This window comes from Dyella subtropica, from assembly GCF_026283965.1.
Classification (GTDB): domain Bacteria; phylum Pseudomonadota; class Gammaproteobacteria; order Xanthomonadales; family Rhodanobacteraceae; genus Dyella_D; species Dyella_D subtropica.
On record NZ_JAPDPD010000005.1, the window covers coordinates 113,509 to 171,179 of the forward strand.

Annotated in this window: 49 protein-coding genes, 1 tRNA gene and 1 riboswitch (2 of these 51 only partly in view); of the genes, 20 read left to right on the forward strand and 30 right to left on the reverse strand. The window is 62.4% G+C overall.

Translation table 11 applies throughout. The features are described from left to right. From rnt to phoU, 6 genes are all read left to right on the forward strand, one after another. Window positions 1-301, forward strand: partial view of a ribonuclease T gene (gene rnt, locus OUZ45_RS05860; protein ID WP_266169003.1) — the 3' portion only. It extends 359 nt beyond the left edge of the window; only the last 301 of its 660 coding nucleotides appear in the window; the start codon falls outside the window, past its left edge; the stop codon is at window positions 299-301. Window positions 302-546: 245 nt separating this feature from the next. Then, window positions 547-1,581: a phosphate ABC transporter substrate-binding protein PstS gene (gene pstS / locus OUZ45_RS05865; protein ID WP_266169004.1), complete on the forward strand. Its 1,035-nt coding sequence runs from the start codon at window positions 547-549 to the stop codon at window positions 1,579-1,581. 185 nt (window positions 1,582-1,766) lie between these two features. Then, window positions 1,767-2,798: a phosphate ABC transporter permease subunit PstC gene (pstC, locus tag OUZ45_RS05870; RefSeq protein ID WP_266169005.1), complete on the forward strand. Its 1,032-nt coding sequence runs from the start codon at window positions 1,767-1,769 to the stop codon at window positions 2,796-2,798. After that, complete coding sequence (gene pstA, locus OUZ45_RS05875; protein ID WP_266169006.1) at window positions 2,798-3,670, forward strand: phosphate ABC transporter permease PstA; 873 nt, start codon at window positions 2,798-2,800, stop codon at window positions 3,668-3,670. Before pstC ends, pstA begins: the two co-directional genes overlap by 1 nt. Beyond that, window positions 3,663-4,478, forward strand: a complete 816-nt coding sequence (pstB, locus tag OUZ45_RS05880; RefSeq protein ID WP_266169007.1) for a phosphate ABC transporter ATP-binding protein PstB — start codon at window positions 3,663-3,665, stop codon at window positions 4,476-4,478. Before pstA ends, pstB begins: the two co-directional genes overlap by 8 nt. 108 nt (window positions 4,479-4,586) lie before the next feature. Then, complete coding sequence (gene phoU, locus OUZ45_RS05885) at window positions 4,587-5,321, forward strand: phosphate signaling complex protein PhoU (RefSeq protein ID WP_266169008.1); 735 nt, start codon at window positions 4,587-4,589, stop codon at window positions 5,319-5,321. A 231-nt stretch (window positions 5,322-5,552) separates the two neighbouring features. Here phoU and sugE read toward each other — a convergent pair whose 3' ends face one another. The 4 genes from sugE to rnr all read right to left on the reverse strand — a co-directional run bounded on the left by sugE (window position 5,553) and on the right by rnr (window position 9,469). Continuing rightward, entirely contained in the window at window positions 5,553-5,876 is a 324-nt protein-coding gene (gene sugE, locus OUZ45_RS05890) for a quaternary ammonium compound efflux SMR transporter SugE (protein WP_266169009.1), read from the reverse strand. Window positions 5,877-6,009: 133 nt separating this feature from the next. Beyond that, window positions 6,010-6,294: a CBU_0592 family membrane protein gene (locus OUZ45_RS05895; RefSeq protein ID WP_266169010.1), complete on the reverse strand. Its 285-nt coding sequence runs from the start codon at window positions 6,292-6,294 to the stop codon at window positions 6,010-6,012. Next, complete coding sequence (gene rlmB / locus OUZ45_RS05900) at window positions 6,291-7,037, reverse strand: 23S rRNA (guanosine(2251)-2'-O)-methyltransferase RlmB (protein ID WP_266169011.1); 747 nt, start codon at window positions 7,035-7,037, stop codon at window positions 6,291-6,293. Before rlmB ends, OUZ45_RS05895 begins: the two co-directional genes overlap by 4 nt. Further along, window positions 7,034-9,469, reverse strand: a complete 2,436-nt coding sequence (gene rnr, locus OUZ45_RS05905) for a ribonuclease R (RefSeq protein ID WP_266169093.1) — start codon at window positions 9,467-9,469, stop codon at window positions 7,034-7,036. Before rnr ends, rlmB begins: the two co-directional genes overlap by 4 nt. A 262-nt stretch (window positions 9,470-9,731) precedes the next feature. Between rnr and OUZ45_RS05910 the strand changes: the two genes are divergently transcribed. Together OUZ45_RS05910 and OUZ45_RS05915 are read left to right on the forward strand one after the other, a co-directional pair. Beyond that, a tRNA-Leu gene (locus tag OUZ45_RS05910) sits at window positions 9,732-9,816 on the forward strand. Further along, window positions 9,787-10,053, forward strand: a complete 267-nt coding sequence (locus tag OUZ45_RS05915; RefSeq protein WP_266169012.1) for an SDR family oxidoreductase — start codon at window positions 9,787-9,789, stop codon at window positions 10,051-10,053. The genes OUZ45_RS05910 and OUZ45_RS05915 overlap by 30 nt, the downstream gene beginning before the upstream one ends. 146 nt (window positions 10,054-10,199) lie before the next feature. Here OUZ45_RS05915 and OUZ45_RS05920 read toward each other — a convergent pair whose 3' ends face one another. From OUZ45_RS05920 to OUZ45_RS05935, 4 genes are all read right to left on the reverse strand, one after another. Next, window positions 10,200-11,024: an alpha/beta fold hydrolase gene (locus tag OUZ45_RS05920; RefSeq protein ID WP_266169094.1), complete on the reverse strand. Its 825-nt coding sequence runs from the start codon at window positions 11,022-11,024 to the stop codon at window positions 10,200-10,202. Window positions 11,025-11,634: 610 nt separating this feature from the next. Beyond that, window positions 11,635-13,368, reverse strand: coding sequence for an esterase/lipase family protein (locus OUZ45_RS05925; protein WP_266169013.1), 1,734 nt, complete (start codon window positions 13,366-13,368; stop codon window positions 11,635-11,637). Between the two features lie 110 nt (window positions 13,369-13,478). Then, window positions 13,479-14,153, reverse strand: a complete 675-nt coding sequence (locus tag OUZ45_RS05930; protein ID WP_266169014.1) for a hypothetical protein — start codon at window positions 14,151-14,153, stop codon at window positions 13,479-13,481. A 53-nt stretch (window positions 14,154-14,206) separates the two neighbouring features. Next, window positions 14,207-14,626 (reverse strand): VOC family protein, encoded by a 420-nt coding sequence (locus tag OUZ45_RS05935; RefSeq protein ID WP_266169015.1) that lies wholly within the window; start codon window positions 14,624-14,626, stop codon window positions 14,207-14,209. A 427-nt stretch (window positions 14,627-15,053) separates the two neighbouring features. Next, window positions 15,054-15,153: riboswitch (glycine riboswitch) on the forward strand. 52 nt (window positions 15,154-15,205) lie between these two features. Here OUZ45_RS05935 and gcvP point away from each other — a divergent pair. From gcvP to OUZ45_RS05955, 4 genes are all read left to right on the forward strand, one after another. Beyond that, entirely contained in the window at window positions 15,206-18,076 is a 2,871-nt protein-coding gene (gene gcvP, locus OUZ45_RS05940) for an aminomethyl-transferring glycine dehydrogenase (protein ID WP_266169016.1), read from the forward strand. A 232-nt stretch (window positions 18,077-18,308) separates the two neighbouring features. Continuing rightward, entirely contained in the window at window positions 18,309-18,896 is a 588-nt protein-coding gene (locus OUZ45_RS05945) for a hypothetical protein (protein WP_266169017.1), read from the forward strand. 289 nt (window positions 18,897-19,185) lie between these two features. Further along, complete coding sequence (locus tag OUZ45_RS05950) at window positions 19,186-20,118, forward strand: right-handed parallel beta-helix repeat-containing protein (protein ID WP_266169018.1); 933 nt, start codon at window positions 19,186-19,188, stop codon at window positions 20,116-20,118. Between the two features lie 139 nt (window positions 20,119-20,257). Next, a complete protein-coding gene (locus tag OUZ45_RS05955) occupies window positions 20,258-22,273 on the forward strand; it encodes an amidohydrolase family protein (RefSeq protein ID WP_266169019.1) in 2,016 nt (671 codons plus the stop codon). Between the two features lie 105 nt (window positions 22,274-22,378). On the opposite strand, the gene OUZ45_RS05960 is transcribed toward OUZ45_RS05955, so the two are convergent. The 5 genes from OUZ45_RS05960 to OUZ45_RS05980 all read right to left on the reverse strand — a co-directional run bounded on the left by OUZ45_RS05960 (window position 22,379) and on the right by OUZ45_RS05980 (window position 30,875). After that, entirely contained in the window at window positions 22,379-25,036 is a 2,658-nt protein-coding gene (locus OUZ45_RS05960) for a M1 family metallopeptidase (RefSeq protein ID WP_266169020.1), read from the reverse strand. A 292-nt stretch (window positions 25,037-25,328) separates the two neighbouring features. Further along, window positions 25,329-25,688 carry a hypothetical protein gene (locus OUZ45_RS05965; RefSeq protein WP_266169021.1) on the reverse strand — a complete coding sequence of 120 codons (360 nt, stop codon included), beginning with the start codon at window positions 25,686-25,688 and terminating at the stop codon, window positions 25,329-25,331. A gap of 476 nt (window positions 25,689-26,164) precedes the next feature. Further along, the gene (locus tag OUZ45_RS05970; RefSeq protein WP_266169022.1) at window positions 26,165-26,644 is read right to left on the reverse strand and encodes a hypothetical protein; all 480 of its coding nucleotides are present in this window, start codon (window positions 26,642-26,644) and stop codon (window positions 26,165-26,167) included. Window positions 26,645-26,659: 15 nt separating this feature from the next. Next, window positions 26,660-29,965, reverse strand: coding sequence for an nSTAND1 domain-containing NTPase (locus OUZ45_RS05975; RefSeq protein ID WP_425601670.1), 3,306 nt, complete (start codon window positions 29,963-29,965; stop codon window positions 26,660-26,662). 271 nt (window positions 29,966-30,236) lie between these two features. Continuing rightward, entirely contained in the window at window positions 30,237-30,875 is a 639-nt protein-coding gene (locus OUZ45_RS05980; protein WP_266169024.1) for a hypothetical protein, read from the reverse strand. A gap of 653 nt (window positions 30,876-31,528) precedes the next feature. Between OUZ45_RS05980 and OUZ45_RS05985 the strand changes: the two genes are divergently transcribed. After that, window positions 31,529-33,418 carry a PKD domain-containing protein gene (locus OUZ45_RS05985; protein ID WP_266169025.1) on the forward strand — a complete coding sequence of 630 codons (1,890 nt, stop codon included), beginning with the start codon at window positions 31,529-31,531 and terminating at the stop codon, window positions 33,416-33,418. Window positions 33,419-33,517: 99 nt separating this feature from the next. On the opposite strand, the gene OUZ45_RS05990 is transcribed toward OUZ45_RS05985, so the two are convergent. Then, the gene (locus OUZ45_RS05990; protein ID WP_266169026.1) at window positions 33,518-34,471 is read right to left on the reverse strand and encodes an alpha/beta fold hydrolase; all 954 of its coding nucleotides are present in this window, start codon (window positions 34,469-34,471) and stop codon (window positions 33,518-33,520) included. A gap of 176 nt (window positions 34,472-34,647) precedes the next feature. On the opposite strand from OUZ45_RS05990, the gene OUZ45_RS05995 reads away from it, so the two are divergent. Further along, on the forward strand, window positions 34,648-35,523 hold the full coding sequence (locus OUZ45_RS05995; protein WP_266169027.1) for a LysR substrate-binding domain-containing protein: 876 nt from the start codon (window positions 34,648-34,650) through the stop codon (window positions 35,521-35,523). Window positions 35,524-35,599: 76 nt separating this feature from the next. Here OUZ45_RS05995 and OUZ45_RS06000 read toward each other — a convergent pair whose 3' ends face one another. The 3 genes from OUZ45_RS06000 to OUZ45_RS06010 form a co-directional block, all read right to left on the reverse strand. Next, window positions 35,600-36,844, reverse strand: a complete 1,245-nt coding sequence (locus OUZ45_RS06000) for a type II toxin-antitoxin system HipA family toxin (protein WP_266169028.1) — start codon at window positions 36,842-36,844, stop codon at window positions 35,600-35,602. Next, window positions 36,844-37,122, reverse strand: a complete 279-nt coding sequence (locus OUZ45_RS06005) for a helix-turn-helix domain-containing protein (RefSeq protein WP_266169029.1) — start codon at window positions 37,120-37,122, stop codon at window positions 36,844-36,846. Before OUZ45_RS06005 ends, OUZ45_RS06000 begins: the two co-directional genes overlap by 1 nt. 127 nt (window positions 37,123-37,249) lie before the next feature. Next, window positions 37,250-38,005, reverse strand: coding sequence for a DeoR/GlpR family DNA-binding transcription regulator (locus OUZ45_RS06010; protein ID WP_266169030.1), 756 nt, complete (start codon window positions 38,003-38,005; stop codon window positions 37,250-37,252). A 78-nt stretch (window positions 38,006-38,083) separates the two neighbouring features. On the opposite strand from OUZ45_RS06010, the gene OUZ45_RS06015 reads away from it, so the two are divergent. Both OUZ45_RS06015 and OUZ45_RS06020 read left to right on the forward strand, forming a co-directional pair. Next, window positions 38,084-38,686, forward strand: a complete 603-nt coding sequence (locus tag OUZ45_RS06015) for an NUDIX domain-containing protein (RefSeq protein WP_266169031.1) — start codon at window positions 38,084-38,086, stop codon at window positions 38,684-38,686. Further along, window positions 38,683-39,042 (forward strand): hypothetical protein, encoded by a 360-nt coding sequence (locus OUZ45_RS06020; protein WP_266169032.1) that lies wholly within the window; start codon window positions 38,683-38,685, stop codon window positions 39,040-39,042. Before OUZ45_RS06015 ends, OUZ45_RS06020 begins: the two co-directional genes overlap by 4 nt. A 388-nt stretch (window positions 39,043-39,430) precedes the next feature. Here OUZ45_RS06020 and OUZ45_RS06025 read toward each other — a convergent pair whose 3' ends face one another. From OUZ45_RS06025 to miaA, 8 genes are all read right to left on the reverse strand, one after another. Beyond that, a complete protein-coding gene (locus OUZ45_RS06025; RefSeq protein ID WP_266169033.1) occupies window positions 39,431-39,808 on the reverse strand; it encodes a hypothetical protein in 378 nt (125 codons plus the stop codon). A 316-nt stretch (window positions 39,809-40,124) separates the two neighbouring features. Continuing rightward, entirely contained in the window at window positions 40,125-41,417 is a 1,293-nt protein-coding gene (locus OUZ45_RS06030) for an adenylosuccinate synthase (RefSeq protein WP_266169095.1), read from the reverse strand. A 77-nt stretch (window positions 41,418-41,494) separates the two neighbouring features. After that, a complete protein-coding gene (locus tag OUZ45_RS06035; protein ID WP_266169034.1) occupies window positions 41,495-41,695 on the reverse strand; it encodes a DUF2065 domain-containing protein in 201 nt (66 codons plus the stop codon). 13 nt (window positions 41,696-41,708) lie between these two features. After that, window positions 41,709-42,575, reverse strand: a complete 867-nt coding sequence (hflC, locus tag OUZ45_RS06040) for a protease modulator HflC (protein WP_266169035.1) — start codon at window positions 42,573-42,575, stop codon at window positions 41,709-41,711. After that, entirely contained in the window at window positions 42,572-43,744 is a 1,173-nt protein-coding gene (hflK, locus tag OUZ45_RS06045) for an FtsH protease activity modulator HflK (protein ID WP_266169036.1), read from the reverse strand. The genes hflC and hflK overlap by 4 nt, the downstream gene beginning before the upstream one ends. Window positions 43,745-44,108: 364 nt before the next feature. Further along, window positions 44,109-45,419, reverse strand: a complete 1,311-nt coding sequence (gene hflX / locus OUZ45_RS06050) for a ribosome rescue GTPase HflX (RefSeq protein WP_266169037.1) — start codon at window positions 45,417-45,419, stop codon at window positions 44,109-44,111. 140 nt (window positions 45,420-45,559) lie between these two features. Beyond that, a complete protein-coding gene (gene hfq / locus OUZ45_RS06055) occupies window positions 45,560-45,826 on the reverse strand; it encodes an RNA chaperone Hfq (RefSeq protein ID WP_266169038.1) in 267 nt (88 codons plus the stop codon). A gap of 175 nt (window positions 45,827-46,001) precedes the next feature. Continuing rightward, a complete protein-coding gene (gene miaA / locus OUZ45_RS06060; protein ID WP_266169039.1) occupies window positions 46,002-46,952 on the reverse strand; it encodes a tRNA (adenosine(37)-N6)-dimethylallyltransferase MiaA in 951 nt (316 codons plus the stop codon). A gap of 230 nt (window positions 46,953-47,182) precedes the next feature. Here miaA and tdh point away from each other — a divergent pair, with 230 nt between their 5' ends. From tdh to kbl, 3 genes are all read left to right on the forward strand, one after another. Further along, on the forward strand, window positions 47,183-48,217 hold the full coding sequence (tdh, locus tag OUZ45_RS06065) for an L-threonine 3-dehydrogenase (protein WP_266169040.1): 1,035 nt from the start codon (window positions 47,183-47,185) through the stop codon (window positions 48,215-48,217). 174 nt (window positions 48,218-48,391) lie between these two features. Continuing rightward, the gene (locus OUZ45_RS06070) at window positions 48,392-52,048 is read left to right on the forward strand and encodes a DUF748 domain-containing protein (RefSeq protein ID WP_266169041.1); all 3,657 of its coding nucleotides are present in this window, start codon (window positions 48,392-48,394) and stop codon (window positions 52,046-52,048) included. 99 nt (window positions 52,049-52,147) lie between these two features. Continuing rightward, on the forward strand, window positions 52,148-53,347 hold the full coding sequence (gene kbl / locus OUZ45_RS06075) for a glycine C-acetyltransferase (protein ID WP_266169042.1): 1,200 nt from the start codon (window positions 52,148-52,150) through the stop codon (window positions 53,345-53,347). 7 nt (window positions 53,348-53,354) lie between these two features. Here kbl and OUZ45_RS06080 read toward each other — a convergent pair whose 3' ends face one another. Beyond that, a complete protein-coding gene (locus OUZ45_RS06080) occupies window positions 53,355-53,567 on the reverse strand; it encodes a hypothetical protein (protein WP_266169043.1) in 213 nt (70 codons plus the stop codon). On the opposite strand from OUZ45_RS06080, the gene OUZ45_RS06085 reads away from it, so the two are divergent. After that, window positions 53,531-53,884 (forward strand): LysR substrate-binding domain-containing protein, encoded by a 354-nt coding sequence (locus tag OUZ45_RS06085; RefSeq protein WP_323137524.1) that lies wholly within the window; start codon window positions 53,531-53,533, stop codon window positions 53,882-53,884. The two genes, OUZ45_RS06080 and OUZ45_RS06085, sit on opposite strands and share 37 nt — an antisense overlap. On the opposite strand, the gene OUZ45_RS06090 is transcribed toward OUZ45_RS06085, so the two are convergent. The 4 genes from OUZ45_RS06090 to OUZ45_RS06105 form a co-directional block, all read right to left on the reverse strand. After that, the gene (locus tag OUZ45_RS06090) at window positions 53,871-54,623 is read right to left on the reverse strand and encodes a pseudouridine synthase (protein ID WP_266169045.1); all 753 of its coding nucleotides are present in this window, start codon (window positions 54,621-54,623) and stop codon (window positions 53,871-53,873) included. The two genes, OUZ45_RS06085 and OUZ45_RS06090, sit on opposite strands and share 14 nt — an antisense overlap. A gap of 118 nt (window positions 54,624-54,741) precedes the next feature. After that, entirely contained in the window at window positions 54,742-55,848 is a 1,107-nt protein-coding gene (locus OUZ45_RS06095) for an OmpA family protein (protein ID WP_266169046.1), read from the reverse strand. Between the two features lie 327 nt (window positions 55,849-56,175). Next, window positions 56,176-57,276 (reverse strand): OmpA family protein, encoded by a 1,101-nt coding sequence (locus OUZ45_RS06100; RefSeq protein ID WP_266169047.1) that lies wholly within the window; start codon window positions 57,274-57,276, stop codon window positions 56,176-56,178. Between the two features lie 205 nt (window positions 57,277-57,481). Further along, window positions 57,482-57,671, reverse strand: the 3' portion of a protein-coding gene (locus tag OUZ45_RS06105) for a bifunctional 2-methylcitrate dehydratase/aconitate hydratase (protein WP_266169048.1). Its footprint extends 1,262 nt past the window's final position; only the last 190 of its 1,452 coding nucleotides appear in the window; its start codon lies off the right edge, out of view — the gene reads right to left on this strand; the stop codon is at window positions 57,482-57,484.

The window sequence follows — 57,671 nt, forward strand, 5'->3', positions numbered from 1 at the left end:
GGGCCACAACGCGGCCTTCGACCTCGGGTTCCTCAATGCCGCAGTGCGCCGTTGCGGGCACAAGCGCAATCCGTTTCACCCTTTCAGCTGCTTCGATACCGCCACGTTGGGCGGCCTGGCCTACGGTCAGACCGTACTTAGCAAGTCGGTTATGGCCGCGGGTCACCTCTTTGATACGCGCGAAGCCCACTCGGCCATCTACGATGCCGAACGCACCGCCGAGCTGTTCTGCACCATCGTCAACCGCTGGCGCCGGCTCGAGACGTTCGAACGCGAGCACATCGGGTTGGGCGTACTCTGAAGTCAGGCCCCGTCACGGGCCGAAGCGAAAGAAATTGCGCAGCGGCGTTCAGCGAAGACGCCCATCGTGCTCTTGCATCCAACCATGAAGAACAAGTACTTGCGCCACTTTCAGGTGGCGCACATGACAATCCGTGATCCATTGTCACACCACTGAAACATTCAGCTCATTTCATTGCAACACGGCGCGCATGAAATAGGGAGCGGGCGGGAATCCCCCGTAACCCTTATCACTAAGGAGTCACCGTGTTGACCTCAACCAAATCCCTGTCTCGTATCGGCACGACTGCGGTGTTCGCTGCTGCGTCGCTGTTCGGCATGTCTGCCCACGCCACGGACATCACCGGCGCCGGTTCGAGCTTTGTCTATCCGGTGCTCTCGAAGTGGTCCGCCGCTTACGCCGAAAAGACCGGCAATAAGCTCAACTACCAGTCGGTGGGTTCGGGCGCTGGCGTGGCGCAGATCAAGGAAGGCACCATCGACTTCGGCGCCACCGACGCGCCGCTGAAGGCCGAAGACCTCTCCAAGTTTGGTCTGGGTCAGTTCCCGGTGGTGGTCGGCGGCATCGTGCCGGTGGTCAACATCAGCGGCATCGACGCCGGCAAGCTGAAGCTCGACGGCACCACGTTGGCCGACATTTTCCTCGGCAAGATCACCAACTGGAACGATCCCAAGATCGCCGCGCTGAATGCAGGCCTGGCTCTGCCGGCCGGCAAGATCACCGTGGTGCATCGTTCGGACGGTTCGGGCACCTCGTTCAACTTCACCAACTTCCTGTCCAAGGTGAACAAGGACTGGGCCGACAAGGTCAAGTTCGGCACCGCTGTCGAGTGGCCGACCGGCGTGGGTGGCAAGGGCAATGAAGGCGTGTCGCAGTACGTCAAGCAGATCAAGGGTTCGATCGGCTACGTCGAATACGCCTATGCCGTGAAGAACAAGATCAGCTGGGTCGACCTGAAGAACGCCTCCGGCAACTTCATCTCGCCGAGCGCCGAAGCCTTCGCCGCTGCCGCCGCCACCGCGGACTGGACCAGCGCCAAGGACTTCAACGTGATCATGACCAATGCGCCGGGCGCGCAGGCGTGGCCGATCACCGCCACCACCTGGGTGGTGATGTACAAGAACCCGAAGAACGCCGAGCACACCAAGGTGTCGTTCGACTTCTTCAAGTGGGCACTGGAGAACGGCCAGCAGCAGGCGGCCTCGCTCGACTACGTCGCCCTGCCGGAAACCCTGGTCAAGAAGATCGAGGCGTACTGGGGCTCCGAGTACAAGCACTAAGGACACATCAGCGGCTGCTCCCTCGTGGGCAGCCGCCACCAGCATGGAAGCTGGTTGCATGACCCGGGCCGCCCCCTCGCAGGATGGGGCGGCTTGTTGCTGAAAGGCGTCCCCGACCGGACGGGCCCTCGCGCCAGCCGGATCCGCCGGATTTTCGACGAATAGCTTTGAGGGATCGACATCACATGCAAGCGAACGAGGCTGCCCTGGCGCCCACCATCGCCCAGGAACACCGTGCTCACCGCGATGCGCGCGATGACCGGATGTTCGGCTGGCTGCTCAAGGGCTGCGCCCTGTTGGTACTCGTCAGCCTGGTTGGCGCTGCCGGCGCCACGCTGTGGGGTGGCCGCGAGGCCTTCAGCACGTTCGGCTGGGGCTTCCTGACCAGCTCAGAGTGGAACCCGACCGACGACGTCTACGGCGCCCTGGTGCCCGTCTTCGGCACCATCATCACCTCATTCATTGCGCTGCTGATCGCCGTACCGGTGAGCTTCGGCATCGCGCTGTACCTGTCGGAAGTGGCGCCGCCGTGGCTGCGTACGCCGGTGGCATCGGCGATCGAACTGCTGGCTGGCATTCCCTCGATCATTTACGGCATGTGGGGCCTGTTCGTCTTCGTGCCGTTCTTCTCCGACCACATCAAGCCCTTCCTGATCCGCTATCTCGGCAGGGAAGCGGGCGATGTGCCCGGCACAGAACACGTTTCCTGGATCGCCCAGCACCTGCCCTTCATGGGCAAGCTGTTCAACAGCGAGAACCTTTTCGGCGGCAGCGTGCTCACCGCGGGCATAGTGCTAGCCGTCATGATCATCCCGTTCATTTCCTCGGTGATGCGCGAGGTGTTCCAGACCGTACCGACCCGACTCAAGGAGTCGGCCTATGCGCTGGGCTCCAGCACGTGGGAGGTCTCCTGGGACATCGTGCTGCCGTATACGCGCACAGCGGTGATCGGCGGCATCTTCCTGGGGCTGGGTCGCGCGCTGGGAGAGACCATGGCGGTGACCTTCATCATCGGCAACAAGATGAAGTTGTCGCCCTCGCTGCTCGACCCCGGCGCCTCCATCGCATCGACCATCGCCAACCAGTTCGGCGAGGCGTCGGGCTTGCAGAAATCCTCGTTGATGGCCTTGGCCTTCCTGCTCTTCGTGGTGACCTTCATCGTGCTGCTGATTGCACGCCTGATGCTGCGTCGCCTGGCCCATAAGGAAGGCCGCTGATGAACAGCCAGACGCTCTATCTACGCCGCCGCATCACCAACGCGATCGCGCTCGGCCTCAGCATGTTTGCCACCTTGATCGGCCTCGCCTTCCTGGCGTGGATCCTGTGGGAAACCCTGCGCCAGGGTATCTCCGCGATCAATCTCAACCTGTTCACCAAGATCACCGCCTACGGCGAGGATGGCGGCCTGCTCAACGCCATGGTCGGCAGCCTGGTGATCAATTTCATCGGCATCGCCATCGCTACGCCCATCGGCGTTCTGGCGGGCACCTGGCTGGCCGAATACGCCAACCGCACCCGGCTCGGCGAATCGATCCGCTTCCTCAACGACATTCTGCTGTCGGCACCCTCGATCGTGCTCGGCATGTTCGTCTACACCATCGTGGTGCTGCCGACCAAGACCCTCACCGACGGCTCCACCACGTATTCGGGTCTCGCTGGCGGCATCGCACTCGCCTTGATCGCCCTGCCGGTGATCGTGCGCACCACCGACGAAATGCTTCGCCTGGTGCCCTCCACGCTGCGAGAAGCGGCGCTGTCGCTGGGCGTGCCGCAGTGGAAGCTGACCATGCAGGTGCTGATGCGCTCGGCGCGCTCGGGCATCATCACCGGCATCCTGCTCGCCCTGGCACGCATCAGCGGCGAAACGGCACCGCTGCTGTTCACCGCCTTCGGCAATCTCTACACAACCGTCAATCCGATGGACAAGATGGCCAGCCTGCCCCAGGTCATCTATGAGTATGCCAACCAGGCCGGTGACGGTATCCACGCGCTCGCCTGGGCCGGTGCCTTCATCATCACCATGTTCGTGCTGATGCTGAGCCTGCTCGCTCGCCTGATCCTTTCTCGCAACAAGGTGTCCCATGACTGAGTCCGCCGCCGCTGGCATCCATCCGCAGCCTACGGCCGCGTCCACCCCGCTGGCGCCGACCAAGCTGCAAGTGCGCGACCTGCACTTCTATTACAACGGGTTCCATGCGCTGAAAGGCATCAACATGGACATTCCGGAGAAGAAGGTCACCGCCATCATCGGCCCTTCCGGCTGCGGCAAGTCCACCCTGCTGCGCATCTTCAACCGCATCTACGCGATCTACCCAAAGCTGGAAGCCAAGGGCGAGATCATCCTGGACGACGAGAACATCCTCGACACGCGCTATTCCATGAATAAGCTGCGCAGCAAGGTCGGCATGGTGTTCCAGAAGCCGGTGCCGTTCCCGATGACCATCTTCGAGAACGTCGCCTACGGCATCCGTCACCACGAACGCCTGTCGCGCGCCGACATGGATATCCGCGTGGAGCAGGCACTGCGCAGCGCGGCCCTGTGGGATGAAGTGAAGGACAAGCTCAAGCAGAATGCGTTGGGTCTGTCCGGCGGCCAACAGCAGCGCCTGTGCATCGCGCGCGGCATCGCATTGAAGCCCGAGGTGCTGCTACTCGATGAGCCGACCTCCGCGCTGGACCCGATCGCCACCGGCCGTATCGAACAGCTGGTGGAAGAGCTGAAAAGCGAGTACACCATCGTCATCGTCACCCACAACATGCAGCAGGCGGCACGCTGTTCCGACCTCACCGCCTTCATGTACCTGGGCGAGCTGATCGAGTTCGACCGCACCGAGCAGATCTTCACCAAGCCGGGCAAGAAGCAGACCGAGGACTACATCACCGGTCGTTTTGGCTAAATACTTTTGCTCCCTCTCCCCCGTTCACAGATTGGTAATCGAGGGAGAGGGTTGGGTGAGGGGCCACCCCGCGACACCCTTCCCTATGACATCCAGGCGAGAGCGCACATGAGCGGCAGCGGCAAAGAACACATCATCAAGAGCTACGACGACGAGCTGGCGCGTCTCACCGGCGAAATCGTGCGCATGGGCGAGCTGGCGGTAACCCAGCTGGAGTCGGCGATCGACGTGGTGGAACGCCGCGATGAGCGCGCCGCACAGCGCGTAGTGGGCAACGACGACGCCATCGATCTGCTCGAGCAGGAAATCAGCCACGACGTGGTGCGCCTGCTGGCGCTACGCGCCCCCATCGCCGGCGACCTGCGCAATGTGTTCGCCGCGCTGCGCATCGCCGCCGACATCGAGCGCATCGGCGACTACGCCGCCAACGTGGCAAAGCGCTCCATTCCGCTATCGATGGTGGCGCCAATCGCACCGACCAACGGCCTGGGCTACCTCGCCGAGCTGGCCGCGGCCGAAGTGCGCGAAGTACTGCTCGCCTATCGCGACCGCGACGCCGAACGTGCCTACCAGGTATGGAAGGACGACGCCGATCTGGACGAGGCCTACACCGGCTATTTCCGCCAGCTGCTCACCTACATGATGGAAGACCCGCGCAACATCACGCCATGCACGCATCTGCTGTTCATGGCCAAGAACATCGAGCGCATCGGCGACCACGCCACCAACGTCGCCGAGAGCATCTGGTTCCAGGTGCACGGAGAGCCGCTGAACACGCAGCGCAGCAAGCGCGACTTCACCTCCAGCCCAGAGATGACCAAGTTGGGGAACAAGCCGGAGTGAGGTGAGTGGCTCTTTTAGGAGAGCCGCAGAAAGTGTAAGTCCATCTCAAGGGCCTACCCCCTCCCAGCCCCCCCCTGTCCCACGGGACTAGCTTCGCGTCGCAAGCAAGGGGAGGAGCTAAGCGCTTGCGACACCGTGCTCCCTCCCTTGCTTGTTCCACAGGGACTTCCTTCGGTCGCAGCGAGGGTTGGGGAGGGGTGAACACTTGAGACATCGCTGCCAGCTCTTTGCTCAATGCGCCCCACCCGTGAGCTTGAGCCCAACAATCCCAGCAAGCACCAACGCAACACAAATCAAGCGTGCCGGCGAAGCGGAATCGCCGAACAGCACCATGCCAAGAATCACCGCGCCCAGCGCGCCAATGCCAGTCCAGATCGCATAGGCCGTACCGATCGGCAGCGTTTTCACCGCCATCGCCAACAACACGATGCTCGCGATCATTGCCGACACGGTGCCGACGGTCGGCCACAGGCGCGAGAAACCATCGGTGTATTTCAGGCCAATAGCCCAGCCGATCTCAAACAGGCCGGCGAATACGAGATAGATCCAGGGCATGACGCCACTCCTCTTCATGAAGAGCAGGGTCGTCCCCGCGAATGGGATACATGAAAGGTCGTCCCAACATGCCGGCCACAAGGGCCGGAGCGCCCATTTTATCCCACTGGCACTCCGAAGCCTGACCCGATATTCAGGAGTGGATCTTGCGTTCCACGTCGCGCAACTCGCGCCGCACGCGGGCGCTGTTGGCAATGCCGTAGATGCCGATCAGCAACCACGCCAGCTGCATCACGAACGCGGAAGTATTGAAGCTGCCGAACAACAGCGACAGCATCACACCAACCGCGCCGAGCACGTTCATCAGCTGAAAGACCAGCCCATTCCCATGCAGCTTGCGCGCCTGCAACAGCAGGAAAGCCAATAGCACCAGCACCACACCGATATAACCGGCCCAGTCGTGCCACAGGAAGCTCATCGCTTGTTCCTCCTTTGGCGCAATGCTTCGAACAGCACGACACCTGTCGCCACTGAAACGTTCAAGCTCTCCATCACGCCGGGCATGGGGATCTTGGCCACAAAGTCGCAGGTCTCGCGCGTAAGGCGGCGCATGCCCTCGCCTTCACTGCCAAGTACCAAAGCCACCGGACCTTTCAGGTCGATGTTGTAGATCGAGGTATCCGTATCACCGGCCAGCCCGGTGATCCACACACCCGCATCCTTCAAAGTGCGAAGCGCGCGCGCCAGGTTGGTGGCCGCGATCAACGGCACGCGGTCCGCACCGCCCGCCGACGCGCGGCGAACTACCGGCGTCAAACCTACAGCACGATCCTTGGGCACGATCACCGCCGTCACCTTCGCCGCCGCCGCACTGCGCAGGCAGGCGCCCAGGTTGTGGGGGTCGGTGACGCCATCCAGCACCAGCACCAACGCATCGGAGCCCGCCTGTTCCAGCAAATCCGGCAGGTCGCTTTCGTTGGCCATCGGCGGCGCTTCGTAGCGCGCCACCACGCCTTGGTGGCGCGCTTCGCCGGCGATCTTCTCCAGCTGCTCTCGCGGCCGGTGATGTACCGGGATATTCAATGACCTGGCGCGTTCAACCAGTTCGTGCACGCGCGCATTACGCTGACCGTTTTCGACCAGCAGTTCGCGTATGCGCTCCGCATCGTTGCTCAGCGCACCTTCGACCGGGTTGATCCCGACGATCCAACTCTCACTCATCGCTTGCCTTTGGGTTTGCCGGGCCCAGTGGGCTTGCTCGGCTTGGAGGTCTTGCCCTTCTTCGCTGCGGCCGCCTTGGGAGCAGCCTTAGGTTTCGCCTTGCCGGCGGCCTTGGCGACACCGGACGGGCGTGCGGCATCGCGCGCATTATCGCGCGGCGACGCACCTGCCGTCGCCTTGCGGCCGGCAGGCAGCGAGTAACGCTCGCCCGCGCCAGCATAGTCATAAGCACGCGTAGTACGTGCCGGCGGAGCGACCGCGTCGCGCTTCGGCACCAGGCGGAAATCGATCTTGCGGTCCTCCAGGCTGGCGCGCAGCACCTGGATGCGCACCTTGTCGCCCAGGCGGAACTGCGCACCGCTGCGCTCGCCCTTCAACAAATGGCGGATCGGGTCGAAATGGTAGTAGTCGTTGGATAGCTGGCTGATGTGCACCAGACCCGACACCTTCGACTCGTCCAGCTCCACAAACAAGCCGAACGAGGTGACGCCGGTGACCGTACCGTCGAACTCGCTGCCGATGTGCTTGGACATCCACGCGCACTTAAAGCGCTCATCCACATCGCGCTCGGCCTCTTCCGCACGGCGTTCGCGCTGCGAGCAATGGATGGCCATGGCTCCCATCTGGGCCGGGCTGTAGGCGTAGTCGGCAGGCTTGCCGCCGGTTAGCGCGTAACGGATCGCACGATGCACCAGCAGATCTGGATAACGGCGAATCGGCGAAGTGAAGTGCGCATACGCCTCCAGCGCCAAACCGAAGTGACCGCGATTGTCGGGCTGGTAAGCCGCCATGCTCTGTGCGCGCAGCAGCACGGACTGGATCAACTCCTTCTCCGGGCGATCCTTCACCATGCGCAACACGTCGGCGAAATCGCCTGGGGTCACCTCGCTCACCGGCGGCATGCGCAACTTGAATTCGCGCAGGAACTGCTGCAGGTCCTCGTACTTCTCTTCCGGCGGCGGCTCATGCGCGCGGAACAGCGCAGGCATCTTGCGCTTCTCCAGGAACAGCGCCGCCTGCACATTGGCGGCGATCATGCATTCCTCAATGAGCTTGTGCGCGTCGTCGCGCTCGGTGGCGCCCATGGCCATCACGTCGCCGGTGTTGTCGAGGCGGAACTTCACCTCCGGCGTTTCGAAATCGATCGCGCCGCGACGTTTGCGCTGCGTCGCCATCAGCTTGTAAAGATCGTGCAGGTGTTCGATCTGCGGCAGTACATCCGCCAGCTCATGACGCGCATCGGCATCGTTGAGGCCGACCACCTGCCACACTCGGTCATAGGTGAGGCGCGCATGCGAATACATCACGGCCTCGTAGAACTTCGATCTGGTGACCTCGCCCTCGGCATCGATCTGCATGTCGCAAACCATGCACAAGCGCTCCACCTTCGGGTTCAACGAGCAGATGCCGTTGGACAAGGTCTCCGGCAGCATCGGCACCACGAAACCAGGGAAATAGGTAGACGTACTGCGCTCGTAGCCTTCACGGTCCAGCGCGCTGCCGATGCGCACATAGTGCGACACGTCGGCAATCGCCACGATCAAGCGGTAGCCGCCGCCCTTGCGCGGCTCCGCGTACACCGCATCGTCGAAGTCGCGCGCGTCCGCGCCGTCGATCGTCACCAGCGGCAGTGAGCGCAGATCCACCCTGCCCTGGCGCTCAGCCGCCGTCACCTCCGGCTCGACCTGCGCGGCGTCACGTAACACGTCGACCGGCCATTCGTGCGGCAAGTCGTGGCTGGCGATGGCCATCTCCACCAACAGCGACGGCTGCAGGCGTTCGCCGAGCACGGCGCGGATGGCGCCCATCGGGCCACGGTGCGGCGTCGGCGGATCGGTAATCTCGGCCACCACGATCTGGCCGGAACGCGCCCCCATGTCCTGCCCTGGCGCGATCATGATGTCCTGATGCAGACGGCGATCATCCGGCGCCACCAGGGTGACGCCGTTCTCCACCACCACCCGGCCGACCAGCCGCGGCGAACGACGCTGCAGCACCTCGACAATGGCGCCCTGCTTGCGGCCGCGGCGGTCTACGCCGATCACGCTGGCCAGCACGCGGTCTCCATGCAGCACCGCACGCATCTGCTGTGGCGATAGATAGAGATCCTCCCCCCCTTCGTCTGGCCGCAGGAAGCCGTAGCCTTCCGCATTGGCCAGCACCAGGCCGGGGATCAAGTCCAGCTTGTTGGTAGGCGCGTAGCCGCCCCGGCGACCTAGCAGCAGCTGGCCGTCGCGCACCATCGCCCCCAGGCGCTTGCGCAGGGCGTTGAGGTCTTGTTCGTCATACAGCTGCAGCGCCTCGGCGATGCGCGCCTCGGTGAGCAATTCGCCGCGCTCGGTGAGCAGCGCAAGAATCGCCTCGCGGCTGGGAATGGGGCGCTCGTAGCGGCGGGATTCGCGCTCGGCGTGGGGGTCGAAGCCCTTCGACACTTTGGGCGCCGGTGAGGGCGGCGTGGCCGCGCGCTTGCGCGAGGCGGGTGCCGCCGCCTTCTTGGGTGAAGCCGGGCGACGGGAGGTCTTTTCCCCGTCCGCGCGTTTGTCCTTGTTTTTTCTGGTCACTTATCTGCCTTGCTGAGGCACCGTGAAGGTTCCGACACGATGCGATGAAAAATTGGTGAGAGGATAGTTGACAACCCTACCCTCTGTGCCTAATCTACGCGGCTCACGCAGCTGACATAGCAGCGCGACACCTGCCCAGGTGGCGGAATTGGTAGACGCACTAGTTTCAGGTACTAGCGGGTAAAACCGTGGAGGTTCGAGTCCTCTCCTGGGCACCAATTGTAGACGAAGCCCGCCGCAAGGCGGGCTTCTTCGTTTCAGGGGATCGGCACCAGCCAGCTTCCCCGGTTTATGCGGCGAGCAAGGCTGCACTGATTTCGCTAGCAAAGACGTTGTCGGGTGAACCGCTGCCGCAGGGCATTCGCGCGAACGTGGTCAGCCCCGGCCCGGTGAACACGCCGCTGTACGGCAAGCTGGACATGGACGCCGCCGCGCTGGAAAGCACGCCGCCTTGATCGTCGGTACGGAAGTCATCGTCGACGGTGGCATGAGCCCGCTTTAAGAGCCTGCTCAATATCCCTGCGTGGCCCGCGCAGTGTTACAGCACTGGACTCGCGGCTGCCGTGGAGAAGCGATGCTCCACGGCAACCCCAGTCAGCGATTAGCCTTTGGCGAACGCGAGCAGTTCCTTGTTGAACTCGTCCTGGTTGACCTGTGCCAAACCATGCGAAGCGCCCGGGAAGACCTTCAACGTACCGTGCTTGACCAGCTTGACCGCCAGCCGCGACGCATCGTCGATCGGCACGATCTGGTCGTCGTCGCCGTGCACGAACAGCACCGGCACGTCGATCTTCTTGAGATCTTCGGTGAAATCCGTCTCGGAGAATTGCTTGATGCAGTCGTACTGCCCCTTCAGGCCGCCCTGCATACCCTGTAACCAGAAGGCATCGCGAATGCCTTGCGAGACCTTGGCGCCGGGCCGGTTGGCGCCGTAGAACGGCGTAGTCAGATCCTTATAGAACTGCGAGCGGTCATTCCACACGCCTGCGCGAATCCCGTCGAACACATCCTTGGGCAGGCCACCCGGATTGGTCTCGGTCTTCATCATCTGCGGCGGCACCGCGCCAACCAGCACCGCCTTGGCCACGCGCTTGGTGCCATGGCGCCCCATGTAGTGGGCGATCTCGCCGCCACCGGTGGAATGGCCGACCAGGATGATGTTCTTGAGATCCAGCGTATCGATCAGCGTGGCGAGATCGTCGGCATATGTATCCATGTCATTACCGTCGAACGTCTGCGTGGAGCGCCCGTGGCTGCGGCGATCATGCGCAATGGCGCGATATCCGTGCATGGACATGAACATCATTTGCGCATCCCAAGCATCCGCGCTCAGCGGCCAGCCATGGGAGAACACCACTGGCTGCCCCTTGCCCAGATCCTTGTAGAAAATTTCAGTGCCGTCTTTAGTCTTGACCGTGCTGCTCATCGCATGTGCTCCGGATGGTTGGTTGGAACGATTCCCCTGTGCTGCAGCGGCGGATACCGCCTCGCTGGCGATCGATAACAAAGGCAACGCGACGCCTGCCGCCGCCGCGGCCATGCCACCGATCACCACCTTGCGCCGACCTGGGCTGAACTCATCAGCCGAATACTCGTGCGTCATACCTTCGTCTCCTCTTCGCCTGGCCCGGCCAACGCCGGGCAAAACCATCCCGTCCCGCGCCGCCAGGTACGGGTGATGTGACTTGCATCGGTGGAAAGCTATGGCAACGAACCGATACTGCTTTGTAGCTGTACGCGATAAGGCCGATGTCACAGAGTCGTGGTCAATGCGGCCTTGGGATATTCGCCGCACCTGCTCGTGACGAATTCATCTTGGCTTCGACCATGACCACGGAGGCATAGACAGTCCTGCAATCTTCGTCGGCATTCTTGCAAGGCCGACATCACCAGCACATACCCATTTGGGGAAATCGGCGAGACCTGAAAGGCTTATGTAGGAGCGCACCCTGTGCGCGACAAACCGGCGGTCCTGCCGGTTTGTCGCGCACAAGGTGCACTCCTGCAGGGAGTGACGCCGGACTTTAAACAAACCTTCAAGGCGACTCGCCAAGCACCTTCACGATCAGATTGATGGCCTCGTCGTTGCGATAGACCCGGTGCCCCGACGTCACCGTCGTGGTCGACACCGCGCCTGGTAGAAAGGTGCTCTGCAAGGACACGATGCCATCGCCGGGAACCGTTTCGCCCGGCAAGCTGCCGGCGATGGTGTAGTAACGCACGCCGCCGACCGGCATCAGCGTGGATGCCGCGCGACTGACGGGCTGAGTCATGCTCAGCGTGCTGATGCTGCTCAGGCCGTGCTCGCGATAGTTCGCCAATAGCTCAGGCCGGAAGCCATCCGGATTGGCCTTGACCAAACGGGCAAACGCATCGATTTCGGGACCGTTCGGCCTGACCAGATAGGAAGCGAGGCGCCCGACGACATCTTCCGTCACTGGGCTGCCATGATGCGGCGTGGCCAGAAAGAACGCCGTATCCACGCCGGGATACGGCGCAAAGCGAAGGACATGGTCGAGTAAAGCGAGGTCTTCCGCACGGCCATGCAGCTGCGCCACCGGCACCGTGGCGGCGGCCTGCCATAGCGTGTCGCTGCTGTCCGCTGAGAGCAGACGCGCAATCATCCCGCCCATGCTGTGCCCGACCAGCACCATGCGCGCGCGTGCCGGATCGTGGCCCGCGGGATCGACCGTTGCCCAGGCGCGATCCAGAAACTGTTTCACGCGCCAACGGGAAAGCAGCACCGGCGCGCTGGTCTGATAGACCACATGCCATACCTGGTAGCGCGCCCGCAGCGCCGGCGTGCCCTGGATGCGGTTGGTCAGGCGTGCCCAGATCAGCGGACTGGCCGCCAGACCATGCAGCATCACCACCGGGATTTTGTGCGGGTCGTATTCCTCCAGCAGGTACACGCCTTCTCGCCGCCCAAGCTCCTGCCCGCCGACCAAATTCCATATCGCCTCGCTCTTCAGCTGCGAGGCATTCGCCAGCGCGGCATACGGCGCCGTGGTATCGACCGACAGCACGTAGTCGCGATCACCAATGCGCTCGAACGAGTGCATCACCGGATCGGTGAAAACGAGGCGTGGTGCGCTGCCGACGCGCGCTTCCACCCAGGCCGTCGCGGGGCGCGTCACCGCTTCGGCCGGCATCAAACGGCACACCGGGCGATCACTGCAGCGCGGCGTGCTTGCCACCAGGGAAACGCCGAAAGCCAGCGTCGCAAAGCGCTGGCCGAACAGTAGCGTCGACACCGGTACGGCATCCGAGCGAACGAACGCCACCGGCCCGGTCAAGCCTGGCGACAGCGCTCGCAGCTCAACGTCCAGCCGGTCGCCAGCGATATCGAGGCTGTGTGACGTCCAACGCGAGGCTTCATTGGCGAGCAGGAAATCCAGCAGGCGGTTGGTACATTGCGTATCCAACGCTGCCGCCGCGGCCGCGCCTGTTCCGTTCGCCTCGACCAGGCGATAAGCCGTTGCCGCACAGCGTAACCAAGCGCGAGCGGCGCGCTTCCGGTCCTGGGTACGTAGCGCTTCCATCTCCAGCGCTTTCACTTCCGCCAACGTCGGCATCTGGTCACCAGCCTGCCCGTTGCAACCGACGCCCTCACAAGCCAACGCGTCGCGGGAAGACTTTACTTGCGGCTGGGGAATGCCACAGGCGGCCAGCCACAACGCCGTCGCCGCCAAAACCAGCAGACGCGCGAGGCCCTTGCCCGATACGGACGCGGCACGCTTTCCGATCTCATGCTGTTCGACACGACCCATGCCGATATCCCGCCTGCCTGACCTGCTCCAAGGGCGAGCTGAGCGCATGCTCGCGCTCAGCTCGCCGGAAGCGTCCCCTGGATTCTGCGCTCAGCAGAACGCCAGATGATTCACGCCGTCGCCGCACTCCTGCTACGCGATGCCTTCTTTGGCGCTGCCTTGCCGCTCTGACTGGCCAGACGCCGCCGATCCAATCGCCGCTCTTCGCGAAAAGCGTCCGCGTATTCCTTCAGCTCGGCCTGAAGCTTCGCCCCGCTCTTCAGTTCACCCTTGTCGATGCTCTTGAGCATCCGTTGCATCAATTCGTAGTCGTGATAGTCGCGGTAAGGCTTGAGGTCGAGATCGACGGGCACCTTGGTCAGCCGCTCGTCGCCCACGGATTTGACGTACTTCTGCATGAAGCGGTCGTACGCTGCCCACGTGACGCGCTCGGCATTGACGGCCGCCTCTTCCGCACGAGTCGCGATCTGATGGGCATGCAAATAGTGCAGTCCCAGCTGGTCGATCAGCGTCTTCTCCACTTCTTCGTGCAGGATCAGAAAGCGATCCACTTCCACCGTGCGCCCGCGGAACATGAAGCTCTTCGGCAGGTGCCGGTCGATGTAGATGGTCTTGCCGTCCTTGCTGTAGCCGGCAAGATAGGGAATATCGTGGTCGCGATCGAACGTCTTCACTCGACGCAGGATGGCATCCAGCGCGCGATCCAGCATCAGCGCGGAGACGTGCCAATCGGGGACTTTCAGCTTGGTGTGCGGTGCATGCGGATGACAGGTGTTCGACGGCATGAACGACATCTCCTGACGTGATGGGAACATCGACTGCCCGCCGTTGACCGTATTCAGACCGCAGGCGGACCTTTCAACTCGATCATGTTGCCCTGCGGATCGTACAGGTACAGCGACGGACCTTCGCCCTCCGCGCCATAACGCGAACCCACCTCGCCCACGCGTGCGCCATGCGCCTCCAGATGAGCGCGGATAGCCGCTTCGTCGTAACCCTCCACGCTCAGGCACAGGTGGTCCATGTTGTAGCCCTCCTTGCCGGGCGCGGCACCGCCCAGGCGGCCAAGCTTGCTGTCGATGGCGACCAGGTCGATCAGGGACGCGCCGGCACGCAACTGCACCAGACCGATCTCGTCCTGCCGGCGCTCTTCAGTACAGCCGAGCACGTCGCAATAGAAAGCCTGCATGGCGGCACTGTCGTGCACACGCAGGACGATGTGGTCGAGTCGCGAAAGTCGGAAAGGCGGGCGGGTCATGGCGTGGGTCCGTTGGCAGTAGCGGGAATGCCGACACGCTACGCCGCCCGCCCCGTGGATGGAAATGGATGCTTTCAATGACGGAGATGAGCGCTGGAAGCTCTTAGCTCCTCCCCCTGCTCGCAGGGGGAGGCTGGGAGGGGGTGAGCCCTTGGGAAAACCTCGCCCGCAACGCTTTCTCAAGGGCTTACCCCTCCCCAGCCCTCCCCTGCAAGCAAGGGAGGGAGCAGGGTGTCGCGAGCCTCAGGTTCATCCCCCGCCGGCAGGGGGAAGCAGATGCATCTCACACCAAGTGCGAGTGCCCCCACCCGGGAAAACCATCCCCCAACGCCGTATAATCCACCGCTTGGCATGGTGGGAGAAGCGGACGTTGTCCGCTGCCGAAGGCGCAACGCCCGTAATCGCTCAGGCTCCCATACCACCACGCCTGGAACACTCTGGAGAGACCGGTTAGATCCGGCGCCGAAGGTGCACGAAGCGAGCTCACCCGCTTCCAAACTCTCAGGCAAAAGGACAGAGGGGCGCCCGACGTGCGGCATGCACGTTCAGCCTTTATGGGCCACTACGGACGCCTTTGTCATGAGCCAGAACGTTTCCCCCTCCCTGCGGGACCTCGAGCATCATCACGCCTTCATCGAGCGCCACATCGGCCCCAACGACGCCGAAATCGTGCAGATGCTGCGCGTCATCGGCCACGACTCGCTGGAAACGATGACCGACGCTATCGTGCCGGGCTCGATCAAGTCCGCCGCGCCGCTGGCTCTGCCCCCCGCGATCACCGAAGTGGAAGCGCTGGCCAAGATCCGCGCCATCGCCAACAAGAACAAAGTCTTCAAGAACTTCATCGGCCAGGGCTACTACGGCACGCATACGCCGAACGTCATCCTGCGCAACATCCTGGAGAACCCGGCGTGGTACACGGCCTATACGCCGTACCAGGCGGAGATCTCGCAGGGCCGCATGGAGGCGCTGATCAACTTCCAGACCATGGTGGCCGACCTCACCGGGATGGACATCTCCAACGCCTCGCTGCTGGATGAAGCCACCGCCGCCGGCGAAGCGATGACGCTGGCCAAGCGTTCGGCCAAGTCCAAGAGCAACGTGTTCTTCGTTGCCGACGACGTGCACCCGCAGACGCTCGAAGTGCTGCACACCCGCGCCGATGGCATGGGCATCGAACTGCACATCGGCCCGGCGGCCGATGCCGTCACCGTCGACAGCTTCGGCGTGCTGCTGCAGTACCCCAACACCTTCGGCCAGATTTGCGACTACAAGGTCGTTGCCGATGCTGTGCACGCGCGCGGCGGCCTCGTCTCGGTCGCCACCGACCTGCTCGCACTCACCCTGATCGCCTCGCCGGGCTCGTGGGGCGCGGACATCGTCATCGGCAACAGCCAGCGCTTTGGCGTGCCGTTCGGTTTCGGCGGCCCGCACGCCGCCTACCTCGCCTGCCGCGACGCGTTTAAGCGCTCCATGCCGGGCCGCCTGATCGGCGTGTCGGTGGATGCGGAAGGCAAGCCGGCCTACCGCCTCACCCTGCAGACCCGCGAACAGCACATCCGCCGCGAGAAGGCCACCTCCAACATCTGTACCGCGCAGGTGCTGCTCGCCGTGATGGCGAGCATGTACGCCGTGTACCACGGCCCGGAAGGCCTCGCCCGCATCGCGCGCCGCACCCATCGCCTCGCCGCGATTCTTGCCGCGTCACTGCGCCAGGCCGGCCACACGGTGGGCCCGGATTTCTTCGACACGCTGCATGTGATGAACGTCGATGCCGACGCCATTCGCATCAAGGCCGAAGCCGTCGGCCTCAACCTGCGCCAGATCCACGGCCAGAGCGTGGGCATCAGCCTGGATGAAACCACCACGCGCGCCGACGTGATCGCGCTCGCCACGTTGTTTGGCGCTTGCATCGACGATATCGACGAACTGGACGCCGCCACCGCCGACGCGCTGCCCGCCGGCCTGCGTCGCCAGGGTGAGTTCCTCACCCACCCGGTGTTCAACACGCACCACAGCGAGCACGAGCTGCTGCGCTACATGCGCTCGCTGGCTGACAAGGATCTGGCGATGGATCGCACCATGATCCCGCTGGGCTCTTGCACCATGAAGCTCAACGCCACCGCCGAGATGATCCCGGTCACCTGGCCGGAATTCGGCAACATCCATCCGCTCGCCCCGACTGATCAAACGCAGGGCTACAAGCAGCTGATCGACGAGCTGGAAGCGATGCTGGTGGAATGCACCGGCTACGACGCCGTGAGCCTGCAGCCCAACTCCGGTGCGCAGGGCGAATACGCCGGCCTGCTGGCCATTCGCGCGTACCACCGCTCGCGCAATGAAGGCCATCGCGACATCTGCCTCATCCCCGAGTCCGCCCACGGCACCAACCCCGCTTCAGCGCAGATGTGCGGCATGACCGTGGTGGTGACCAAGTGCGACGCCAACGGCAACGTGGACGTGGAAGACATCCGCCGCGCCGCCGAGAAGTACAGCGACCGCCTCGCCGCGCTGATGATCACCTACCCGTCCACGCACGGCGTGTTCGAAGAAGACATCGTCGCCATTTGCGACATCGTGCATAAGCACGGTGGCCAGGTGTACACCGACGGCGCCAACATGAACGCGCTGGTCGGCGTCGCCAAGCCGGGCAAATGGGGTTCGGACGTCTCGCACCTCAACCTGCACAAGACCTTCTGCATCCCGCACGGCGGCGGCGGCCCGGGTGTCGGCCCGTGCGCGGTGAAATCGCACCTGGCTCCGTTCCTGCCGCGCACGCTCGGCGGCGAAGGCAACGTCGGCATGGTCAGCGCAGCCAGCTTCGGCAGCGCCAGCATCCTGCCGATCAGCTGGATGTACATCACCATGATGGGCCAGCAGGGCCTGCGCAAAGCCACCCAGGTCGCGCTGCTCAACGCCAACTACATCGCCAAGCGCCTGGCCCCGCATTACGAGACGCTCTACACCGGCCGCAACGGGCTGGTGGCGCATGAGTGCATCCTCGACCTGCGCCCGCTCAAGGACAGCACCGGCATCAGCGCCGAAGACGTGGCCAAGCGCCTCATCGACTTCGGCTTCCACGCGCCGACCTTGAGCTTCCCGGTGGCCGGTACGCTGATGGTCGAGCCGACCGAGAGCGAATCGCAGCACGAACTGGACCGCTTCATCGACGCCATGATCCAGATCCGCGACGAAATCCGCGCCATCGAAAACGGCAACCTCGATCGCGAGGACAACCCGCTCAAGCACGCTCCGCACACCGCCACCATGGTCACCGCCAGCGAGTGGACCCACGTCTACCCGCGTGAACTCGCCGCCTTCCCGCTGCCCAGCCTCAAGCTGCAGAAGTACTGGTCGCCGGTGGCACGCGTGGACAACGTCTACGGCGACAAGAACGTGATGTGTGCGTGCATCCCGATCGATGCATACAAGGAAGAAGCGGAGGCGTAAGCCCTCGCCGCCATCACCAGCAGACAGCAGAGGCCCCGCATCATGCGGGGCCTTTTGTTTGAGAGTTACTTGGCATCCCACACCACGGATGGGAACACGCCAGTCATCTGCTAGATTGCGCGGCCCTGTGCCGGCACTTCCATCATCGCCATGACCCATCGGGCTCATGGCGAGATGCATGAGCTACCGCATCTCCACGCATCACGAACCTCCACGGTCCTCACACTAAAGCATGCGAATCCCCCGCTTCATCTCACTGGCCGCGATGGCTGCGGTCACCGGCGCCTTGTCCGGCTGCCTCTACACACCAGAGACCAGCGGTGGCTATCCGGCGCCGTGCGACCTGCAGGAATCCCTCGACTGGAACCCCAGCGCTGCCGATTCCCTACAGCTGAAGCTGGGAGCCCACACGATCAGTCTTTCCACGCGACAGATCTTCGACCCCTCGCAACCGGGAACCCTCATCGAGGTCCACGCCTACGGCATGACCGCCCTCCGCAACATCGACGGCCCCGTCATTCTGCTCGACCCAGCACCGGCCTATATCGAGGTCGACGGCAAGCGGATTCCTGCAACAAGCCACCTGCAGGAAAACCCCTTCATGAAAATGCACTGGACATGCGGCGGTGCGCCGTCGGCTCCGGCAGACCTGCAGAAATGCGGGCCGCTCGTGCTCACCTTCCCCACTCAGCTACCCAGACACTCCGGCCTTGTGCTGCACCTCGGCTCGCTGGATATCAACAGCCAGACCCACGCGGTTCCGGACATCAAGTATTGCTACATCCCCAGCAGGACGTATTGGACCAAGTTCCGCGGATAAAGAAGCACGACGGCTCTGCCTGCGGGCGCAGTCCTCGCCACTACCTCGGCAACCCAATGAAGCCCATCTCGACTCCATGAGCCGCTCAGAAAACATATTCCAGCCCCACCCGCTGCTTCGCGACTTGCCGCTATGGAAGCGCCGCACCGCCCACATGCTTGTCGCCGTAGGCACCAGCCTCCTGGCGACCGCCTGTGCCTCACACAGACCGTCACTCAGCGACATAACTCGAGAGGAAGCGATCGCCAAGGAGCGCGGCTGCAAACCGGTGAAGTATCAAAGAGACTTCATGGCGATCGAAGTCACCGCCACGGGAAGCGGCCGGCAGTGCCTGGTGCAGGATCTGGTGCAACGGCATGCATGGTCCATCGCGGAGGGCTTCAACGAACGAGGAAGCCCTGCCCGCATCGTCACCTTTTATCGAGCCACCCACGTGGATCTCGACCTGCAAGGACATCTCGTTTCCAGCGAGCCCTTTGAAAACGCCACGGGTGTCGCACTGGATCAGGCCACCTCAGAGGCGTCATTGAGCCATCTGGATGACTTTCCGCAGCACATGAGCGTGCGCAATGGCGTCATCAAGACACCCGGCTCAAGAGGCGTTGGTATCTACCTTGGCTTTCACAAGAACTTTGATCTTTCCACTCGCGCCTACGCGAGCGCTTACGAAGTGATGCCAGAAGATCAGCAACCCTTGGGCGACCAACGCCCCTATGAGCCCGGCAAGAAGATTGGCTTTATTCATCCGTGGAACTATCAGCCAGAAACCTACTATTCGGTGGATAACATGAAAGTCGTTTCAGGCGGTCGAGGCGTCATCATGGTCGGCGCCAACAGCGTATTGCGCAACAGCACCATCGAAGTGGATGGTGATACGGCCGTTTACCTCTACGGCCCCAACACCTTGGTCGAGGGCAACACCTTCATCGTGCACCTGAATCCAGGTAACGCCTCCGAATTACCCGCCGCCCTGAAATTGCGCGATGCGGATGGCGCCATCATCCGAAACAACCGCTTCATGGTGAAAAACAGCAGCGGCCAAGAGGCGACGGCTGCCATCAATCTGCTGCAGTCGAAAGACGTACTGATCGAGAACAACGTGATGGAGAACACGCACCAACTTGTGCGCAAGGACGCCGAAAGTACAGCGATTGAGCGAAGCCATGAGCCTGGCGCAGGCGCCGGAAATTTGAGCAGGCCAGCAGGGATGCCCCCTCCTTGAGCCCATCGCGAGCGATCGCGAATCCGCTTTCGCCTCTTCGACGTCAGCCGAAAAACGGGATGCCTTTCCGCACATTGCCTGACACCACGGCTTGCTGCTCTGATGCTATGGATTTGCCGGAGCCACCTTGGAGTCGACCATGAAGCTTGCCGCTGCACCCTCGTTCGCGCTCGCCGTCTCACTGCTCCTTCCATCATTCGCCTCGCATGCACAAGACAAGACGGCGAACGAACAAGGCACGTTTGTCCTGCATAAATTCGCCAGGGCGATCGGCAAGGAAACCTACATACTTGCCAACGAGAAAGGCCAGCTGACGCTTCACTCGGACTTCAAATTCAACGACCGCGGCACCGACGTGCCGCTGAAGACGATCTATACGGCGGCCGACACTCTTCACCCGCTCTCGCTGAAGACCGAGGGGCATTCGTCTCGACAATCACCGATGAACGACGCGTTCTCGGTAGACGAGAAGCACCAACGCGTCGCCTTGGTGCGCGACGGCAAGGCAACCGACTATCCAGCCACCGCCGACACGTTCCTGGTCGACGGCTACTCGCCCGTCGCGATGCAACAGATGCTGATGCGCTTCTGGATCGCGCGCGGCAAGCCTGCTCAAATCGCCGCCCCGCCGGAGGCCAGCATCCATATCGCACCCGGCAACGATCTCACCATCAGCACCAACGGCGGCCCCGTAACCTTGCACAGTTACGTGATCAACGGCCTGGTTTGGGGTGCGGAGACGGTGTGGCTGGATGACGACCAGAAACTCGCCGCCGTCGTAACCACTGATTCGGAGTTCGATCACTTCGAAGCCGTTCGCGAAGGGTATGAAGCCTCACTCGCCCAATTCATCCAGCAAGCCGCCGACAACGACCTGGCAGCGCTTGCGCAATTGACCGCCACCGCGAAGCATTCCATCGGGAAACGGCTGGCCATCACCAACGTCACCCTCATCGATGGCACAGGTGCGGCAGCACGCCCTGTTGCCGCGGTGTACGTGGAAGACGGCCGGATCACAAGCATCATGGCGTCAGGCTCCAGGCCAAAAGCCTCGGACAAGCAAGACGTGATCGATGGCACCGGCAAATACCTGATTCCCGGCCTATGGGACATGCACGCTCACTATGAGCAGGTGGAGTGGGGCCCCATCTATCTGGCCGCCGGCGTGACCACGGTGCGCGACTGCGGAAACGAGTTCGATTTCATCACGACCGTGCGGGATGCCGTGCAATCCGGGCGCGGCATTGGCCCGCGCCTGCTGATCGCCGGCATCGTCGACGGCACCGGCCCGATTACGCTTGGCGCCGTCACGGCCGATACGCCTGAACAAGCGCGTGAGGTCGTTCGACGCTACAAGAATGCCGGCGCAGTGCAGATCAAGATCTATAGCAGCATGAAGCCCGAGCTGGTACCGGTGATCGCCGACGAGGCGCACAAGCTCGGCCTGACGGTAACCGGCCACGTGCCCGAGGGCATGACCACCGCGCAAGCGGTCGCTGCCGGCTACGACAGCGTCAATCACATCCACTACGTCGCGCGCGACCTGTTGCATATGGAGCGCGACAAGCCCGTGCCGCCGATCGACTTCAGCACACCCGACGCACAACAACAGCTGGCCTTGTTCAAAGCGCATCGCACGGTATTCGACGACACCACCGTGCTGTTCCAGACCTTGACGCGCCCTGCCGCCACACCACTGGAAACACTCGAGCCCGGCATCACTCATGTCGCCCCGTCGCTGGCCGCCGCGTTGAACGCGACTGGCGCGCCTCCCGCCAAAGCGCCTGAGTTTGCCCAGCGTTACGCCGCGTTCCTCGCCACCTTGCGCGAACTGCACAAGCAAGGACTGACCATCGTGGCCGGCACCGATCAGGACGTTCCGGGCTACTCCCTGCATCGCGAACTTGAGATCTATGTGCAAGCGGGCTTCACCCCCATGGAGGCGCTACAGGCTGCCACCAGCGTGCCCGCGCGCGTACTCAAGCTCGACAAGGAACTGGGCACACTGGAAGTGGGTAAGCGCGCCGACATGCTCCTGCTGGATGGCGACCCCTTGGCTGACATCCGCAACACCCGCCGCATTGCCAAGACGATCAGCGGCGGCACCGTCTATGACCCTGCTCCGCTGTGGCAGTCGGTGGGATTCAAGCCCTGATCGCGAGGAAGTATTCGGTACTTGCTCGCCATAGCCCCATACGCAAGAAGGCCCTGCAATGCAGGGCCTTCCAAACACACTCAGATCATCAAAGACGCCGCAACTTCACGCGTCGTGTGACTTCAACCACGCATCGATCGCCGGCATGCGCTCGTTGCGCACCTTGATGCGGTACTCGATGTTCGCCACCGCGGTGTCGGCGTCGCGCCGCGAACCCGCCGCGACGTATTTCTCGGCGTAAGCCTTCACCTTGCCGATCATGGCAGGGTCCAGCGAGCGACTGGCGAGCGACGGGTAGTAGCGGCTGCTGGCGCTGGAATCGACCTTCTGGTCGACCTGCTCCTTGTGGGCCACGGCGAAGTCGAAGGCCATCTCCGGGTGATACATCGAGACTGCGCCGATCATGCCACTGCTGTTGGTGGCGCCCGGCTCGTCGGTCATCGCCAGGTCAAGTGCGCGCTGGGCGAGGCTCTTGTCACGGCTCAGCGACAGCAGCCCGTACATCTGGTCCTTCACCAACGGCGTTTTCTCGACCTTGGCGGCGGCATGCAGCCGGTCCCAGGTCGCGGCGTCAGCATTCCTTGCTACTACGGCCAGGATGGTCCGGCGCAGCGCGGCAGGCATGGCCTTCGGGTCCTTGTCCTGTGCGTCGTAGCGACGACGTGCTTCCTTGATCACCGCGGGGTCGCCGAGGTTGCCCAGCGTGCCAATCAGCTCGGTGCGCAGAATCTTCACCGGATCGGCCTCACCCGCCTTCGGCTCCCAACCCACGCGAGCGAACACCGGCGACAAACGCGCGATGGCGAATTTGCGGAAGGTGGCCTGGCGCGCTTCATCGCCCTGGTAGTAGCTGTCCAGCGAGCCCAGGTCACCGGCGATGTCACCCCAAATCTGCGGATCGGCATCTGTCGGCGTGGCCTGCACCAGATCGAGGAAGTCGGACGACGACTGCAAACCAGCCATGCCCAGTGCCCAGGTGTCGCCCATCACGCCGAGCTGATCGATCGGCGCGAGCTTGTCGAAATTGTCCTTGAGCGCGGCGAACTGCGCCGGCGCATACAGCGTGCGGTAATAACCGCTCTGGCCGGCATTGACCACCACCGGGCCGCAACCGGCCACGTCGAGCGTGGCGTGACCACCGGTCACCAGCGTGCGCGCGGGCTCGCCGCCCACGGCCTGTGCGATCACCGGCACGCGCCACGACAACGGCTTCTTGTCCGGGCGATCGCGGGTGAATTCGCCCTGGCTCAGCTTCAACGTGGTCTTGCCAGCGCTGCACAATGCCGAGTCCACCTTGATCATCGGGATGCCCGGCTGCAGGGTGAAGTCGTGAGCGATCCCCATTACCGGCTTCTTCGCGGCGGTTTCCACGGCGCGCCACAAATCGTCCGACACGGTGTTGCCGTAAGCGTGCTGCTTCATATAGAGACGCACGCCATCACGCCAGGCATCGGAACCGACATAGCCTTCCAGCATGCCGATCACCGCCTGGCCCTTGGAATAGGTAATGGCGTCGAACGCCTGACTCGCCTGCTCCACCGTCTCCACGTGCTGCACGATCGGGTGTGTGGTGGCGATAGCATCGCGACTCATCGCCCCCTGGCTCACGCGAACGGCTTCCAGCTTGGTATTCCATTCCGGGTGCAGCTTCGCGGTGGTGCGCGCTTCCATCCACGAGGCGAAGCCCTCGTTGAGCCACAGGTCGTCCCACCAGCGCATGGTCACCAGGTCGCCGAACCACTGGTGCGCCATCTCGTGCGCCTGTGTCGAGAACACCTCCTGCTTGTCGGCCTGGGTGGAGATGGTGGGATCAAGCAGCAGCGCGTATTCGAAGGTGTAGATCGCACCCCAGTTTTCCATCGCGCCGAAAAACTGACTGCGCCCCGGCGAGGCGATGTTGTCCAGCTTGGGCAGCGGGTACGGCGTGCCGAAGTAATCGTTGTACTCGTCCAAGATCATCTTGGTCGAACCTAGCGCGAAATCAGCCTGCGGGAGCATGCCCTTCTGCGTGACTACGCCCACCTCGGTCTTGCCCGCCATCGCGGTGGCACGCTCGAAATCGCCCAGGCCGAAAAACAGCAGGTAGGTGGACATCTTCGGCGACGGCTGGAATTCGATCTTCGTCAGGCCGTTGCCCGCGTCGGCTTTCTTCGCTACCGGCATGTTGCTTATCGCCATCTCCGATGACGGCACAGTGGCGTCGAGCGTAAAGGTGGCCTTGTAGTTGGGCTCATCCCACGACGGGATGAAGCGACGCGCATCGGAGTTCTCGAACTGCGTATACAGCGCGCGCTTCTTGCCAGCCTTGGTGTCGTAGTCGATGGCGAACAGACCGTTGGCCTGGGTGCCGATCTTGCCGCTGTAGCTCATCTCCAGCTGGTAGCTGCCCTTCGGCACAGGATTGGCGAAGGTGAAGGTGGCGGTCTGCTTCTCCGCATCCACCGTCACTTTCGGCGCTGGCAATGCCTTGCCCTTGACCGGCGTCAGCGTGACCGAAGCGAAGGTCATGTCGAGCGCGTTGAGCGTGATGCTGCTGGTGGGCTGCAGCACGTCGACCGTCACCGTCACCTTGCCGTCAAAGCTCAGGGAGTCCGCATGCGGCGTCACCGACACGTCGTAGTGGGTAGGCCGCACGCTGCGCGGCAACTGGGTGGTGGCCTGCTGCTCAGTGGCGGCATGAGTCGCCGGTACCGCCGCCACGGCGCTCATGGAAGCGCTCGCGAGCGCCAGGACAATTGCGGAAACCAGTGTGCTACGACGCATGAGAGCCTCGTGAAGGTGATGGCCTGTCGGCCGGTTGAACCCCTGGGGAAGAAACCAGACAGAGATTGCTCCCCATCTGGCCGGATCAGCCGATGGTGAATCCCCATGACAGTAAGGCGACACGGCCGGAAGTCATGGCAGCGGGTAATTGCATGACGTCGGGGGAGCCGCCGTTGGGCTTGCTGCAAGGGCTTTCCCCCTCCCCACCGCCCCTGCCACCGATTGGTGGAAAAAAACCGAGCGGCGGCGTTGAGCCGCCACCCGGTTCGGTCGCGAAGGAGACACCTACTTCTCAATCACTCGTCACACCTGTTGTAGCTACATATGTATAGGGGCCATTCGGACTCTGTTGAGCGATCCAACCTGCGCTGTATCCACTGCCCCACGGCTTTCCAGTGTTGAAGGGACTGGCGTTACTGTCCCAGGTATAGGCAATGCCTTGCTGAGGGTTAGCTGGAGGGGCGCCGCTATATAGCTGGAGCTGACCCTGCTGCGCCCGGAAGGGAGCGCTGGTCGCATATGAGATGTAGCAATTACCCTGATATTCGTACAAATCGACATTCCATGAATAGTTACTTGAGCCAGCAACGGGGTTTACGTCATCTGCCGCAACAACTTGTTGGCTCGCGTCTCGGGTGTCGTGGGTTTTCATAGCAATACTCCCAGTTAGGATCAGAACGCGCAGATTGCTTGCGCCTCTTACGACCAACGCGTCTTGGCTGTTGGCCGTTGGGTGGAAAGCTATCCAGCCCCTAGGCTGAGAACTCTTCTAAAAAGCTTCCGACGTGTAAGCAATTGATATAACGCAACTATTCGGTCGACACGAAGCTTGAATACGGCTTGCCGCCCGGATAGGCGGAAGGTTTGCGACCGGTCCTCTCTCAAAGCGTGGGCCAGGGTTTAGCCCGTTGGAACCCAAACGATCACTATCCAACGCGACGTAAGCCTCTCTCCCGCAAGCCTGATCAGCGTCGCGTCTCAGCTGAGAGAGCTGCTGACTCCCCTGTTTGTCGCGCGGGGACTCCCCTCGGTTGCAAGGGGTGGGGTTTGGTTCGCGATAACCCAACCGGAAGAATTCGAACCAAACCCCATCCCTCACCACGCTCGAAGAGACGGCAACGCAGTAAATCATGAGGGCGGCGGCGGTGGATCGTTGGTCACTTGGGGGTCTGGACTGCAAATCGCCAGATACGCCCGCAAGGGGTGCCTAGCGACAAGAATGAGGCCGAACGTCCTCCTTTCGGAGTGAGCGTTCGCGTACTGGATGCTGATCTTCGTATCGCTGATGATCGTGCTGCCGATCTGATCCGTAACAATGGCCCCGTTCGCCATATTGGTGCTGATATTCGCGTAGGCGAATCTGAGATCCTCTGGGCCAGGCATCAAGTTGTAATGGATATTGAAGGGCCCCTCGACATTGGCAATCAGCATCTTGCCGTTCCTGGAGTCTAGGATCTCGGCGTATGGCTTTGTTGACAACGTGACGCCATCGCTTGGCGCTTCGGGTTGATGGTCAATTTTGAACGCCCAGTGATAGCCGGGCGAGGAGTTGCCTGGTGGGTAATAGGATATCCAGACGTTGACATTGATATCAGGTAAATTTGGCATTCGATTCTCCTTTCGTCATGGTTTTGTGGTCACGATCGCGTCATTCATGGCACGCAGGTAGCTTCCGTTTCGATAGCCGAATTGGTCGAGTTGACGAGCGATATCAAAAGCCTTGTCGCGGTCACCGAGGTACAGATAGGCAAGAGCCAAGGGGGCTAGTGAGTGGTAATCGCGGTTGTTGTGCGCGATGGCCTCATGGGTCAACGCCAGCACTTGGCGACAAGCTTCCAAGGCTTCGGCCTGTTTACCGGCGGCACGTTCCACCTTGGCAAGCACCATTAACGTGGACGCGATACGCTGTTTTCGGTCTATCGTGTGATCCGCGTCGCCGCCCATGTTCTTTATCATGGCGAGCGCCGTGTTAGCTTGCGTCAACGCATCTGTGGGGTGGTTGAATCGAAGTAGCGTATCGGCGGCGTAGGTATGCGTGGCTGCCTCCATGGAGCGCCACATCGTATTCTTGGGGTCGAGGTGCGTTAACGTCGACAACTTGGACGCGATAGCGAGCTCGCCTGATAGTGCTGGTTTGAATTGGCCGAGATCAGCCAGCACCAGGTCTTCGAGCAGATTCAATTTCAATGCGGTGCTTTGCCACAAGCGGTTTCCGGCGTCGTGTTGCAGCAACGCATTGACTTGGGAATCGGCCGAATGGAGTTCCGCGTCGGCATTACTGTCCTCCCCCATGTCGATAAGCAGTGTTGCATGGCGTTGCATGGCGGCAACCCATCGAGAGGTCCACTGGTATTCGGCCGGCGCGGCCTCGTGCAGTGCACGCAGTTCCGTTAACTCCTGCTCATACAAAGAAAGCGCTTGCTGCAAGTCCCCGTTTGCTTGCCGGGCCGAGGCTAGCCAGGAGAGGCTATCGGCCAGCTCTGCGCGTAGGCTGCGGTCATCTCGGCGTAAAGCAAGAGCGCGACGCTTCAATTGAATGGATGCATCGAACTCCTTGACGGCAGCGCTTTCATCGCCTTGCGCATAGGCGACGGATCCCAGGCTGTTGCGTGCGTAGGACACTTCGATCCATGCATCTATATCGTCCGGCTCAAGATCACTCATCCGCTGTGCGTAGCTGCGATATTGCTGAAAATACCGTTCCGCACCATCGAGATTGCCCTGGTCAAACTGGATCTGCCCCAGCCAGAATGCATCGGCACCAAGGTCTTTCAGCAGCGCGGCGGTTTTCTCGCCTTGCGCCAGATTGCTGTCCAGAAGGGTCTTGGCCTGGATCAGGGCATCACGGGCGATGCTGGGATTGCCATGGGCGCGCGCCACTTCGGCAATGGTTTGCAAGGCGCGGGCCTGTTGTTGTCTCGCGGTCAGCGTAAGTTCTTCGGCGCGCTGTTGGCGCAAGTAATACAGCGCTTTGTTTCCCACGCCATCAAGCAGGTCGAGCTTGCCTAGTGGCCTGAGCTTGTCGGCAAGTTCGCCAAGCATGTAGCCCATCAAGCCTTCGGCTTCTTGCTGACGCTGTTTGGCAAGGGTCGCTGCATGACGAGCCATCAGGCCAAATCCTCCGGCAAGCAGACCAAGCAGCGCAAAGCACACCGCGGCAGCAAGACGTAATCGCTCGGCGCGTCGCTTGCGACCGATGGATCCACCGATAAAGGTGCGCACGTCGTCGCTTAGCGGAATCGTGGACTGCTCCATCAACTCGCATGCTTCTTCGAGCTGCCGCCCTCGCGGCAGCAGGCTGCGGACGTGCCGGTTATCGTGAAGCCATTGCCGGGTCAGATCCTCGATCCGTCTGCGCACACCCAGCGCTTGCCGATGCACGGCAATCCAATCCACAACACGTGGCCACTGCCGCAGCAAGGCTTCGTGCACCACGCCGAATACGGGTCGTCCTTCAGCCATCAGGCTGACAAAGAGCCGCTGCTCAACCAGCGCATTCACCAAAGCATGCTCAGCGTCGTTCTGCAGGGCCGACCAAGGCGCATGATGTCCGCTGACGGTATCGTCGTTCGCACTGAGCGTCACCAAGAGCGACAGGACGCGCGTCAAGGTCGCTTGCGCGGATGGAGGCAGACTGGTGAGGGCGGCTTCCGCGCATCGCCCCACAGCGCCCTCTATGCCACCAAGTGCGCGATACGCCGACATGGTCAGCTCACTGCTGTTGTTGCGTTGCAGATAAAGCTCATACAGCGTGTGCTGCATGAGCGGCAGCGCGTCGGGGCTGTTCGCGGCGTCCTCGCACAGCACATCATCCAACCGGGCCTGGGTCCCCTCATCAACCCCGAAGCTCAGCCCAGCGGCTTCTGCCGGCAGTCGGATCATCTGCGCGATTTCCGCGCGCGTGGGAGGTTGCAGGTCGAAATGCCCGCCGGTGGTCTTTCCTTCCATCAGCACGGCCTGTTTGGCAATGTGCGGATAGAAATCGTTGCGGCAGGCGGCGAGAACGATCATCACACCGCTGCGTGCCAGCATGTCGAGCATGGCAAGGAACTGATCGCGTTGTGCATCATCCAAAGCAGGGGTGGAAAAGAGCGCTTCGAGTCGATCCACGAATAACAAGGCCCGCCTATGGGGCTGGCGTGCGTGGATGCGCCGCAGTTCGCCCAGCACGGCATCGGGTGTTTGCACGAGCTTGATGCCGAGGCCGTCGGCGCTGTGACCCTGCAGCATGGGCCTGCCGTCGATCTCCAGATCGATCAGCGCCGCACCCAGCGAGGTCAACAAGCTCGCATCGCCGATACCTCCGAGATCGAGCATGGTCGAAGCGCAGACTTGAATCGGCTCGACTGAGCGACTCAGGGCGGGCAGCAGCCCCGCCTGAATCAGCGAACTCTTGCCACTGCCGCTGGGGCCAAGTACCAGTACGAAAGCAAAACCCGTATGCACTTGGGTCAAAAGGGCGCCGTACAAATGACGTATCGACGCGTCGCGGCCGAAGAACACCGATGCATGGGTCGTGTTGAAGGAATCCAGGCCCACATACGGCGATCCGCCCGACCAGCCTTTGCTATTGAGTGGCGTTGTTCCGCCGAGCGCCAACGCTACCGGCGCTACCGTGCGGTAACCGCGTTTGCGGACGTTCTCGATATAAGAGGGCTGACTTGCGCTATCGCCCAACGCGCGACGCAGTTGCGTGATGGCCTTGTGAACCTGGTTTTCTCCGACGATCACGCTGCCCCAGCAACGCTTCAGCAATTCATCGGCACTAAGGGGCTGGCCGGCTTGCCCACATAGGGCTACCAACACGTCCATCGCACGCGGCTCGATTTGAACGCGTTCGCCATCACGGCACAAGGTGCATGTGGCGGGGGCTACCAGCCAGTCACCGAAATGGAAGTCCTTGGTCTTCAATCCATGAGCCCTCGTCACGACTGCTTAACAGCTGGCAGGACCGCCCTTGATGCGTATCTTCGGCAGCCGCACTTTCGGCCACTAGTTGGCCGGCGGCACAAAGGACTGTCGAGTATTCCCCTTTCAACGGAACGCTTCTATATCGTTCACGCTGATAGTAACCAGCAGTCGGATCCACTGCATCCATTGCGGCACAGCCATCGTCACATAGCGGCACCTCGAAAAGCCTCGACGGTGCGGGTGTGGCGTGAGCGGTTGAATACGAATCGGACGGTGTATGCCGGCGGGGTCAAGCCTGACCCGAATCACGCAGCATCACTGCAAGAGATCCCTGCGCATCCCCACGCAAAGCAACCATCGCAGCCAGCGCAGCGTTCTTCTGATCCATGCCCCACGGCGCACCTACCGATTTACCAAGCGCAGCCACCGTGGCGGCAAGACTGACCCGTGGAGTCGCCAGATGCCTGATGGCCAACTCCTCCAAACGCTTCTCCGGAAGCGCGACAAGACCCAGCCCACACCTCTCCGCAGCATGGCAAAGCGCACTGGGAAACAGCACACCTTCTGCCTTGTGCATACGAATATGCACGGCGAGTATCTCCGCCGTGCTCCATACGGGCATGGGCGCTGGCATCAGCACTGCGCAGCCGACGACCTCATGCCCCGCGGCATGGCAGCGCGCCCGAATCGACTGCATCTGCCGCATCGCCACGCGCTGCACGGCCTCGACGCCGCGCCTTACCAAGGCATCGGCGACGTTGGACTCGGCATGTTCGGCCGCGTGATAGGGCTGTTTTTCCCACGGGGCATCGTCATCGACAAGGGCGACGCGCTGCCTCTCGATCAGCACCGTACTGTTCCCGGCGTTGCCGACGATCACCAGCACGGCCCAACCAGAATGGGCCTTCCAGCCAAGGGCGACTTTCACGACCACTACTCCCCAGCATTAGCCCTTGGAAAGCATAGTGTGGAATGGCGAGCCGCCACCCTGCATTTGCCGACGCATTCACACCTTCATCATCTGTGACGACAAACCCGTTTTTAGCTACGCAATAAATTGCTGTGGAAAACGATTGCCTGAAAACAGCCCCGACTACCCTCGACAGGTATTCGCAAGCCACGCGCAAGACGCGCCACAGCGTGCCTTGGCAAGCCGCATCACCACGCCATTTTCGGCGCAATGAAAATCGTTACCGATTCAGAAAATCGCAAAATGATGGCGAAGAATATTGCGTTTTCTTGGCTGCATCCAATGACCCAAAAACGAATCGTAGGAAATACTTCCAAATTTCCAATTGACCGCACGTAAAAACCTATTTATATCGTCGTCAATTCGTTAACCGGAGGAGCGGTTGACGAATGATCCCAGGGCGATATCACGCAGGCATACGTCGCCAAGCGTCATCCACTCGCTGTCGGTCATGGAACAGACCAGGGGGCCAGCACTACGGATGTTCGGGATCCGTGGAGAGGCAACAAAGCATTGACCGGCACGCAGGTGCCGACTTGTGTCTTGTCATGGGGTCCACGCGGCCGCATCGGGCGTGTTTGTCCCCAAAAAACCTCAACTGGGAGTGACTCATGAAAGGTCGTTTTATCACAGTAGCCGCCGCTACGGCCCTGCTTACGCTGGCCGGCAGCACGATGGCTACAGGCAATGGAAGTAATGCCAGCAATGGCAACAACGCTGCGCAAGCAGGGGGCAATCCTTATGCACCGAGCTATGGCCATTCGTATCGCCATGGCGCTGTTCCCACCCGTGAAGCAAACAGCAAGATGAAGCAGTACGCCGCTCTGCATGCGGCTACCACGGCAGTCACCGGCACCGAAACGCTCAGCTACGGCGGCGGCATCGACGGTATCGGTGTCACCAGCGGCACGCCCAAGGTGTACCTGGTGGTCTACGGCAGCCAGTGGGGCACCGAAGGCACGGATGCCAACGGCAACAAAACCTTCTCGGGCGATGCCAACGGCGCCGTGCCCTACCTGCAAAACCTGTTCAAAGGTCTGGGTACCGGTAGCGAGTTGTGGTCCGGCACCATGACCCAATACTGCGATGGCCCCAGCGTCGCATCGGGTGCCACCTCCTGTCCCAGCGGCGCACCGTTGATCGGCTATCCCACCGGCGGTGCTTTCGCCGACATCTGGTACGACAACTCGGTCGCCTCGCCGTCGCAAGCCACCGGGGCGCAGCTCGCTCAGGAAGCGATCAACGCCGCGGCACATTTCGGCAATACCACGGCCGCGTCCAACCGCTACGTGCAGTACGTAATCTTGTCGCCGACCGGCACCCATCCGGACGGTTTCAACACCTCCACGGGTCAGTTCTGCGCATGGCATGACTACAACGGGGATCAGGGCGTGAGCTCGCCATACGGCGATATCGCCTTCACCAACATGCCGTACGTCAGCGACATGGGCACCAGCTGCGGCCAGAACTCCGTCAACAGCGGGTCCGCCGGTACTAACGATGGCTTCTCCATCGTGGAAGGCCACGAGTACGCCGAAACCATCACCGACCAGAACCCGGCCGGCGGTTGGACCAATCACACCGGCTCCAGCTTCAATGGCCAGGAAAACGGCGACGAATGCGCATGGATCAGCTCCGGTCAAGGTGCCACCGCCAACGTGACCATGGGTAATGGCACCTACGCGATGCAGAGCACCTGGTCCAACGACACCAACGAGTGCGACCTCTCGCACCCGATCGTCGGAGGCGGTGGTGGTGGTGGCGGCGGTACCCCCACGGCCAACTTCAGCTTCACCACCAGTGGCCTCACCGCCAACTTCACCGACAGCTCCACCGATAGCGGCGGCACCATCTCGTCGCATTCCTGGACCTTCGGCGATGGTGGCACCTCCACCGCGACCAACCCCAGCCACACCTATGCGGCGGGCGGCAATTACAGCGTGACCGAAACCGTGACGGACAGCGTCAGCGGCAAAACCAGCAGCAAGACCTCGTCGGTCACGGTGAGCAGCGGCGGTGGCGGCAGCCAGTTGCTAGGCAACCCGGGCTTCGAGAGCGGCACTGCAGCGCCATGGACCATGACGGCAGGCGTGTACTGCACCAACAGCAGCTGCGCGGGCGAAACCGCCCATAGCGGCGCTGGCTTCGCATGGCTCGACGGCTACGGCAGCACCCACACCGACACGGTGTCGCAGACGGTCAGCATCCCGGCCGGCAAGACCTCGGCCACGCTGACGTTCTATCTGCACATCGACACGGCCGAGACCACCACCACCACCGCGTACGACAAGTTGAACGTGCAGGTGCTCAACAGCAGCGGCACTGTGCTGAAGACCCTTGCCACCTTCTCCAACCTCAACGCTGCGGCGGGTTACACAGCGCACAGCTACAACCTCAACGCCTATATCGGCCAGACCGTGACGATCAAGTTCACGGGCACGGAAGATGCCTCGTTGCAGACCTCGTTCGTGGTGGACGACACCGCCTTGAACGTGCAGTAAGCGGTGCTGACACGGCAGCGCTCTATAGCGTTTGCCGGCCTAGTGAAACGGGGCTGCGAAAGCAGCCCCGTTTCTCTTTGTCTCACCCGACGGCTTGGCTTAACGCGCTTGCTTCAGCACGGCGCGATGGTGGACCAAGAACCCTCCCACGAATTCAGCCACCACATCCGGCGCATCAAGCGTTGCGAAATGGGTCGAGTCGAGAATATGCACTTCCGCTTGAGGCGCATCGCGCAGATAGGCGAAGGCACCCGGGGTCGTGAAGAACTGATCGCGCTTGCCCCATAGCACCAACACCGGCACCTTCATCTTGCGCAGCATGGCCTGCCATTCGGGATAGCGGCCGACATTGGTTCCATAGTCGAACCAAAGGTCGTTGCGCGCCTCGATCACACCAGGGCGCTGTACCGCCGCGATCATCATAGACACGGCATCGGGGCCGGCGTGATCTTCATCCTCCCAACCGTTGGCTTGCGGATAGGCCAACGCGCGGATGTAGCCGGCGCGCCGCTGATCGACTGCTTGGTTGCGCGTCGCCCAATGACGGCGCAGCTCGCCATTTGGGTCTTGCGCGGAGGGAAAACCATCCAGGTGAATCACACCGTTCTGCACCATGATGGCTGCGACGGCCTGCGGGTTGGCGCTAATCAGACGGAAGCCCACCGGCACGCCGTAATCCTGCATGTACAGGCTGTAGCGCGAGATGCCGCGAACCTTGAGGAAGTCGGCGACCGTCTGCGCCAGATGATCGAACGTGTAGTGGTAAGCCGTATGACTGGGCGCATCGGAATAGCCAAAGGACGGGTAGTCGACCGCGATGACATGCACCCGCTGATGCGCCACCAGGCTCTCCATGACCTTGACGTACATGATGGAAGACAACGGGTTGCCGTGCAGAAAGACCACGGTCGGGTCCGCAGGATCACCTGCCTCGCGATAGAAGAGATGCAAGCCATCCACCTCCTGCCAGCCCTCGTGAAGGGCGGAGGTCTCAGCCGCGGTGGCGGTTGCGCAAAAAGCAAGCAACGACAGGAGCAACGCAAACAGCTTCATGATCTCTCCGGCAAGGTGGCAAACTTCACTTTGACTCGTGACTTCGGCGAAAGCCGGGATGACGAGCTGACCGAATACCGATCGGCGCGGGCGTCAGTATTCGGTGGCGAACGGCAGCAGTGAAGTGATGATTTTTCACGGCAGGATGAATGCCGTTCAATCCATGAGATGACCGGATGCGATACGTACTACCGCCCATGCACACGCTGCGCACCTTTGAGGCGCTCAGCCGATTGCGGAACTTCACGGTCACGGCCGAAGAGCTGCATCTGACCGCAAGCGCGGTGAGCCACCAGATCCGGGCGATGGAGTCGTTCTATGCCACCAAGCTGTTCCAGCGGAACCGGCATGATGTATCGCTGACGCCCGCAGGGGAGAAGTTATTGGAGGTGATCCAGGGCTTCCTGCAGCAACTTTCTTCCGTCGGCGAATCCTTGCGCTCGCAGGACTCGCGGCGCCTTTCCGTGACGGCGCCGCCCTCACTGGTCAGCCGCTGGCTCATGCCGCGACTGGGCAGCTTTCTCAGGGAGCATCCGGATATCGACTTCAAACTGCACGCAACGCCAACCTTGATCGATCTGGATGCCGAGCAGGCCGACTTCGCTATTCGTTACGGCGATGGCAACTGGCCCGGATTGCGCAGCGAAAAGTTATTCAACGAGCACATCTTCCCGGTCGCCTCACCCGAGTACGCCACCCAGAAAAAGCTGCACAAATCGTCGAAGCTCGAAGCCTGCACCTTGCTACGCGACGACTTTCAATCCTGGGAGCGCTGGGCCGAGCAGACCGGCGAAAGCGTGGACGCATCCGCATGGGGTCCCATCTTCAGCGACTCGGCACTGCTGCTTCAGGCCGCTGAAGCCGGCCATGGCGTGGCACTGGGCCGAAGCGTGCTGGTCGCCGACGCCATCGCGACAGGTGCGCTGGTGAGGATAGGCAAGCAAGCGATCACCGCGCCAGGCGCCTACTACCTGGTGTCGCCAACACGCCGAATCGAATCGGCTCCGGCGACGGTCTTTCGGCATTGGCTGATGGAAATAGCGAATCCGTAGCCGGAAGGGAAGGCGGCGATGGTGGCGAGGCGCGAAGTCACTCCTCACAACACCTTGACGCATCACACCGCTGCCATCAGGCCACCAACCGATCCTCCAGCCAGCGCCCTCGCTTGGCGACGGTCTGCTCGATGTGTCTGAACAAGGGGGATGCCTGCGCTAGACCGAGCGCATCCGCTACGCCTACCAGATGTTTACCGGCGGCCGCGATCAGCCCCAATGAGCGTCGACGAAGCTGTGTTCGATTCAAACCAACCTCATCGCAAAGCTTCTGCCAATGACGCTGCATTACCCATCGGGGCCGACCCTCGCCGCCGATGCTCATGGCCAGCTTGTCCGAAAGGCTGGACCAATACGTTGTCGACACAAGGTCATAGGCAGGCGCAAGGCGCAGGCGACCATCGTGGCCATACAGCATCGCCACGTTCTTCGCATGCGCATCCGCGTTGCCGATGAGATAGTTGAAAAGCAGCCAATCCACCAGTTGCAAACGATCGCGCGCGGGCAACGCGCTACGCTGGTCCACGATGGCAAATACGTCGACCAGACCCGGGCCACTATCCGCCTCGCACTTCTGGTCCGGCATGAGTCCAGCCAGCTGGCAGAAATCGAGCTGATGCAGGCGATGCACGCTCGCGCGATCGACGACCCGATCGAAGCGCTCGACCAGCAACACGGGCTCCGGCTCGGTCAACAACTCAACCGCCGCGACCGGCAGACCTATCGCAGTCGCCAGCCGCATGCACAGAGCCTCGTTGTACACCGCATCGGGATATAACTTTTCCGGTTGGAGTGCCGGCTTAAGAATGTGCGTGGATGCCGCACCGCCAACAGGCAAGCTCAACACGCCGTTGGCATAACGAACCGGAATCTTGTTCTGGGCTCCAGCCAGCGACAAGCGCAGTTCCCCATGGCGTTGCAGTAGCGGAATGTTGTCCCGCAGCGCCACCAGATCTCCGCGCAACTGCTCTACGAGGTAGGGCTCATACGATGGGTCTTGTGCGTTGGTGTCAGGTTCCACTACCAGCTCAAAAGCACCAGCGCATTCGCGGCCGAAAGCCTCCAACAGTTTGTAGACATTCCCCTTGGGGAGTCGCTGAAGTTTGCGAAGCGTGTCGAGAACCGTGCCTTCGGGAAGCAGATTGGCGAAGAAGCTCAATACTTCATCGCCAAGATACTCGGCTTCCTGAAGCGGCAACCGTGGCGACAATGGAAACGCATGCGAACGTGAAAGCCATGAAGCCTCATAACGGAACGTCAGTGCCCTGCCCTGCGCACGCAATTCACCGACCGCCTGCCCACCGTGCCTGACATGGAGCATCAGCTGCGCTCCTGGGGCACGATGCGCAAACCAAGCGCTTTCAGTACGCGCAGCGCCTTGCCCAGCCCCACGCTGCCGCGCCCATTCTCGATCGCCATGATGGTGTCCCGCCCCACACCCGATGTCAGGGCCAGCTGATCCTGCGTCAAACCAGCTTGAATGCGGGCGCTGCGAGCGGTATCGCCGAGCGCGAGCGCGTCCGGGTCGTCGCCCGTGCGCGCATGCTTTCTGGGTCGCTCAGAAAAGTTGGAAATTATCGACTTTTGTCTATTTGACATGAGAAAGACCGAATAAGTCGTCAATAGCCGACTTTTACCCTTGCCCCCGCCTCATGTCAACGAAAGTCGACAATGACCAACTTACATTCCCACTGACTCCATCTCGACGGCGCATGGGTTGATTCCATCAGGCCCGCAGGATCGCGATACCAAGCCCAGCCAATGGCGCGGTCGCCTCCTCAGGCGTATCGCCCTCCACCACGATGGTGTTCGCCGCTGTTGCTGGTGCAATCACATACGGCGACGCCGCGTTGATCTTCTCCGCCGATGCCAATACCACCACTTCCGCCGCGCGCTCAGCGAGTGCGCGTTTGACGTAGGCCTCTTCCAGATCGCCAGTGCTTAAGCCTGCAGTGGGATGTACGCCGGTGACACCCATGAAGTACACATCGGCGCGAATATGGCTGATGGCTTCGATCGCCGCCGCGCCGACAGCGACGACGGAGTGCTTGAACAAGCGACCGCCGATCAGCACCACCTCGATGCCGGGATGGCTTACCAGTTCGACAGCGACGCTGGGGCTATGCGTGACCACTGTCGCTTGAAGCGTGGGGGGCAGATGCCGCGCCAACTGCACGCAGGTGGTGCCGCCATCGAGAATCACCACCTGCCCCGGCAGGATCAGTTCCGCCGCCTTGCGCGCGATGGCGGACTTCGACTCCGTGCTGATCTGCTCGCGATGCGCGAAGTCCGCGGCGGCCGGCGACGACGGCAAGGCGCCGCCGTGCACCCGCTGCAACAAGCCTTCCGCCGCCAGCTCGCGAAGGTCGCGGCGGATGGTGTCTTCGGAAACCCCGAACAACTCGCTCAGAGTCTTGGCAACAACCTGCCCGTCCCGCTTGAGCGCGGCCAGGATGGCTTGTTTGCGATGGGTGGTCAGCATGACATTTGCACGAAATTAATTGATACTGCACGAACTTGCACGATACGTTGTTGAGTACCCCCTGACAAGAGCCGTGTCATGAGCGAAATCGCCGAGCGCGTCCGCGTGATCGACAGCCAGGTCCTGTCCAACGACTGGTACCTGTTGAAGAAAACTGTCTTCGACTACCGCCGTGCCGATGGCACCTGGCAGCGCCAGCAGCGCGAAACCTACGATCGCGGCAACGGCGCCACCCTGCTGCTGTACCAACCCGCGCAGCGCCGGGTGGTGCTTACCCGCCAGTTCCGCTTCCCCGCTTTCGTCAATGGCCACGACGGCATGCTGGTGGAAGCCCCCGCCGGCCTGCTCGACCACGCCACGCCCGAGCAACGCATCCGCGCCGAGGTGGAAGAAGAGACCGGCTATCGCGTAGGCGAAGTGCGCAAAGTGTTCGAAGCCTTCATGAGCCCCGGCTCCGTCACCGAGAAGCTGCACTTCTTCGTCGCCGAATACGATGCATCGTCGAAAGTCAGCGACGGCGGAGGCCTCGAAGCCGAAGGTGAAGACATCGAAGTACTGGAACTGCCCTTCGACGACGCGCTGGCCATGGTCCGTCGCGGCGAGATCGTCGACGGCAAAACCATCATGCTGCTGCAATACGCCGCCATGCATATCTTCGCCATGCGCGAGAGCACACCATGACGCCGCAACTCATCCTCATCGCCGGCCCCTATCGCAGCGGCACCGATGGCGATCCCGACAAAATCGCCCGCAACCTGCAAGCGCTGGAACGCGCCGCGCTATCCGCCTACGAACGCGGCCACGTGCCCGTTATCGGCGAATGGCTGGCTCTGCCGCTGGCGCGCGAAGCCGGCTCCACCACACCCGGCGACGCCATCAGTGAAGCCTTTCTCTACCCCGTCGCACATCGCCTGCTGCGTTGTTGCGATGCTGTGTGGCGCATCGAAGGTGCATCCAAAGGCGCGGACGAGGATGTGCGTATAGCAACGGGGTTGGGCATGCCGGTGTATCGAGCGCTGGACGAACTGCCAGCCTAAAAATCTATGCGCGAGCCAAGGGGCTTGCGCCCCCGACCCGCTGACCACCATCGGGGCCTAGAACCGACCATGGCTGCGCGCGACGATACGGAAGCGGCAGCTTCATATCTTTTATGCATCTCACAATTGGATGGACGGCCAGCGCGCGACTACCGAGAAGTAGGAAAAGCGCCACATCACAAAGTGACGCAGCTCACACTCATTCCATCGCCGCCCTAGGCCAGGATCATCAATCCCACCTGCCAGTCGCCCCCTCACGAACGAGACTCCGGCCTGTCGTTATCCATGTCGCGTCAACACACACCACGGGCAACGACCGCGACGTTATGACTAAAAAAAGGCCTCGCATCGCGAGGCCTTTTTTTTTCAGAGCCACGAATACCAGCGATCAGTGAACGTAACCGGATTCCTGGGGATTGACGGTAATCTTGATCAGCTTCAGCGACCCAATGTCACCAATGCCGCCGCCGGAGAAAGTCAGCTCTCCCTCACCCTTGTACATATACGCGACCCGATAGTTGTCGCCACCGAAATGGAAGGGAATCCAAGCCTTGCCGGTTTGATAGGCCTTCTGGTCGGTGGGTGGGCCGATGAGATCCGTGACCTGCTTGGAATACATGCCCGGCTGGATCTTCGAAAACTTGCTCCCCGCGGCCGGCGTTCCCACGACCTTTGCGTCGTCCGAGAAACCCGCGCCGAACGCAACAGGCATGTAGCTCACGAGCCCGGCAAGAGAGAGCATGAAAGCAAGCGATTTAGTCTTCACTGACGATTCCTCCATTGAACGTTGATGATCACTAACACACGGAAAACTTGGGCTCGAAGCAGTGCCAGCCCGAGAACATGATTCAATAAAACACATCCCCGCCGTTGTCCGCTCGCCACTGTGCCACAACAAAATCCCGTCGCAAAGGCGATAAGCATCATCGGCCAGCAACGCTGCACCCAAAGGCGCAGGCATCACAAAAGGCAATACCTAACATGCGCGTAGGACTCGCCTTACAAATAACTCGCAGCTCCACAAAACAAATGGCCCCGCTACGCGGGGCCATTTTTCTGTCAGCGCGATCACGCCTGCGCGGTTATGCAAACGGATCATCCAACACAATCGTGTCATCACGATCCGCGCCGGTCGCGACCAGCGCCAGACGGCAGCCGGACAGCTCTTCCACCGCACGCAGGTAGGCACGCGCAGCAGCAGGCAGTTTGTTCCAGTCGCGGATGCCGGCGGTGGACTCGTCCCAGCCCGGGAATTCGAGGTAGACGGGCTTGCACTCGTCCCAGCCGTCCGCGTCGAGCGGAGCGAGTTCGCGACGCTTGCCGCGGTATTCGTAGGCGATGCAGACCTTGATGGTTTGCAGGCCGTCGAGCACGTCGAGCTTGGTGATGGCGAGGCCGTTGATGCCGTTGATCTGCACGGCGCGCTTGAGGGCGACGAGGTCGATCCAGCCGCAGCGGCGCGGGCGGCCGGTGCTGGCACCGAATTCGTTGCCGACTTTGCGCAGGCGCTCGCCCATCTCGTCGTTCAATTCGGTCGGGAACGGGCCGCTGCCGACGCGGGTGGCGTAGGCCTTGCAGATGCCGAGCACGTAGTCGATGTCGTTCGCGCCCACGCCGGTGCCGGCGAGTGCGCCGCCGACGGTGGTGTTGGACGAGGTGACGTACGGGTAGGTGCCGTGGTCGATGTCGAGCAGCGCGCCCTGCGCGCCTTCGAACAGGATGTTGCCGCCGTCGCGACGCACGTCGTGGAGGATGGTGGCGACGTCGTCGACCATCGGACGGATGAATTCGCCGTAGGCGAGCGCGTCGTCCAGCACCTGCTGGTAGTCAACCGGCTCGGCCTTCAGCCACTGGGTGAGGATGAAGTTGTGGTACTCGACGGCGGCTTTGATTTTCTCGGGCAGCTCGTGCGGGTACATGAGGTCGGCGACGCGGATGGAGCGGCGGGCGACCTTGTCTTCATACGCCGGGCCGATGCCGCGGCCGGTGGTGCCGATGGCCGACTTGCCGGCGGCGATTTCGCGCGCCTTATCCACGGCGATGTGGTAAGGCATGATCAGCGGGGTGGCGGGGCTGATCTTGAGGCGTGGGCGCACACTGACGCCGTTCGCTTCCAGTTCTTCGATTTCCTGCTTGAGCGCGGCCGGCGACAGCACCACGCCGTTGCCGATCAGGCACAGCGCGTCGTCGCGCAGGATGCCCGAGGGGATCAGGTGCAGCACGGTCTTCTTGCCCTTGATGACCAGCGTGTGGCCGGCGTTGTGGCCGCCCTGGAAGCGCGCTACGGCGCCTACGCGTTCGGTCAGCAGATCGACGATTTTGCCTTTGCCTTCGTCGCCCCATTGCGCGCCGAGGATTACGACTGACTTGCCCATGATCTTCTCGCTCATTTGACTAGGCCCCATCGGGAGGCCGGAGTGATGTGGAAATGAATTCGTGTGGCAGCGGCGCGTCAATGCACCAGCTGCAGGAACAGCAACCCGGCCACCATGGCCACCGCGCCGAAGATCCGCAGGCGGTTAGGCTCCATCTTCAGCGCCTCGCGCACCATGGTTTGCCAGCTGCGCGGCGCGGCGAAGAGCACCAGCCCTTCGATCACCAGCACCAGACACAAGGCAGCAGCCAGGTCATGCGACATAAAATCAGGCGACATCCATAGTGACTGTTCAGCGCTTGCTGTTGCCGTCGTTGAAGTAACGCAGGAACTCCGAGTCCGACTTGAGCATCAGCACGCCCTTGCCGTCTTCGAACGATTTACGGTACGCGCCCAGGCTTCGATAGAACGCGAAGAACTCCGGGTCCTGCCCATAAGCTTGCGCATAGATGGCGGCAGCCTGCGCGTCACCTTCACCGCGCACTTTGGCGGCGTCGCGCTCGGCGTCGGCGATCAGCACCTGGCGCTGGCGGTCGGCATCGGCCTGGATGGTTTCGGCGGCCTGCTGACCGGTGGAACGCAGTTCGTTGGCCAGTTGCAGGCGCTCGGCACGCATGCGCTTGTAGACGGATTCGCTGACTTCGTCGGGTAGATCGATGCGCTTGATGCGCACGTCGACCACGGCGATGCCCAGGCTCTTGCGAGCGGTAGCGTCGGTCTGCTTGCGCACGCGCTCGGTGATGTCCTTGCGGCCACCGGCGATGAGTTCCTGCAGGGTGCGCGCGTTGAACTCGAAGCGCAGCGCATCTTTCACGATAGGCGTGAGACGGTTGGCGGCCTGCAGTTCGGAACCGGCAGTGGCGCGGTAATACTCGGCGTTGTCGGCGATGCGCCACTTCACATAGAAGTCGACGTTGACGCTCTTCTTCTCGGAGGTGAAGTAGCGCTCGGGCTGCGCCTCCAAGGTAAGGATGCGGTTGTCGAACAGCAGCGCCTGCTGGATCAGCGGCACTTTGAAATGCAGGCCGGGGGTATCACCCGTACGCACGATGCGGCCGAACTGCAGCACTAGAGCACTCTGCCCTTCGTGCACGACGAACATGCTGTTGAAGCCGAGCAGCACGGCCAGTACGACGAAAATGCCCGCGAGGAACTTCATGGCTGCTTCTCCTTGCCCGCGGCCTCGACGTTACCGGCCGACTGCATCACGGTGCCGACACTGGGCAGCTCCTTGACGGCACCGCCAGCGGCACGGTCGAGCGGCAGGTAGATCATGTTGCGACCGTTGGTGCCATCCAGCACCTTGGGATTGTTGGACATCACGTCTTCGACGGTTTCCAACCACAGGCGGCGGCGGGTGACCTCCGGCGCGGCGTGATATTCCTTGAGGATGAGGTTGAAGCGAGCGGCGTCGCCGGTCGCATGCGCCACGCGCTCGGCGCCATAGCCCTGGGCCTGGGCGGCGATGCGCGCTGCTTCGCCGCGGGCGACCGGTACCACCTTGCTGGCGTAGGCGCGGGCATTGTTTTCAGTACCCTGCTTGTCTTCGCGCGCGGCGTTGACGTCGTCGAAGGCGTCCTTCACTTCCTGCGGCGGCGCCACGTTCTGGAAGCTCACGTCGGTGACGGAGAGGCCGGAGTTGTAGCCGTCGAGCGTGGCTTGCAGGATTTCACGCGTCTGCTGCTGCAGGGTGTCGCGCGTAGCGGCGGCAGCCTGGGTGACGGCGACCGGAGCCGCCACGACCGGTGCGGCGGCGGTCGAAGCCGGGGCGGGTGTCGCCACAACCGGCTCCACACCCGGGCTGGTGAGGATGTTGTCCATCACATTGGCACCCACCACCGAACGCACGGCGGCTTCAGCGGCCTGGCGCAAGGTGTCCTCGGGCTGGCCGCTGACGGAGAACAGATACTTGCGGGCATCCGACACCTGGTACTGCACGTTGAAGTCGACCGCGATGATGTTCTCGTCGCTGGTCAACATGCGCACCTTGTCGGAGACCGAGCGGATCTCGGTCGTGCTGACCTTGGAGATGGTCTCGATCGGACGCGGGAGCTTGAAGTGGAAGCCCGGACCCAGCGTGCGCGCGTACTGGCCGAAGCGCAGCACCACGCCAGCCTGGCGGGCATCGACGATGGTGTAGCTGCTGAGCAGCAGCGAAGCCAGCACCAGCGCCACCACGATGGTGAGCAGACCACCGGGGCCACCACCGAGCTTGGCAAAGCGGTTCTGCAACTGCTTGAGCATATCGTCCAGACCCGGCTTGCCGCCGGTCTGCCGATTCTTGCCCCAGGGATCACGCCGCCCGTTACCGGGTTCGTTCCAGGCCATTGTCAGTCTCCTTGAGGCCGCTGGGAGGCCGGCAACATTGGCCGGAAAACACCTTGGTCGGATTGCGACATGGTGACGAGTAGTGAGGTGGCAAGGGTGCCCATTGGCACGGAAGCCGCACAAACAGCGGACATTCTATCAGAGGTGATCGAGGGAGTCGTGCGGCCCTGCCTTTAGGACATCGCCCAATTTGCAGGGGCGCACCCTGTGCGCGACAAACCGGCAGGATTGCCGATTTGCACGGCGAAGCCGCCTGAAGGGCGAGGGTCAGGGATGGCCCGAGTGAAACAGCCCGATAGGGTCGCGCCCTTGCACTTGGAGGACTGGCCCGGCGATGCCGGGCTTTCGCGCACAGGGTGCGCCCCTACGCGTCTTGTTCGATGGGGCCTAGCAGTTCGCGAAGCAGCTCGGCTTCAGCGAGGCTGCCACCACTGAGCGGCGCGATCACGCTGCGGGGTGCGTCGATGCGCAGGCGCCAGCCGTCCTCGTCCACCGCCTCGCTGGCGATGGCTCCGGCAGCCTTGAGCCGAGCATGCAGGCGGCCCGCTGTAAGCGGCAGGTGCAATTCGGATTGCACGCGCTCGCCACCCAGCAGTTCGCCTAGCGCCTGGCGCAATAAATCCAGCCCGACGCCGGTAGCGGCCGATAACCACACCGCGACCGGGCGGCCTTCGGCATTGCGATCAATGCGCGGCTGGGTATCGACCAGGTCGATCTTGTTCATCACACGCAACTGCGGCACGTCGCCAGCGTCGATCTCATCCAGCACCCGGTCGACCACGCGATGCAGGTACTCGCGCTCCTCGTCGGCGGCGTCGCTGATGTGCAGCAGCAGGTCGGCGTCGCGAGCTTCGGCCAGGGTGGCGCGGAAGGCGGCGACCAGGTCGTGCGGCAACTCGCGGATGAAACCCACGGTGTCGGCCAGTACGGCCGGGCCGCAGCTGAGGTCATCGAGCTTGCGCACGGTGGGATCGAGCGTGGCGAACAGCAGGTTGGCGGCGAACACCTCTCCGGAGGTGAGCGCATTGAATAGCGTGGACTTGCCGGCGTTGGTGTAACCCACCAGCGCCACCCGCGGCACGGTGTTGCGCAGGCGCGCGCGACGCTGCTGACCACGCTGCACCTGCACTTTTTCCAGACGCTTGCTGAGCATCTTCACGCGCTCGGCGAGCAGGCGGCGGTCGGTTTCCAACTGGGTTTCGCCCGGACCGCGGTTGCCGATGGCACCGCCGCGCTGGGTGTCCAGATGGGTCCAGCCGCGGACCAGGCGGGTGGCGATGTGCTTGAGCTGGGCCAGCTCCACTTCGAGCTTGCCTTCGTGCGAACGGGCGCGCTGGGCGAAGATGTCCAGGATCAGGCCCGCGCGATCGACCACGCGCACCTTCAGGTGCTTTTCGAGGTTGCGCTCTTGCACTGGCGACAGGGTGTGGTCGACCAACACCAGGTCGGCTTCCAGCGCACGAGCCATTTCGGCCACCTCATCGGCCTTGCCGCTACCGATGTAGTAGCGCGGGTTGGGATCCTCGACGCGGGCGGAGATGCTCCCCAGCACCTCGGCCCCGGCGGATTTCACCAACTCGGCGAATTCTTCGGCGCGACGCGCGGTGTCGCCCTCGCCGCGGGAATGCGGGAGCACGAGTACGGCGCGCTCGCCTTTCTTTTGTCTATCGAACACTGAGCTGGAATGACCTATGCGAAGGGCTCCGGCGTCGAACCGCTGTGCGGCCGAAGCGGAGCGAAAGTGTAGTGGCTACACGCCGGGTCGCAGGGCTTCCGCCCTGCGACCTCTATCACATGGTCATTCCGTGCCCTGAATCAACCTTCTGCGTCGGAAGTGACCGTGGCATCGACGTGCCCATCGTGGCCGTTGCCCATCCGCACGTTGCGGCTTGGCACCACGGTGGAAATGGCGTGTTTGTAAACCATCTGGCTGACCTGGTTGCGCAACAGGACCACGAACTGATCGAAGGACTCGATAGTTCCCTGCAGCTTGATGCCGTTGACCAGATAGATGGCGACCGGGACGCGCTCGCGGCGCAATGCGTTCAAAAATGGATCTTGCAATGACTGCCCTTTGGACATTTTATGTTCTCCCCCTCGCAACGGACGGGCCGGATAAAAGACGCACGCGGCGCCCCGGCCCAAGGTCGATGAATATTAACCACTTTTAAATCGTTGATGAAAGGGCACTAGGCGCCGATGGACGGGGCAGCGAACGGCCTGTGAAGTCGACGCAAAGATCTACTAGCCGGGGCTCCTACCGTGGGTTGCCCAAGAACAGGCTCAAGGCATCCATCGCACGCTCCTCCAGCCAAGGCCGATCCGGGTCCAGCACCCTGGCATCCAGCTCACTGCGCAGCCAGGTGATCTGTCGTTTGGCCAGTTGGCGGGTGGCGAACACACCGCGGTCGCGGAATTCGGATGCGCTGGTCAGACCATCCAGCTGCTCCCAGGCCTGGCGGTAACCTACCGCCCGGATGGCCGGCAAATCGGCGTGCAGGTCGCCCCTTGCACGCAGCTGGCGCACTTCGCCGAGAAAGCCCTGCGCCAGCATGACGTCGAAGCGCTGAGCGATGCGCGCGTGCAGCGGCGCGCGGTCCGCCGGCAACAGCGCTAACTTGAGCACCCGCCAGGGGAAACGCTCGCCGTTGCCGCCCTGCTGCTGTTCGGAGAGCGACCGGCCAGTGAGTTCGATCACCTCCAAAGCGCGCTGGATGCGCTGCGCATCGTTGGGTCCAATGCGAGCGCCAGCCACTGGGTCCCGCTGCCGCAGGCGCTCGTGCATGGTAGGCCAGCCGAGCGTGGCCGCCTCTTCCGTCAGTCGCTGGCGGATGGTGGTGTCAGCTTCGGGCAGACTGGAAAGGCCTTTCTGCAGCGCGCGGAAATACAGACCTGTGCCGCCGACCAGCAGCGGCACCCTGCCCCGTGCGGTGATGGCCTTCATGGCCGCCCATGCGTCGGCGCGAAAGTCAGCCGCCGAATACGGCTCGGAGGGATCGCGGATGTCGATGAGCGCATGCGGGTAACGCGTCAAGGTCGCCGCGTCGGGCTTGGCCGTGCCGATATCCATGCCGCGGTAGACCAGCGCGGAGTCCACGCTGACCAGCTCTACGGGAAAGCGTTCGCTCAACGCGCAGGCAAGTGCGGTCTTGCCCGAAGCGGTGGGCCCCATGAGAAAGATGGCGAGTGGGCGCTGGTCGGCAGGCATCGCGAAATTGTAGGTGCGTCGACCACTTCGCAGCCAGGAAAAAGCCCGCTCCCTTGCGACGGATGCTCGCCGCGTCGCTGCGCTTGAGGCCGGGCAGCCGCACAAACTTGCGACCATAGTGCGAGGCACCCCATGCGGCAACGCTGCACTGCACGAAGGCGATGAACCGGGCAGCCCCTCTATAATTGCCGTTTCCCCGCCCGCTCTACGGGCCAGCCGATGGATGTCCCATGTCGCAGACGATGAAAGCCCTGGTCAAGCGCAAGCCCGAACAGGGCATCTGGATGGAAGAAGTGCCCATGCCGGAGGTCGGCCCCAACGAGGTGCTGATCAAGATGGAGAAGACCGCGATCTGCGGCACCGACCTGCATATCTATAAGTGGGACGAATGGAGCCAGCGCACCATCAAGCCCGGCCTGACCATCGGCCATGAATTCGTCGGCCGCATCGTGGAGATCGGCCCGGGCGTGACCGGCTATAAGATCGGCGACCGCGTATCGGCGGAAGGCCATATCGTGTGCGGCCACTGCCGCAACTGCCGCGCCGGTCGCCAGCATCTGTGCCCGAACACCATTGGTATCGGCGTGAACCGCAACGGCGCATTCGCCGAGTACATGACCATGCCGGCCTCCAACCTGTGGCCGATCCCGGACCAGATTCCGTCCGAGTTGGCCGCGTTCTTCGACCCGTACGGCAACGCAGCGCATTGCGCGCTGGAGTTCGACCTGATCGGCGAAGACGTTCTCATCACCGGCGCCGGCCCGATCGGCATCATCGCCGCCGGCATCGCCAAGCATGTAGGCGCGCGCAACGTGGTGGTGACTGACGTCAACGACTACCGCCTCAAGCTCGCTGCCGATATGGGCGCCACGCGCGTGGTGAACGTGTCCAACCAATCGCTGAAGGACGTGGTGAAGGACCTGCACATCGAAGGCTTCGACGTAGGCCTGGAGATGAGCGGCAACCCGCGCGCCTTCAACGACATGCTCGAGTGCATGTACCACGGCGGCAAGATCGCCCTGCTCGGCATCCTGCCCAAGGGCGCCGGCATCGACTGGGACAAGGTGATCTTCAAGGGCCTCACCCTGCAAGGCATCTACGGCCGCCGCATGTACGAGACCTGGTACAAGATGACCCAGATGGTGCTCACCGGCTTTCCGCTGCAGAAGGTGTTGACCCATCAGATTCACATCGACGATTTCCAGAAAGGTTTCGACCTGATGGATGCCGGCCATTGCGGCAAGGTCGTCTGCTCCTGGCTGTGACCGCGACCTGAAGCGAACGATGACTCCCTCGTCAAATGGCGCAGGGAGTCATGCAGAAAAGTCTCACGCACGAGTAAACTCGCTCCCGCGACCGGCAAACAGGTCAAGTTAGGGAGTGTGTGGCTGGTGTAGCCGCATGCCGTCGGGTCGCAACATCGACGGAGCATCACCTGCATGGCAGACACACGTCCCCCGGGCCGTTCCCGGCTGGCCGCCGGACGCGAACGTGCGCTCAAGGTCTATCGCTCGCATCGCGTACGCAAGGCGCTGCTGATCCTGGCCATGGTGTTGGTGGTTTTCGGCGTGTTCGGCTTCTTCGCCGCCCCGTCGATCATCAAGGGCCAGGTCGAATCGCGTGCCAGCGCGGCGCTGGGTCGCCCGGTGACCTTGGGCAAGGTGCACCTCAATCCCTACACGCTCCGGCTGGATGTGGATCAGCTGCACATCGGCGAGCGCGACGGAAAGTCGCCCTTCGTTGACGTCGATCGATTGACCGTCCGCACTTCGTGGACGTCTTTGTTCCGCCTGGCGCCGGTGCTGGGCGAGCTGGCGCTGCAGCACCCGCAGATCCACATCACGCGAACGGCGGAGCATCAGTTCAACTTCTCCGACCTGATCGATCGCTTCGCCTCCAAGCCAGCAGAGCCGAACGCACCGCCGGCCCGTTTCGCCATCTCCAACATCAGCGTGCACAACGGCGACATCCAGTTCGACGACCAGGTGCTGAAGGCTCATGACCGGATCGAGCAGTTGGAAGTCGGCATACCGTTCATCGCTAATCTGCCCAGCGCGACCGACGTTTTTGTGCAGCCGCTGCTGGCCATGCGCGTGGATGGCAGCTCCGTGCGTATCGACGGCCAGACCAAGCCGTTCGCGAATACACATGAGTCCACCATCGACTTTCAGCTCGATCGCTTCGACCTGCCGCGCTATCTGAGCTATGTACCCAAACCGTTGCCGGTAGCGATTCCGCAGGGCCTGCTGAGCGGCAAGCTGGTACTGCATTTCGTGCAGACGCAGCCGACACCGCAACTGCAGCTCACGGGCAACCTGCAACTGAACGATTTCACGCTCAACAGCAGTCACGGCGAAGCCATCGCCAAGCTGACGCAGGGATCGGCTGAGCTCGTTGACGTGCAGCCGCTGATATCGCGTTACCACCTGGGTGCAATGAAGCTGGACGGCGCGCAGGTCTATTACACGCAAAGCGCCGGGGGCCACAGCAACTTCGACACCTTGACCAGCCCCCCTGCTCCGGGCGAAGCGGAAAAGAAGGCGCCGCCTACGGACCTGCGCATGGCCTCGATGGCATTGACCAGCAGCGCCATCCACTACACCGACGCCGACCAGAACAAGCTCGACCTCGCCAACCTGCACGGCAACCTGCAAGGCCTGAGCATGCTGGCTGCGCCTCCGGCCAAGCTCGAACTTGGCGGTCAACTGTTTGGCGGCGACATCAGTGCCAAAGGTTCGCTGGATCTGGCTGCGGCAAAGCTCAGTGCGGCGCTCGGGCTAAAACAAGTCGACATGGTGCCATTGCAGGCGATGGCAGGCTCGACCATGGCTGCGCGCGCGGCCAAGGGCAAGCTCGATGCCACGGGTCAGCTGCAGCTCGATTGGGGCAAGACCGTCAACGTGCACCTGGCGCCCGCCCATGCCGCCGTCACCGATTTTGCGTTGGAGCCGCCGGCCAAAGGCCAGAGCGCACCCGTGGCCTGGGACAAGTTGGAAGCCGACATTACCCAGATCGATCTGGCCAGTCGCCAAGCGCAGCTGGCGAGTCTGGTGGCAACCGGCATGCAGCTGGACGTGCAACGCAACGCCAACAACACCATCAGCTTGACCACGTTGTTCGCACCACCCAAGGGCGCACCACGCGCAGTCGCCACCAAGGCCGACAGCGGTCCGGCGTGGCAGTGGAGCATCGGTCATCTTGGCATCGAGAACGGCGCTGTCCGCTTTACGGACCACGCAGTGGGTGGCGACAAGCCTGCGCAGGGCGCTGTCCAATCGCTCAACGGCGGCATCGAGAACCTCAGCGACAAATTCAACCAGCCGCGCGACCTCAAGCTGGAAGGCAGCATCGGCAAGGGCAGTTTCTCGACCGCCGGCAAAGTACAGCTGATGCCCGCAACGGCCGATCTGGATCTGACGACCAAGCAGCTGGACATCGCGACGTTCGCGCCCTACATCAGCGTGCCACTGAACGTGGTCATCTCCAGCGCCCGCATGAGCAGCAAGGGCAAGCTGCACTACGACGGTCGCGGCGCGCAGCCCAAGATGGCCTATAAGGGTGACGCCTCGCTTGAGCGAGTGCGCGTGCAGGACAAGCTCACTGGCGACGACTTCATGCGCTGGAGTTCGCTGACCGGCAACAATCTCGACGTGACTTACGGCTCCGGCGCACCGCGCATGCACGTGGGCAGCCTGGTGCTGAACGCGTTCTACGCCCGCATGATCATCAACGCGAACGGCCGCGTGAACCTGGCCGATGTGGTGGCCAAGGAAGAGACGGCCCCCGTCTCGGTGACCCGCGCGGACAAGAACGTGCCGGCTGCACCCGAGCCGCAAAAGCCCGCGCCCGCGGCCACCGCGGCCACAACACCTGCGACGCCTGCGGCACCCGCCGCGGATGTTCTCATCGGCCAGATCACTCTGGTGAACGGCCAGCTCAACTACACCGACAATTTCATCAAGCCCAATTACACCGCCAACCTGACCAAGCTCACCGGCAAGATCGGCGCGTTCGGTACAGCCGAAGGCGGCCCGCCGGCCGACCTGGTGGTCCAGGCCCAGCTGGATGACAACTCGCCGGTCGACATCGGCGGCACCATCAATCCGCTGGCACCGGTCGCCTTCCTCGACATCAAGGGCAAGGCAAACGAGGTCGAACTGACCCGGCTCAGCGCGTATTCCAGCAAATACACCGGCTACCCGATCACCCAGGGCAAGTTGACGGTCGATGTGCACTACTTGCTTGACCAGCGCAAGCTCAACGCCGACAACCACATCTTCATCACCCAGCTCACCTTTGGTGATCGCATGGAGAGCCCCGGCATCTCTCACCTGCCAGTGAAGTTGGCGGTGGCCCTGCTCAAGGACACCGAGGGCAATATCGATGTGAATCTGCCGGTTTCGGGCTCACTGGACGACCCGCAGTTCAGCATGGGCGGCCTGATCTGGCGCGCCATAGGCAACCTCATCGCCAAGGCTGCCACGGCACCGTTCCGACTGCTCGGTGCGGCTTTTGGCGGCGGCAATCACGAAGACCTGGGCTATGTGGAATTCGATCCGGGCTCGGCCGTGCTGAATGCGGCGGCGAAGGAACGGTTGAGCAAGATCGTCGGCGTACTCAACCAGAAGCAGGCACTGAGCCTGGACATCATCGGCCGTGAGGACCCTTCCCTGGACGAGAAGGGGCTGCGCCAAGTGACCGTGGACGACATGGTGCGCAAGGAGAAAGCAGTCGACCAATCCGGCAAGAACGCCGATACCTCCGAGGCGGCATTGGCCGAGTTGTCGATTACCCCGGATGAGTACGATCACTTCCTCGCGCGCGCCTATAAGCACGCCGATATCGACAAGCCGCGCAACGCCATCGGCCTGAAGAAATCGCTGGAACCGGACGAGATGCGCAGCCTGCTGGAGACGAACGTGAAGGCCGACGACCAGGCCATGCGCGACCTGGCGCAACGTCGCGCTGCGGCTGTGCAGACCTGGCTCAAGGGGAAGATCGACGACAAACGCGTGTCGTTGAAGGCCCCCAAGCTCACGGCTGAAGGAATCGACGATAAGGGCAAGACGACGCGGGTGGATTTCGGATTGCATTGAGGGGCGCGCAAGGGCTCACCCCTCCCCCCCCACACCAGGCGGTTTTCCAACCGCCCCCAAAGGCTCACAATCAGCATCTTTCCCCCAGGGCTGATCTCCATGAGCTACTCCGCCAAGGCACGCTACGCCGCCGAACTCGAATCCATCCGCGAGCAGGGCCTGTTTAAGGCCGAGCGCATCATCACCTCGCCGCAGTCGGCGGAGATCGAGCTCGAAGGCGGGCGCAAGGTGCTCAACTTCTGCGCCAACAACTACCTTGGCCTGGCCGATCATCCCGAGGTGATCCAGGCGGCGAAGGATGCGCTGGACAGTCATGGCTTCGGCATGGCCTCGGTGCGCTTCATCTGCGGCACGCAGGATCTGCACAAGCAACTCGAAAAGAAGATCGCCGAGTTCTTCGGCACCGAGGACAGCATCCTCTACGCCGCCTGCTTCGACGCGAACGGTGGCCTCTACGAGCCGCTGCTGGGCGAAGAGGATGCGGTCATCTCTGATGCGCTCAACCACGCTTCGATCATCGACGGCATCCGCCTGTGCAAGGCCAAGCGCTTCCGCTACGCCAACTGCGATATGGCGGATCTGGAGAAGCAATTGCAGGATGCCGACGCCGCCGGTGCGCGCACCAAGCTGATCACCTCCGACGGCGCGTTCTCGATGGACGGCTTTATCGCACCGCTGGATCAGATCACCGCGCTCGCGAAAAAGTACAACGCGATGGTGCACATCGACGAATGCCATTGCACCGGCTTCCTCGGTGAGCACGGCCGCGGTTCGGCCGAGGTCAACGGCGTGATGGACAAGATCGACATCTTCACCGGCACGCTGGGCAAAGCTCTGGGCGGCGCACTGGGCGGCTTCACGACGGGTCGCACCGAGGTGATCGAGATGCTGCGTCAGCGTTCGCGTCCGTACCTGTTCTCCAACTCGTTGCCGCCGCACGTCGTGGCAGCGGCGATCAAGGTGTTCGACATGCTCGCCAGCGCCGGTGATTTGCGCGAGCGTGTACAGGAGAACACGCGCTACTTCCGCGAACAGATGACCAAGGCCGGCTTCGACATCAAGCCAGGCGTGCACCCGATCGTGCCGGTGATGGTGTACGACGCGAAGAAGGCGCAGGCCATGGCGACCGCCCTGCTCGACGAGGGCATCTACGTCACCGGTTTCTTCTACCCCGTAGTGCCGCAGGGCCAGGCGCGTATCCGTACGCAGATGAGCGCCGCGCATACGCGTGAGCACCTGGATCATGCCATCGCTGCATTCACCAAGGTAGGGCGTGCGCTGGGTGTGATCGGCGGCTGAGCAAGGCTTATGGCAGGTTGCTGAGTTCGGCTCGGTAGCGCCAGCTATCCGTATTCGAGACCTGTGCCGCGTCGGCGAAGTCGAGCAACGCGACTTCGTCGTTAGCCAGCAAGTCGACAACCGATCGGTTGAAGCGGTCGTAGCTGGCCCAGTTCTCGCGCGCCACCATCCGCATGTATTGCGGTGTGTTGCCGCAGGCGACGAGTCGATACCAGATCACTTACGGCGAAAACGATTCGTGTCTTCACCACCTGGTTCATCCAAGTGCTTGGCAGAAGCCTGGGACGGCTCAACACGGTGGCGCATTTCGAGGAATTGGAAGAAGTGCTGGATTGGGTGGCCGCTGACAGGGGCAATTCCATCGTGCCGGCGGCGTGCGCTGTGGATCACGAGCAGCGAGGCGAAATCGTCGCCATACGCAAGCCGGGCATCACCTGCCAGAACACCATATATGCCGTGCTGGATTCGGAGCGCTGCCATCCCGCCGTGGAACGCACCTTGGCGGCAGTGAAAACTCGGACGTCTATTTGCGACTGAGGCGCGCCACTTCGTCCGGTCGAAGGTGTCGCCATTGCCCCTTCGCCAGATCGCCCAGCTTGAAGTCGCCGATGGCTACGCGAATCAGCCGTAGCACACCGATATCGTGAGCGGCCAGCAGGCGCCGAATGTGCCGGTTGCGACCTTCGTCGAGCACGATTTCCAGCCAGGCATTTTTCTCGCCGCTACGCAGTAAGGTCACCTGTTTGGCGGCCAATCGCTCGCCTTCGTCCACGGTGCTCTGAATCAGGCGAGCTAGCGTGGTCTGGTCCGGAATGGCGTCGATCTGGACGTGATAGGTCTTGTCCACGTGATGTCGCGGCTCGGTCAGGTGTGCCGCCCACACGCTGTCGTTGCTAAGCAGCAGCAGGCCTTCGCTAGCCTTATCCAGCCGCCCCACTGGGCCCAGCCAGGGCAAACCGGCCTCCGCAAGCAGGTCATACACCGTATCCCTGCCGCGCTCGTCAGCGGCGCTGACCACGATGCCGCGAGGCTTGTTCAATGCCACGTAGACACGCTGAGCTACACCCACCACCTCACCGTCCAGCAGGATGCGCTGTTTTGCCGGATCGGCCGGGCGCTCGGGATCGAGCACGACGCGCCCATCCACACTCACCCTGCCCTCGCGCACCGCCTTCTCGGCCTGGCTGCGCGAGCACACGCCCAGCTTGCTGAGCACGCGGGCGAGACCGTGCCGCGGCGCAGCAGAAGCGGTCGAACGTGGACGGAACGAACTCATTCCCAACGGCCTTTCTCGATCCTTATGTTCTACATCGTGCCCGATCTGCGTATCGCAGCGGCAACACAAAAGAAAAGCCCGGCTTTCGCCGGGCTTTTCGGGACGACCTTGCGGTCGATTACTGCTGGACCTGCAGCTCGGTGCGACGGTTGCGGGCTTTGCCGGCTTCCGTGTCGTTGCTATCGATCGGATCGCTCTTGCCGTGGCCGATCGGACCTTCCAGGCGGCTGGCAGCCACACCGTGGGAGGTCAGGTAGTCGAACACGATCGAAGCGCGACGCTCGGACAGGCTCTGGTTGTAGGCATCCTTACCGACCGAGTCGGTGTAGCCGGCCACCATGGCCTTGACCTGCGGGTAGCGGTTCAGGGTGTCGACGGCCTGGTCGAGAATGGCGATCGAGTCGGCGGACGGCTCAGCCAGCGCCTTCTTGATGTCCTTCTCGCCCTTCTTCGGACGGTCGAACTTGAAGTTCACGCCGCGCAGGTCGATGACCACCTTCGCCACGCAACCATCCGGACCGACGATGGTGCCTTCCGGCAGATCCGGGCACTTGTTGTCGCACAGGTTCACGCCGTTGCGGAACTGCTTGGAGCAGTCCGGAGCAACCGGGGCGACCGGAGCAACCACTGCCGGGGCAGCGGCGGCCGGCGCGCCGAAGCGCGAGACCACGCTGAAGCCCAGGAACCAATCGCCGTAGCCGTTCTTCTTCGGCTGGCTCTTGTCGTCCCAGTCGTAGCGGTAACCGGCTTCAGCACGGATGTCCGAGCTGTCGGTGATCGACTTGGACACGCCCGCGCCCAGCTCGGCAGCCGGTGCCCAGCCGTTGTTGAAGCGGTTCTTGTGGTAGCTGCCCATCACGCCGGCCAGCAGATACGGACGCCATGCGTCCGCCGCGCCGAAGTAGTAACGAGCGGTCACACCGAAATTGTTGCTCGCCCAGTTGCCGCCACCGATCTTCTTATCGATGTCGCGCTTGGTGCGATCGACGAACAGGTCGATCGAGGTATTCGGGGCAATGAAACGACCCACGCCCAGACCGTAGTAAACCTGACGGCTGTTGGTGTTGCGGTCGGTATCGTTGTAGTAACCACCCACGGTCGGCGCAATGTACCAGCGACCGTCGTAGCTCGGCGTGGTCGCACCGGCAGCGTTGTCCTGCGCGTGAACGGCACCTACGCCGCCCAGGGCCAGGGCGACTAGAAAATACAAGCCCTTACGATTCATCAGGTGTCTCCTCGTTTATTGGTTTTCGCGTCCGTTCCACCCCAGACGGAAATCGCGCGTCAGAACTTCAGGGTTCGACATCCAGGGACTTTCAATGTCCCTTGCTTGGCGTTCCTAACAGCAAGCGGCGCAGAGTGTAGCAAAATCGTTAAGTGATACCCACATCCCTGAACATACATACATGACAGCTTAAGCTTTCGGTGGGTTCTCGTTCAGCCAAACGGGGCCAAAAACGTCGAGACGACACTCGCCAGAAACGACGTAATTCATTGTCACAAAAGAAAAGCCCGGCTTTTGCCGGGCTTTTCAGGACGACTTTCCAGTCGGTTACTGCTGGACCTGCAGCTCGGTGCGACGGTTGCGGGCGCGGCCGGCATCCGTGTCGTTGCTGTCGATCGGATCGCCCTTGCCATGACCGATCGGGCCTTCCAGGCGGCTGGCAGCCACCCCGTGGGAGGTCAGGTAGTCGTACACGATCGAAGCGCGGCGCTCCGACAGACTCTGGTTGTACGCGTCCTTACCCACCGAGTCGGTGTAGCCGGCCACGAGCACCTTCACCTGCGGATAACGCTGCAGGGTATCGACGGCCTGATCCAGCACCGCGATCGAGTCGGCGCTCGGCTCAGCCAGGGCCTTCTTGATGTCCTTCTCGCCCTTCTTCGGACGGTCGAACTTGAAGTTCACGCCGCGCAGGTCGATCACCACCTTCTGCGGGCAGCCGTCCGGACCGACGATGGTGCCTTCCGGCAGATCCGGGCACTTGTTGTCGCACAGGTTCACGCCGTTGCGGAACTGCTTGGAGCAGTCGGGCGCTGCGGGCGGCGGAGCCGCCGCCACTGGAGCAGCGGCCGGTGCTCCGAAGCGCGAGACCACGCTGAAGCCCAGGAACCAGTCGCCATAACCGTTCTTTTTCGGCTGGGTCTTGTCATCCCAGTCGTAGCGGTAGCCAGCCTCGGCGCGAAAATCCGTGCTATCGGTGATGGTTTTGGAGATACCAACCCCACCCTCCGCCGCCGGCGCCCAGTCGTTGTCGACACGATTGTGGTGGTAGCTGCCCATGACGCCGCCTAGCAGATACGGGCGCCATGAGTCCCATGCGCCGAAGTAGTAGCGCGCGGCGACGCCATAGCTGTTGTTTGACCAAGTGCCGCCACCGACCTTCCTATCGATATCGCGTTTGGTGCGATCGATAAACAGGTCGACCGAGAGGTTCGGCGCGAAGAATCGGCCCACACCCAGGCCGTAGTAAACCTGACGGCTGTTGGTGTTGCGATCGGTATCGTTGTAGTAGCCGCCCACGGTGGGCGCGATGTACCAGCGTCCGTCGTAGGTAGGCGTTGCCGCGCTGGAGGTGCCGTCTTGCGCATGAGCGGCACTTACACCGCCCAGGGCCAACGCGATCAGGAAGTACAAACCCTTACGTTTCATCAGGTGTCTCCTCGTATATTGGTTTTCGCGTCCGTTCCACCCCAGACGGGAGCAATCACGCCGCAGAACCCGTCATGAGTCCGGGCCGAAAATCGGCCTTGAAGCTTGAAGCTAGACCACCCGAAACGGGCGCGAAGAGTTTAGCAAAAAATAAACAATCGCCATGGCACTCGGAACGCCCGTTCATTCTCAGCTCACGCCGTCTTTACAACGTGAAGAGACCCAGGAATTGTTGTACTGGCATGGCATCGAGCCTGGCGGTGTCCGCCGTGGCGTCGAGGATCGCGTTGACTTGATGTGACGGCAGATGCCCACGCATGGCCCCTTCGAACTTTTTCAGCAGAACCGGGATGCCTTCGGCACGGCGCTTGCGGTGGCCGATCGGAAAATCGATC

Bases quoted from the DNA above. Each gene is read 5' to 3' on its own strand.
- hflK (WP_266169036.1), bottom strand. From the start codon at position 43,744: ATGGCCTGGAACGAACCCGGTAACGGGCGGCGTGATCCCTGGGGCAAG.
- OUZ45_RS06000 (WP_266169028.1), bottom strand. From the start codon at position 36,844: ATGCTCCATGTCAGGCACGGTGGGCAGGCGGTCGGTGAATTGCGTGCG.
- kbl (WP_266169042.1), top strand. From the start codon at position 52,148: ATGAGCTACTCCGCCAAGGCACGCTACGCCGCCGAACTCGAATCCATC.
- sugE (WP_266169009.1), bottom strand. From the start codon at position 5,876: ATGCCCTGGATCTATCTCGTATTCGCCGGCCTGTTTGAGATCGGCTGG.
- OUZ45_RS05925 (WP_266169013.1), bottom strand. From the start codon at position 13,368: ATGGGTCGTGTCGAACAGCATGAGATCGGAAAGCGTGCCGCGTCCGTA.
- OUZ45_RS06020 (WP_266169032.1), top strand. From the start codon at position 38,683: ATGACGCCGCAACTCATCCTCATCGCCGGCCCCTATCGCAGCGGCACC.
- OUZ45_RS05960 (WP_266169020.1), bottom strand. From the start codon at position 25,036: ATGCGTCGTAGCACACTGGTTTCCGCAATTGTCCTGGCGCTCGCGAGC.
- OUZ45_RS05895 (WP_266169010.1), bottom strand. From the start codon at position 6,294: ATGAGCTTCCTGTGGCACGACTGGGCCGGTTATATCGGTGTGGTGCTG.
- OUZ45_RS06090 (WP_266169045.1), bottom strand. From the start codon at position 54,623: ATGAGTTCGTTCCGTCCACGTTCGACCGCTTCTGCTGCGCCGCGGCAC.
- hflC (WP_266169035.1), bottom strand. From the start codon at position 42,575: ATGAAGTTCCTCGCGGGCATTTTCGTCGTACTGGCCGTGCTGCTCGGC.
- OUZ45_RS05920 (WP_266169094.1), bottom strand. From the start codon at position 11,024: ATGAGCAGCACGGTCAAGACTAAAGACGGCACTGAAATTTTCTACAAG.
- hfq (WP_266169038.1), bottom strand. From the start codon at position 45,826: ATGTCCAAAGGGCAGTCATTGCAAGATCCATTTTTGAACGCATTGCGC.
- OUZ45_RS05990 (WP_266169026.1), bottom strand. From the start codon at position 34,471: ATGAAGCTGTTTGCGTTGCTCCTGTCGTTGCTTGCTTTTTGCGCAACC.
- OUZ45_RS05930 (WP_266169014.1), bottom strand. From the start codon at position 14,153: ATGCCGTCGAACACCTGTCATCCGCATGCACCGCACACCAAGCTGAAA.
- phoU (WP_266169008.1), top strand. From the start codon at position 4,587: ATGAGCGGCAGCGGCAAAGAACACATCATCAAGAGCTACGACGACGAG.
- OUZ45_RS06035 (WP_266169034.1), bottom strand. From the start codon at position 41,695: ATGTCGCCTGATTTTATGTCGCATGACCTGGCTGCTGCCTTGTGTCTG.
- OUZ45_RS06070 (WP_266169041.1), top strand. From the start codon at position 48,392: ATGGCAGACACACGTCCCCCGGGCCGTTCCCGGCTGGCCGCCGGACGC.
- OUZ45_RS05985 (WP_266169025.1), top strand. From the start codon at position 31,529: ATGAAAGGTCGTTTTATCACAGTAGCCGCCGCTACGGCCCTGCTTACG.
- pstA (WP_266169006.1), top strand. From the start codon at position 2,798: ATGAACAGCCAGACGCTCTATCTACGCCGCCGCATCACCAACGCGATC.
- OUZ45_RS05945 (WP_266169017.1), top strand. From the start codon at position 18,309: ATGCGAATCCCCCGCTTCATCTCACTGGCCGCGATGGCTGCGGTCACC.
- OUZ45_RS05935 (WP_266169015.1), bottom strand. From the start codon at position 14,626: ATGACCCGCCCGCCTTTCCGACTTTCGCGACTCGACCACATCGTCCTG.
- miaA (WP_266169039.1), bottom strand. From the start codon at position 46,952: ATGCCTGCCGACCAGCGCCCACTCGCCATCTTTCTCATGGGGCCCACC.
- OUZ45_RS06100 (WP_266169047.1), bottom strand. From the start codon at position 57,276: ATGAAACGTAAGGGTTTGTACTTCCTGATCGCGTTGGCCCTGGGCGGT.
- tdh (WP_266169040.1), top strand. From the start codon at position 47,183: ATGTCGCAGACGATGAAAGCCCTGGTCAAGCGCAAGCCCGAACAGGGC.
- OUZ45_RS05970 (WP_266169022.1), bottom strand. From the start codon at position 26,644: ATGCCAAATTTACCTGATATCAATGTCAACGTCTGGATATCCTATTAC.
- OUZ45_RS05950 (WP_266169018.1), top strand. From the start codon at position 19,186: ATGGCGATCGAAGTCACCGCCACGGGAAGCGGCCGGCAGTGCCTGGTG.
- pstC (WP_266169005.1), top strand. From the start codon at position 1,767: ATGCAAGCGAACGAGGCTGCCCTGGCGCCCACCATCGCCCAGGAACAC.
- OUZ45_RS05955 (WP_266169019.1), top strand. From the start codon at position 20,258: ATGAAGCTTGCCGCTGCACCCTCGTTCGCGCTCGCCGTCTCACTGCTC.
- OUZ45_RS05965 (WP_266169021.1), bottom strand. From the start codon at position 25,688: ATGAAAACCCACGACACCCGAGACGCGAGCCAACAAGTTGTTGCGGCA.
- gcvP (WP_266169016.1), top strand. From the start codon at position 15,206: ATGAGCCAGAACGTTTCCCCCTCCCTGCGGGACCTCGAGCATCATCAC.
- OUZ45_RS05995 (WP_266169027.1), top strand. From the start codon at position 34,648: ATGCGATACGTACTACCGCCCATGCACACGCTGCGCACCTTTGAGGCG.
- OUZ45_RS06005 (WP_266169029.1), bottom strand. From the start codon at position 37,122: ATGTCAAATAGACAAAAGTCGATAATTTCCAACTTTTCTGAGCGACCC.
- pstB (WP_266169007.1), top strand. From the start codon at position 3,663: ATGACTGAGTCCGCCGCCGCTGGCATCCATCCGCAGCCTACGGCCGCG.
- OUZ45_RS06095 (WP_266169046.1), bottom strand. From the start codon at position 55,848: ATGAATCGTAAGGGCTTGTATTTTCTAGTCGCCCTGGCCCTGGGCGGC.
- rlmB (WP_266169011.1), bottom strand. From the start codon at position 7,037: ATGAGTGAGAGTTGGATCGTCGGGATCAACCCGGTCGAAGGTGCGCTG.
- OUZ45_RS06030 (WP_266169095.1), bottom strand. From the start codon at position 41,417: ATGGGCAAGTCAGTCGTAATCCTCGGCGCGCAATGGGGCGACGAAGGC.
- OUZ45_RS06015 (WP_266169031.1), top strand. From the start codon at position 38,084: ATGAGCGAAATCGCCGAGCGCGTCCGCGTGATCGACAGCCAGGTCCTG.
- OUZ45_RS06010 (WP_266169030.1), bottom strand. From the start codon at position 38,005: ATGCTGACCACCCATCGCAAACAAGCCATCCTGGCCGCGCTCAAGCGG.